Origin of the sequence: Streptomyces sp. NPDC001868 (genome assembly GCF_040297125.1) — a bacterium.
Taxonomy (GTDB): Bacteria; Actinomycetota; Actinomycetes; order Streptomycetales; family Streptomycetaceae; genus Streptomyces.
In genome coordinates this window covers 173014-228439 of the sequence record NZ_JBEOYO010000009.1, presented here as the reverse complement: position 1 = coordinate 228439, position 55426 = coordinate 173014, and the positions used below count along the sequence as shown (strand labels likewise).

Here is a 55426-nt window from a genome sequence, read left to right as displayed (position 1 = left end):
CGGCTACAACACCGGTGTCCGTGTCGAGGAGGGCAAGAGGTACGACTTCTCGGTGTGGGCGCGCGCCGACAGCCGTACGAAGCTGACCGTCACCCTCCAGGACGCCGACGGCACGCTCGCCGCGGCGCGGCGGGTGGCCGTCAAGGGCGGCTGGGCCAAGTACAAGGTCGCTCTCAAGGCGACGCGGACCAGCTCCGACGGCCGTCTGACCGTCGCCTCCGCCGGCCCCGCCGCCCTCGACGAGGTGTCGCTCTTCCCGCGTGACACCTACAAGGGCCACCGGAACGGTCTGCGCAAGGACCTCGCCGAGAAGATCGCCGCCCTGAAGCCGGGCTTCGTCCGCTTCCCCGGCGGCTGTCTGGTCAACACCGGCTCCATGCAGGACTACAGCGAGGCCTCCAACTGGGAGCGCAAACGCTCGTACCAGTGGAAGGACACCATCGGCCCGGTCGAACAGCGGGCGACGAACTCCAACTTCTGGGGCTACAACCAGAGTTACGGCCTCGGCTACTACGAGTACTTCCAGTTCTCCGAGGACATCGGCGCGATGCCGCTGCCCGTGGTGCCCGCCCTCGTCACCGGCTGCGGCCAGAACAAGGCCACGGACGACGAGGCCCTGCTCCAGCGCCACATCCAGGACACCCTGGACCTCATCGAGTTCGCCAACGGGCCCGTGAGCAGCGAGTGGGGCAAGAAGCGGGCCCGGATGGGCCACCCCAAGCCCTTCCACCTCACCCACCTCGGCGTCGGCAACGAGGAGAACCTGCCGAACGAGTTCTTCGCCCGCTTCCAGAAGTTCCGGGCCGCCATCGAGGCGAAGTACCCCGACATCGAGGTGATCTCGAACTCCGGCCCCGACGACACGGGCACCACCTTCGACACCGCCTGGAAGCTGAACCGCGAGGCGAACGTCGACATGGTCGACGAGCACTACTACAACAGCCCGCAGTGGTTCCTCCAGAACAACGACCGCTACGACTCCTACGACCGGAACGGTCCGAAGGTCTTCCTCGGCGAGTACGCCTCCCAGGGCAACGCCTTCAAGAACGCCCTCTCCGAAGCCGCGTTCATGACCGGCCTGGAGCGCAACGCCGACATCGTGAAGCTCGCCTCGTACGCGCCGCTCCTCGCCAACGAGGACTACGTGCAGTGGCGGCCGGACATGATCTGGTTCAACAACCACGCCTCGTGGGGCTCGGCCTCCTACGAGACGCAGAAGCTCTTCATGAACAACGTCGGCGACCGCGTCGTACCGTCGACGGCCACCGGGACGCCCGCGCTGACCGGCCCGATCACGGGTGCCGTGGGCCTGTCCACCTGGGCGACGACAGCGGCGTACGACGACGTGCGGGTGACCTCGGCCGAGGGCACGCCCCTGCTCACCGACGACTTCAGCGGTGACGCCTCCAGGTGGACGCACACCGGCAATGGCAGCTGGAGCGTCCAGGACGGGCAGTACGTCCAGACCGATGTGGCCGCCGAGAACACCATGGTCCAGGCCGGTGACACCGCCTGGCACGACTACGACCTGAAGGTGAAGGCCACCAAGAAGTCCGGCAAGGAGGGCTTCCTCGTCGCCTTCGGCGTCAAGGACACCGGCAACTACTACTGGTGGAACCTCGGCGGCTGGAACAACACCACCAGCGCGGTCGAGGCGGCCGTGGACGGCGGCAAGTCCACGCTGATCTCCAAGCCGGGGACCATCGAGACGGGCCGTACGTACGACGTCGAGGTCAAGGTACGGGGGCGGCAGGTGACCCTGCTGCTCGACGGGCAGGAGTGGGGCTCCTTCACCGACGACAAGGCGGCGGAGCCGTTCCGGCAGGTGGTGACGCGGGACGCGAAGACCGGTGACCTGATCGTGAAGGTCGTCAACGCGCAGGGGGTGGCCGCGCGGGCGGCGATCGATCTCGGGGGTGCGAAGGTGCGGTCCAAGGCGCGGGTGACGACGTTGACGGCGGCGCCGGACGCGGTGAACACGGAGACGGCTACGCCGGTGGCGCCGGTCACGTCCACGTTCAGTGGGGTGGCTCGGGAGTTCAGTTATACGTTTCCGGCGAACTCGGTGACGTTCCTGAGGATCAAGAAGCGGTGAGGGTGGGGGTGACCTGGGGTTTGTGAGCCGGGTGCGGGGGTGCGGGGGCTGGTCGCGCAGTTCCCCGCGCCCCCAGGCGGGCCTTCGGCCCATCCAGCGGGCGCCCTGCTCACGAGCGGCGGCGGGGCTTTCCGGTCTTGCCGCCGCTCTTCGGGTTTCTGCCGCCGCGGGCGGTCGGTTTGCCCGCGGCGGGCCGGTGTGGGCGCTTGGGTTTCTGGGGCTGCTTCTTCTCCTCCGGAGGCTTGGCGCGGCCCCGGGAGCTGTTGACCGTGCGGCCTCGGACGATGCCGATGAAGTCCTCGACCAGGTCGGTGGTCGCGTCCTGCGGCCAGGACAGGGCGACGCGGGACTCGGGGGCGTCCGTGAGCGGGCGGTAGGTGAGGTCCTTGCGGTGGTGGAGCCGGGCCAGCGACTGGGGGACGACGAGCAGTCCGATCCCGGCCGCCACCAGGTCGATCGCGTCCGCCGTGGTGGCCGGCCGCTCGAACGCCGGCTCTCCCGGCGGGCGCTCCCAGCCGAGGGTGTCGTCGAGCGGATGCAGCACGACCTCGTCCGCCAGATCCTCGGTGGTCACCTCGTCGACCGCCGCGACGACGTGGTCCTTGGGGACCACGACCACCGTGGTCTCGGTGTAGAGGGGGATCGCGCTGAGGTCGGTGTCGTCCACCGGCAGCCGCACGAAACCGGCGTCGGCGCCGCCGTCCCGCAGCACACCGAACGCCTCGGTGGCCGTCACCTGGAGGAGGGTCAGAGGGACGTCGGGCAACCGCTCGTTCCAGATCCGCACCCACTTGGTGGGCGTCACTCCCGGCACGTACGCGAGCCGGAACGAAGGGAACGCGGGGGATGCTTCCGAGCCTGTCACGTGCCCAGGCTAACGGGCGGGGGGCCGGGCCCGGTCATCGCCGCCGATCCGGTGCGTGGTCGGCGGTCGCGCGCACGCTCGATACCCTTGACCCCATGACGTCGCACCAGACCACCCAGACCATGAAGCCCGCCACCGCGGCGAAGAAGCTGGGTGTGTACCTCCAGGCCACCCCCGCCGAGTTCCAGGAGGGCGTCGTCTCGCGCGCCGAGCTGACCGCGCTCCAGACGGACCCGCCCGCCTGGCTTGAGGAGCTGCGCCGCAACGGCCCGCACCCCCGCCCCGTGGTCGCCGAGAAGCTGGGTGTCTCCATCGCGGGGCTCGCGCGCGGCGGAGTCACCGAGGCCCTCACCACCGAGCAGATCGAGGCCCTGAAGCAGGAGAGCCCCGAGTGGCTGCGCAAGGAGCGCGCCACCCAGGCCGAGGTCCGCAAGGAAGGCGCCCGCCTCAAGAGGCGTGACGCGGAGCGGGCGGCCCAGTCGGACGACCGGCGGTCCTGACCCGGGGCGTAGTTCCTGGCGGGGCTGAGCGCGCACATCCGCCCGTACGACTGCGGCCCGGCCGTACGACCGGGGCCTGGCCGTACAACTGAGGCCCTGCCGTCCCGCCGTCCCGCCGTCCCGCCGTCCCGCCGTCCCGCCGTCCCGCCGTCCGAAAATCATGAGCCGCTCGGCAGGGGCCCGGGCAGGATGCCTCCGTGAAGCATCTTCTGTGTGGCCTCGCCGCCAATCCGGCTCTGCCGTCCGAGCTGGTCGACCGGCTGGTCGCGGTCGCGGACGAGGAGGTCGACCACGGCCTCTCCGACCGTGCCGACCTCAGCCGGGCGCAGGCGGTCGCGCTGGCCTCACGGGACGAGGCGCAGGGGGCGGGGTCGGCGCACCGGGGCATCCTCACCGCCGCCGACGTCGACCCCGCGGCACAACCGCTCGCCGCCCTCGCCCTGCTCGACGAGGGTGCCGGCGACCCGGAGTGGACCCGCCTCCTCGCGGCGGATCCGGAGGTCCGGCACCGGGAGAAGCTGGCCGCCTGCCCCGGTCTGCCGCCGGACGTGGTGGAGACCCTCGCCGCGGACCCGGACGTACGGGTCGTCGCGGAGCTGGCCCTGTGGGCGCGGCCGGACGTGGCCGCCCGGCTCGCGGGGCATCCGCATACCGAGGTCCGTGGCGCGGTGGCGGCCAACGAGGCCACGCCGTCGGACGTGCTGGCGGCGCTCGTCACCGGCGAGGGGCTGCCGCCCGCGCGGCGCTGTCTGGTCTGCGACCGGGAGGAGCCGCCGTTCACCCATGGTTCGGACTGCGCGCGGCTCGACTGCGATCTGCTGCCGGGTGCCTCGTGCGACGGCTCCCACGGCTCCGCCACGCTCGCCCTGCTGTGGGCGGCCCTGAAGAACCCGGCCACACCGGCTGAGGTGGTCGCGGGCTTCGCCGACCACCCCTCGATGTCCCTGCGCCGGGCGCTGGCCGTCCGCCCCGGTCTGCCCCCGGAGACATACGCACGGCTCGCCGTGGATCCCACGCCCGGTACGCGCGCCGACCTCGCCGGGAACCCCGCGATCGACGACACCCTGATCCGCGCGCTGGCCGACGACACCTGCCCCGACGTCCGGCGCGGGCTCGCGCACAACCCGCGGGTGCCGCTCGACGTGCTCGCCCGCCTGGCCGCCACCACCAGGATCGGCGGCACCCTCCTGCCCCGGATCGCCTCCGCCACGGCCGCCGAGGTCGAGGAACTGGCCCGGTCGCCGCACGCGGTCGTACGTGTGCTCCTGGCCCGGCGGCGTGATCTGCCGACCGCGATCCGTGCCGCGCTTGCCGACGACACCGACGCGAAAGTGGCCAAGTCCATAGCTCCGCACCCCGGTCTGCCCGAGGCGCGGTTGCGTGCCATGGTCGACCGGCACGGGGTCCACGTCCTCGCCGGGGTGGCGGCCAACCCGGACGCCACCCCGGCCCTGCTGGAACACGTGTCCCGGCATACCCCCTCGGCGCGCAAGGCGCTCCGTGAGATCGCCCGGCACCCCCGTGCGACGGCCCCGGCGCTCCTGCCCTGCCTGGCGGACGAACGGGCGAGACACCTCGCCGCCGGTCACCCGGCGCTGCCGCCCCAGGTCATCACGGACCTGCTCGGCGACACCGATCAGCAGGTCGCGGAAGCTGCCGCCGCCAACCCGTCGCTCCCGCTCACGACGATGGAGGAGTTGGTGGAGACGCTGGTGGATGAGCTGATGCGGGAGTCGCGGTCCTAGGGGCCTGGCCGTGGTCACCGGTGCCGAGCCACTCGCCGGTGTCGTCCGGGCGCCGCGTCAGGACCGGGCGAGGACGCAGAACTCGCGGCCCTCCGGGTCGGTCAGGCAGGTCCACGGGACATCGCCCTGGCCGACGTCGAGGTCGGTGGCGCCGAGGGCCCGCAGCCGGGCCACCTCCGCCGCCTTGTCGTCACCGGGGTCCGGCACCAGGTCGAGGTGGACGCGGTCCGGCACGGTCTTCAGGCCGGTGCGGTGGAACTCGAGATACGGGCCGACCCCCTTGGCGGAGCGCCACACCGCGCGATCGTCGGTCACCTCGTGCAGGGTCCAGTCGATCGCCTCGTCCCAGAACCGGGCCATGGCCCGCGGCTCCGCGCAGTCGACCACCACCCGGGCGATCGGCCCGGTGTCCCGGTAGACCTCCCGGGGCTCCAGCACACAGAACTCGTTGCCCTCCGGGTCGGCGAGGACCGTCCACGGCACATCGCCCTGGCCCACGTGGACGGGCGTGGCGCCGAGAGCCTTCAGACGCGCGACCAGCTCCGCCTGATGGGCCCCGGAGGTGGTGGCGAGATCGAGGTGCACACGGTTCTTGGTGGACGTCCGGGGCCAGGGGACGGCGATGACGTCGACGCAGACGCCGACCGGGTCCAGCCAGTCGAAGCCGACGGGTTTGGCGGCTGTGGCACCGGACCCGCCGCCGGAGACCTCCCAGCCGAGCGCCTCCGCCCAGAACCGGCCGACCAACGCGTCGTCGAGAGCCTTGATGTTCACCAGAGCAGGTCGTAGCGCCATGCCCATGATCCTATGCATCCGCCCCGCGACGGCATGAAGCCCCAGACGCGCCAGTGGCACCGGTAGTGCCGGTAGTGCCAGTGGTGCCGGTAGTGCCGGTAGTGCCAGTGGCACCGGTAGTGCCGGTAGTGCCAGTGGTGCCGGTAGTGCCAAGTCGCCGCCGGATCGTATGCGGCCTCCCATTCACAGATTGCATAAACGTGCATCGAAACGTATAGTCATGCCATCTAAGAGGAGGGTTCCATGGCGGTACGCGTGGCGGTGGCGGGAGCGAGTGGATATGCGGGCGGCGAAGTGCTGCGCCTGCTGCTCGCGCACCCCGAGGTCGAGATCGGTGCACTGACCGGCAACTCGAACGCGGGCCAACGCCTGGGCGGGCTCCAGCCGCATCTGCTGCCCCTGGCCGACCGGGTGCTCCAGGAGACGACCGCCGAGGTGCTGGCGGGCCACGATGTGGTCTTCCTCGCGCTGCCGCACGGGCAGTCCGCGGCCGTGGCCGAGCAGCTCGGCCCGGAGGTGCTCGTCGTCGACATGGGCGCCGACTTCCGGCTGAAGGACCCGGCCGACTGGGAGCGGTTCTACGGCTCGCCCCACGCCGGGACCTGGCCCTACGGCCTCCCCGAACTGCCGGGTGCCCGCGCCGCGCTGGAGGGGTCCAAGCGCATCGCGGTACCCGGTTGCTACCCCACGGCCGTGACGCTGGCCCTGTTCCCGGCGTACGCGGCGGGCCTCGCCGAGAGCGAGGCCGTGATCGTCGCCGCCTCCGGCACCTCCGGCGCGGGCAAGGCGGCCAAACCGCATCTGCTGGGCTCCGAGGTCATGGGGTCCATGTCCCCGTACGGCGTCGGCGGCGGCCACCGGCACACGCCCGAGATGATGCAGAACCTCGGCGGGGTCGCCGGCGAGCCGGTCTCCGTGTCCTTCACACCGACCCTCGCGCCCATGCCCCGCGGCATCCTCGCCACGTGCAGCGCCAAGGCGAGGCCCGGCGTCACCGCCGAGTCCGTGCGCGCCGCGTACGAGAAGGCCTTCGCCGACGAGCCGTTCGTCCATCTGCTCCCCGAGGGGCGGTGGCCCGCCACGGCGTCCGTCTACGGTTCCAACGCCGTTCAGGTGCAGGTGGCTTTCGACGAGGCGGCGGGCAGGATCATCGCGATCAGCGCCATCGACAACCTCACCAAGGGCACCGCCGGTGGCGCCCTCCAGAGCATGAACATCGCCCTCGGACTCCACGAGACGACGGGGCTTTCCACGATCGGAGTCGCACCGTGAGCGTGACGGCAGCCAAGGGATTCACGGCGGCGGGCATCGCCGCCGGAATCAAGGAGAACGGCAACCCGGACCTGGCCCTCGTGGTCAACACCGGGCCCCGCCTCGCCGCCGCGGGCGTCTTCACCTCCAACCGCGTCAAAGCCGCGCCGGTCCTGTGGTCCGAGCAGGTGCTGAAGGGCGGCCGGGTCTCCGCCGTCGTCCTCAACTCCGGTGGCGCCAACGCCTGTACGGGCCCCAAGGGCTTCCAGGACACCCACGCCACCGCCGAGAAGGCCGCCGAGGTCCTCGACGGCCACAGCGCCGGTGAGATCGCCGTCGCCTCCACCGGCCTCATCGGCGTACTGCTGCCCATGGACAAGCTGCTCCCGGGCGTCGAGACCGCCGCCGCGCAGCTCTCCGAGCACGGCGGTGAGAAGGCCGCCATCGCCATCAAGACCACCGACACCGTGCACAAGACGTCCGTCGTGACGAAGGACGGCTGGACGGTCGGCGGAATGGCCAAGGGCGCCGGCATGCTCGCGCCCGGCCTCGCCACCATGCTCGTCGTCCTCACCACGGACGCCGACCTGGAGAGCGACGTGCTCGACCGGGCCCTCCGGGCCGCCACCCGCACCACCTTCGACCGCGTCGACTCCGACGGCTGCATGTCCACCAACGACACCGTGCTGCTGCTTGCCTCCGGGGCCTCCCAGGTCACCCCGGATCACGAGGAGTTCGCCGAGGCCGTCCGCGCGGTCTGCGACGACCTGGGCCAGCAGCTGATCCGGGACGCCGAGGGCGCCAGCAAGGACATCAAGATCGAGGTGGTCAACGCCGCGACCGAGGACGACGCCGTCGAGGTGGGCCGCTCCATCGCCCGCAACAACCTCCTCAAGTGCGCCCTCCACGGCGAGGACCCCAACTGGGGCCGGGTGCTCTCCGCCATCGGCACCACGCGGGCCGCCTTCGAGGCCGACCGGCTGAACGTCGCGATCAACGGCGTCTGGGTCTGCAAGAACGGCGGCGTGGGCGAGGACCGCGACAAGGTCGACATGCGCTACCGCGAGGTGCACATCGTCGCCGACCTCGCCGCCGGGTCCGAGACCGCCACCATCTGGACCAACGACCTCACCGCCGACTACGTCCACGAGAACAGCGCCTACTCGTCATGAGCACCACGCGGAAGCACACCGCTCTCCCCAAGGCCCAGATCCTCATCGAGGCGCTGCCCTGGCTGACCCGTCACAACGGCAAGACGGTCGTCATCAAGTTCGGCGGCAACGCCATGATCGACGAGGACCTGAAGGCCGCCTTCGCCCAGGACGTCGTCTTCCTGCGGCACGCCGGGCTCAACGTCGTCGTCGTGCACGGCGGCGGCCCGCAGATCAGCGCCGCCCTCGACCGGCACGGCATCGTCAGCGAGTTCAAGGCCGGCCTGCGCGTCACCACCGAGGACGCCATGGACGTCGTACGCATGGTGCTCGCCGGACAGGTACAGCGCGAACTGGTCGGGCTGCTCAACCAGCACGGGCCGCTCGCCGTCGGACTGACCGGCGAGGACGCGCACACCATCACCGCCACCAAGCACCTGCCCGAGATCGACGGCGAGTTGGTCGACATCGGGCGGGTGGGCGAGATCACCGCGATCGACACGGGCGCGATCGAGGCACTGCTCGCCGACGGCCGCATCCCGGTCGTCTCGTCGATCGCCCGTAGCCAGGACGACGGACATGTCTACAACGTCAATGCTGATACGGCGGCTGCGGCACTCGCTGCTGCTCTGGGCGCCGAAACCCTCATGGTCCTCACGGACGTCGAGGGCCTCTACGAGGACTGGCCCCACTCCGACGAGGTGATCAGCCGCCTCACCGCTTCCCAACTGGAGAAGCTGCTGCCGGAGTTGTCCTCCGGCATGGTGCCGAAGATGCAGGGGTGCCTGCACGCCGTACGCAACGGCGTCCAGACCGCCCGGGTCATCGACGGCCGGGTCCAGCACTCGATCCTGCTGGAGATCTTCACCGACGAGGGCATCGGCACGATGGTCGTGGCGGATGCGGAAGAGGGGGACGGGGCATGACCGCGAACGACGAGCTGACCCAGCGGTGGCAGGGCGTGCTCATGAACAACTACGGCACCCCGAAGCTCTCGCTCGTCCGCGGCGCGGGCACCAAGGTGTGGGACGCCGACGGCAACGAGTACGTCGACTACGTCGCCGGGATCGCGGTCAACGCGCTCGGCCACGCCCACCCGGCGATCGTCGAGGCCGTCAGCACCCAGATCGCCTCCCTCGGCCATGTCTCCAACCTGTTCGTCGCCGAACCGCCCGTCGCCCTCGCCGAACGGCTCCTGGAGCACTTCGGCCGCGACGGCAAGGTCTTCTTCTGCAACTCGGGCGCCGAGGCCAACGAGGGCGCGTTCAAGATCGGCCGGCTCACCGGGCGGACCCATATGGTCGCCACCGAGGGCGGCTTCCACGGCCGGACCATGGGCGCCCTCGCCCTCACCGGCCAGCCCGGCAAACAGACCGGCTTCCACCCGCTGCCCGGCGACGTCACCCATGTCCCGTACGGCGACGCGCAGGCCCTGGCCGCCGCGGTCACCGAGGAGACGGCCCTCGTCATCATCGAGCCCGTCCAGGGCGAGAAGGGTGTCGTGGTCCCGCCGGCCGGCTATCTGAAGGCCGCGCGTGCCATCACGGCCGCCACCGGGTCGCTGCTGGTCCTCGACGAGGTGCAGACCGGCGTCGGCCGGACCGGGCACTGGTTCGAGTACCAGGCGCACGAGGGCGTCCTGCCCGACGTCGTCACCCTCGCCAAGGGCCTCGGCGGCGGACTGCCGCTCGGCGCGACCGTCGCCTTCGGCCGGGCCGCCGACCTGCTTCAGCCCGGACAGCACGGGACGACCTTCGGCGGTAACCCGGTCGCCTGCGCCGCCGGACTCGCCGTCCTGGAGACCATCCGGGCGGAGGGCCTGCTGGAGAACGTCAAGCGGCAGAGCGAGAAGCTGCGGAACGGAATCGAGTCCCTCGGCCACCCGATGATCGACCATGTCCGTGGCGCGGGCCTCCTGCTGGGTATCGTGCTCACCGAGCCACTCGCGCCCCTGGCGCAACAGGCCGCTCAGGACGCCGGTTTCCTGGTGAACGCGCCCGCCCCCGATGTCGTACGACTGATGCCGGCGCTCACCATCGGTGACGCGGAGGTGGACGCCCTCCTCGGGGCGCTGCCCGGAGTCCTCGACGCGGCGCGGGCGGCGCACGAAGACAGTGGGGACGGACGAGCCGGGGAATGAGACGACGATGAGCCAGGCGCAGGAGCACGACCAGGCGGGGCCCGCCGTGCCGCAGACCCGCACCGCACGCCACCGGCGGATCGTGGACATCCTCAACCGGCAACCTGTGCGGTCGCAGAGCCAGTTGGCGAAGCTGCTGTCCGACGACGGGCTGAGCGTCACACAGGCGACGCTCAGCCGGGACCTGGACGAGCTGAACGCGGTGAAGATCCGCAACACCGACGGTGACCTGATCTACGCGGTGCCGAGCGAGGGGGGTTTCCGGACGCCTCGCGCTCCGCTGGGGGAGTCGGCGAAGGAGGAGCGGATGCGGCGGCTCTCGGCTGAGCTGCTGATCTCCGCGGAGGCCTCGGCGAATCTGGTGGTGCTCCGGACGCCGCCGGGGGCGGCCCAGTTCCTGGCCTCGGCCATCGACCAGGCGGAGCTGCACGACATCCTGGGGACGATCGCCGGTGACGACACGTTGATGTTGATCAGCCGGGATCCGGTGGGTGGGCAGGCCTTGGCCGATCATCTGCTGCGGTTGGCTCAGAACGGTCACTGAGCGGCCACCGAAGGGGTGCGTTTCGCGGGGAGGCCGGCTGCGGGTACGTCGTGGCCGGCCGCGCAGTTCCCCGCGCCCCTGGAAAACCGGGCTTCGCCCGCCTTTTCCCGACCCGTACCCGCATGGCAGCCGGTTGCCGGGATCTGCCCGTCACAGCTGCGGGCAGTCGTGCTGCCGGTGCGGCGCTCACCCGGCAGCGGGATGCTGAAATCCGCCTGTCGTAGCCGCGGGCTGTCGGGCTGTCGGTGCGGCGCCTATCCGACGGCGGGATGGTGCTGGGATCCGCCCGTCACAGCTGCGGGCAGTCGTGCCGCTGGGGCGGCACGGGTGGGCGCAGGCGGCACCCGGCAAGCGCCGGTGAGCGAAACCCCGCCCCGAGCTCAGCCCAGCCGCGCGGCCAGTCCTCCTGTGCAGCGGACCTCGTCGCCCGCCGTGATCAGCAATGCCTCCGTGTCCTCCAGGGACTCCAGCCAGGCGAGGCCCTCGCGGGAGCCCATGGCGAAGGCGGCGGTGGCCCAGCAGTCCGCCCAGGTCAGGCGGGGGGCGACGACCGTCACGGAGACCAGGTCGGTCACGGCGGACTTGCCGGTGCGGGGGTCGACGATATGGGCGCCCCGCTCGGCCGTGCCGGAGGTGGCGACGGCGAGGCGGTCGGTACCGGCGGCGGTGACGACGGCCGCGAGTCCCCCGGGCCGGAGCGGATCGGCGACACCGACACGCCACGGCCGCTCGGGACCGGGGACCCCGCACAACTGCACGTCACCGCCCCCGTTGACGCTCACCCCGACCACCCCGGCGTCGACCAGACGCCGGGCGGCCCGCTCGGTGGCCCACCCCTTCACCAGCCCCGTCGGATCGAAGCGGCCCTCGTACGTGGCGCTGAACCAGCCCCGGCTCAACCGCTCGGCCTCCGCGCACAGTTCGAGCACCTCGGCGACCTCGGGCTCGCACTCCTCGATCGTCACCTCGCCCCGGGCCAGCCGGGAGATCCGGCTGTCCTCGCGATAGGTGCTGAACACCTCGTCCACGGCGTGGAGCCCGGCCACCGCCTCGTCGAGCGCGGCCCGCACCGCGGCGGGCTCGCCTCCCCGGATGTCGAAGGAGAAGACGGTGCCCATCACCTCCTCGGCGTGCCGCAGCTGGGCGGGCGCGGCGGCCCCGGCGGGTTCGGCCACCGGATCAGCCGGCCTGGTCCAGCGCGGACTGGAGGGACTGCTTGTAACCGCCGCTGGTGTATGTGGCGCCCGAGACAGCATCGATGTCAGCGCTCCCTGCCGAGACGGCGTTCTGGTTGAGCTGGGGGATGGCGGTACTGCTGATCTGCGTGGAACGGCCCCCGCTGGGCTGCTGCAGCGCCTCGGCGTTGGTGATCTTGCCGCCGCTGACCGTGACACGGACCTGGACCGGGCCGTAGTCGGTCTGGATGGTGGAGCCCGTGAGCACCTGGGTGCCCGTCGCCTGCCCGGCACCGGAGTCCTCGGCGCCGCCGCCCGCGCCTTCCTGCGCGCCGCCGCCCGCCTCGGCCTGCCCGCCGCCGGCCCCGGCCTCGGTGCCCGAGCCCTGCGCCTTGCCGGCCTGGTCCAGGGCGGCCTGCAGGGACTCCTTGTAGCCGGCGCTGGTGTAGGTGGCGCCGGAGACGGCGTCGATCTGGGCGCTGCCCGCCGCCACCGCCGCCTGGTTGAGCTTCGGCACGGAGTCGCTGGTGATCTGGGTGGAGCGACCGCCGCTCGGCGCCTGCACGGCCTCGGCGTTGGTGATCTTGCCACCGCTGACCGTGATCCGGACCTGGACCGGCCCGTACTCGGTCTGCACGGTGGTACCCGTGAGCACCTGGGCGCCGCCGCCCGAGCCCTGCGCCTTGCCGGCCTGGTCGAGGGCGGCCTGGAGGGATTCCTTGTAGCCGGCGCTGGTGTAGGTGGCGCCGGAGACGGCGTCGATCTGGGCGCTGCCCGCCGCCACCGCCGCCTGGTTGAGCTTCGGGATCGCGTCGCCGCTGATCTGGGTGGAACGGCCGCCGCTGGGCTGCTGCACCGTCTCGGCGTTGGTGATCTTGCCGCCGTTGACGGTGATCCGGACCTGGACCGGGCCGTACTCGGTCTGCACGGCGGTACCCGTCAGGGTCTGCGCGCCGGCCGCCACCCCGCCCTGTGCCGAAGGCGCGCCCCCGGCGGCTCCGGCCTGTACCGAACCGGCGTCCGAGGCCGGCTTCAGCGACAGCAGCAGCACGATGCCGGACACGGTGGCGGCGGTGGCGAGCAGGGTCCGCCGGATGGGGTGGCTCTTCTTCATCGCTCCTTCAGCTCCTGAAATATGAAGTCTCGCGGGGGAGACCCCTGGGACGAACCCGTGGGGCCCCACGGCCAGAAGTCGGGGTGGGCGGTCGGGTGGGACCTGTGGCTGTGACGGTCGGATGGGACGCGCGGCGAGCGGTCCCGTCGCCCGTCTCTCGAATCGCTCACATCTCGAACGACTCGTGGTGGATACGGCGGGTCGGTACACCCGCGCCGCGCAGGGCCTCGTACACGCCCTGGGCGAAACCGGGCGGCCCGCACAGGAAGACGTCGTGGCTCTCGATGTCCGGGATCTTGCGGCGCAGGGAGTCCGGCGAGATGTCGGGGCGTTCGCCCTCCGGGCTGTTCACCGCGTACATCAGCCGCGCCCCGCGCTCCTCGGCGATCAGCGCCAGCTCGTCCCACAGGGCCAGATCCTGGGTGGTGTTGGCCCGGTAGAGCAGGGTCAGGTCACCGGCCGCGCCGGGCAGCGTCTCGAACAGGGCCCGCATCGGTGTGATGCCCACACCGCCGGCCACCAGCAGCACCTTGCCCCGGCTGCGCTTGCCGGCCGTGAGCGCCCCGTACGGGCCCTCGGCCCACACCCGGGTGCCGGGCTCCAGATCGCGCAGGGCAGAGCTGTGGTCGCCGATCGCCTTGACGGTGATGCGCAGCATGTTGGGGCGGGGCGCCGCCGACAGCGAGTACGGGTGCGAGCTGAACCGCATGCCCGGCGCCAGGAACCGCCAACGGAAGAACTGCCCGGCCTCCGCGCCCATCCGGTGCAGCTTGCGCCCGCTCATCAGCACCGAGACGATGCCGGGCGACTCCTCGATGACCGCCTCGACCCGCAGCCGGTGCTTCATGTTCAGCTTGATCGGGCAGATGATCCGGTACCAGACCACCAGCGCGGTCACCGCCCCGTACAGCCCGTACCAGGCGGTCTTCGCGGCGGGCGTGGCGGCGAACTCGTTGCCGGTGGTGATCTGGTGCCAGAACGTCAGGAACGTGGCCGCGTACGTCAGCAGGTGCGTGTGGTACCAGAGGTCGTACGGGAGCCGCTTGCGCACCGGGCCGATCGAGATGAGCCCGATGAACACCAGCAGACCGGTGCCGATGGCGGCCTTGCCCATGTCCGGCAGCTGGTTGATGGAGTCGATGGTCTGCTGGAGGATCGCGGTGTGGGTGAGGCCGGCCTGGAGGGCGTACCCGTACATCGTGAGGACGACGTGCGCGACGACCAGGCAGAGCGTGTAGCGGCCGGTCATCGCGTGCCAGCGGGCCACCCGGTCGGAGCCGACCCGGCGTTCCAGCGCGGGCACCCGGGCCATCTGGAGGACCACCAGGGCCATCAGATACCCGCCGAGCAGCCCGGTGATCCGGCCGGCGTTGACCATCTTGCTGCCCTGGTCCGCGATGGACGGCGTGTTGTCCCACCACAGCCACACCACCGCGGCCGCGCCCGCCCAGAAGGCGATCAGCAACGGGACGGCGGGAGAACGACGAGGGCGGATGCGGCGCATCGTCTGGCGGCGCGCTGCGCGACCTCCGGCGATCGTGGACACGGTTCCTCCGTGGTGGGCTGGACCCTTGGCCCACACGTACGTGCAGGGAGTGCCGTGTGTTCAACGGTGTGAACAACTCCCTTGTGGAACGCCCGGTACCGGATGAGGTCCGAGGGTCCCGTGCCGTCAGGGGTTCGACGGCGGCAGCGGCAGGGGCAGCCCAGGCAGTCCGTCCAGACTGGTCGCGATGTGCTCCTTGGAGCCGAAGTAGGCGCTGAGCGAGTCGTCGTCCTCGCGCGCGAAGCGCCGGCCGTGCAGGTCGCGGTCCTCCTCGTACGCCATGAAGGGCACGGAGTAGCCACAGCTGTCGCGGACGCGTTCGGCGCGGACCACGATGACGGCGCGCAGGCCGTGCGGGGTCGGGTCGATGTCCGGGAAGCGGGCGAGGAGTCCGGGGAAGCGCGGGTCGTCGCGGAAGACGGCCTCACCCGTGCCGTGCACGCGGACGATGTTGGGCGGGCCCTGGAAGGCGCACCACATGAGGGTGATCCGGCCGTTCTCGCGCAGATGCGCGATCGTCTCCGCGTTGGACCCGGCGAAGTCCAGGTAGGCGACGGTCAGTTCGTCGAGGATCACGAACGAGCCCTTGAGGCCCTTGGGGGAGAGGTTGACCGTGCCGTCGGCGGACAGGGGCGCGGTCGCGGTGAAGAAGAGGGGCTGGGCCTCGATGAAGGAACGCAGGCGGCCGTCGATGCGCTCATAAGTCTTTCCCATGGCTAACGATTATCGACGGAAACGCTTCGCCTGTCTAAGGAATTGGCTCGGATCCCCGAGGCGCTGGGCCCGGACACACGAATTCCGGGTGGACCCCATCGCTGGGGTCCACCCGGAACCAGGTCTTCCATGTCCACCCCGGCCGGCGCGCGGGGCGGACACGGCTCCTGTCACCCACTGGGGGCGCGGGAGGTCACTCGGGTCGATCCGGTGGTCCGCCGGTGGCCCATCGACGCGCTACCGACGGGCCGGCCGGCGGACCACCCGTGGACTACTGGTTGAGCTGGCAGGGGGCGAGCGCTTCCAGGCCCTCGGGCTTGTCGGCGGCGCGGCCGATGGCGGTCTCGATGCGGTTCAGCGCGGCGACGCGCTTGTCCTCCAGCGGGCCGAGGATGGCGTTGTCGACGAAGTTGGCGCCGCCCTGGCCGACGGTGTCGATGAGGCGCTGGTTGGCCTCCTGGATCTGCGTGTCGAGGAGGGCCAGGTTGCGGTCGACCTCGGCCTGCGCGGAGGCGGGGATGGCCGGGAGGCTTCCCTCGACGGCCGGGCAGGAGATGGTGCCCGCGGCACCGGCGTTGCCCGCGTCCGCGGCACCCTCACCCGCGCCCGCACCGGCTTCCTCGCCCGCACCGGCCTCGGCACCGGCCTCCGCACCAGCGCCGGCCTCGGCACCGGCGTCCGCCTCTTCACCGGCGCCCGCGGCGCCCTCGTTCAGCTCGCAGGGGGCGAGTGCCTCCAGGCCCTCGGGCTTGTCGGCGGCGCGGCCGATGGCGGTCTCGATGCGGTTCAGCGTCGCGACGCGCTTGTCCTCCAGCGGGCCGAGGATGGCGTTGTCGACGAAGTTGGCGCCGCCCTGGCCGACGGTGTCGATGAGGCGCTGGTTGGCCTCCTGGATCTGCGTGTCGAGGAGGGCCAGGTTGCGGTCGACCTCGGCCTGCGCGGAGGCGGGGATGGCCGGGAGGCTTCCCTCGACGGCCGGGCAGGAGATGGTGCCCGCGGCACCGGCGTTGCCCGCGTCCGCGGCACCCTCACCCGCGCCCGCACCGGCCTCCTCGCCCGCACCGGCCTCGGCACCGGCGCCCGCGGCGCCGCCCTGGACGAGTTCACAGGGGGCGAGCGCTTCCAGGCCCTCGGGCTTGGCGGCGGCGCGGCCGATGGCGGTCTCGATGCGGTTCAGCGCGGCGACGCGCTTGTCCTCCAGCGGGCCGAGGATGGCGTTCTGGACGAAGTTCGGACCGCCCTGGCCGACCGTGTCGACGAGGCGCTTGTTGGCCTCCTGGATCTGGGTCTGCAGCTGGGCGAGGTTGTTGGTGACCTCGGCCTGCGCGGAGGCGGGGATCGCCGGGAGGCTTCCCTCGACGGCCGGGCAGGAGATGGTGCCGGGCGACGCGCCCGCCGCCGCGTCCTGCCCGTTGTTGTTGGCACCCTCACCGGCGAGGGCGGAACCCGCGATGACCGCTCCGGAGAGCACGACAGCGGCGGCGCCGCCGATGATCCCTACGCGACGCTTGTTGTACTTCGGAAGAGCCCTGGACATGCGGATGCCTCACTAGGGTCGGGTGTGGTCGTTGTTTACAAACGCGGCGCCTGCGTTCGGGGAGAGTTACGGGTAAGCGGTTTCGTTTGTTCAAACCTTCCTCCGTATCTCTCAAAGTTCTCTCAGATTGACGATTCATGCAGAGTTCTGCATAATCATGCATAGCAGCGAACGCAGTGCGTGCCTGCGACCGACCAACCCTCTCTAGGAGCAACGCGAGTGAGCAGCAACAGCGGTGACGTACGGCTCTGGGGCGCCCGTTTCGCCGACGGTCCCGCCGAGGCCCTGGCGAAGCTGTCCGCGTCCGTCCACTTCGACTGGCGGCTGGCCCCGTACGACATCGCGGGCTCCCGCGCCCACGCGCGCGTGCTCCACAAGGCGGGCCTGCTCACCGAGGACGAGCTGACCCGGATGATCGCGGGCCTGGACCAGCTCGAGACGGATGTGGCCTCGGGCGAGTTCGTCGGCACCGTCGCCGACGAGGACGTGCACACCGCCCTGGAGCGCGGCCTCCTGGAGCGCCTCGGCCCCGACCTGGGCGGCAAGCTGCGCGCAGGCCGGTCCCGCAACGACCAGGTCGCGACCCTCTTCCGCATGTACCTGCGCGACCACGCCCGCACGGTCGGCGGCCTGATCGCCGACCTCCAGGACGCGCTGATCGGCCTCGCCGAGGCCCACCCGGACGTGGCGATGCCCGGCCGCACGCACCTCCAGCACGCCCAGCCGGTCCTCTTCGCCCACCATGTCCTCGCCCACGTCCAGTCCCTCTCCCGGGACGCGGAGCGGCTGCGCCAGTGGGACGAGCGCACGGCCGTCTCCCCGTACGGCTCGGGCGCCCTGGCCGGATCCTCCCTGGGCCTGGACCCGGAGGCGGTGGCGAAGGACCTGGGCTTCGAACACGGCAGCTCGGCGAACTCCATCGACGGCACGGCGTCCCGTGACTTCGTCGCCGAGTTCGCCTTCATCACCGCGATGATCGGCGTGAACCTCTCCCGGATCGCCGAGGAGGTCATCATCTGGAACACGAAGGAGTTCTCCTTCGTCACCCTCCACGACGCGTTCTCCACGGGCTCGTCGATCATGCCGCAGAAGAAGAACCCGGACATCGCGGAGCTGGCGCGCGGCAAGTCCGGCCGCCTCATCGGCAACCTGACGGGGCTGATGGCGACCCTGAAGGCCCTGCCCCTCGCCTACAACCGCGACCTCCAGGAGGACAAGGAGCCGGTCTTCGACTCCATCGACCAGCTGGAGATCCTCCTGCCCGCCTTCACCGGCATGATGGCCACCCTCACCGTCCACCGCGAGCGCATGGAGGAACTGGCCCCCGCCGGCTTCTCCCTCGCCACCGACGTCGCCGAGTGGCTCGTCAAGCAGGGCGTCCCCTTCCGCGTCGCCCACGAGGTCGCCGGCGAGTGCGTCAAGACCGCCGAGGCCGAGAACAAGGAGCTCGACGACCTGACGGACGACCAGTTCGCCAAGATCTCCCCCCACCTGACCCCCGAGGTCCGCTCGGTCCTCAACGTCCCCGGCGCCCTCGCCTCCCGCAACGGCCGAGGCGGCACGGCCCCGAGCGCGGTGGCGACCCAACTGGCCGAGATCAAGACGAACGTGGCGACCCAGCATGCGTGGGCGACCGCCAAGAGCAACAAGTAAGCAGGGACCGCGCCCCTGCTTGTCAGGGGCGCGGGGAACTGCGCGAGAAGCCCCACCGAACCCGCACGCACCCACCCACCGAACCCGCACGCACCCACCCACCGAACCCGCACGCACCCACCCACCCCGCGCGGAGCGCGAAGGGGGTCGAAGGGGCGCAGCCCCTGAAGGATGGGACGGGTAGGGGCGGCGGGGGCGAAAACTCCCCGGAGCCCCCACTCCCCACCCCGAAGGTCATCGCGCGTTACGTTGGTCGGAAGCCCCAAGGAGCCCACCGAACGGAGCCCGCGATGCCCTTCGCCCGACTGGCCGCAGCGACAACCCCCACCTGCCACCTCGGACTCGGCCTCGCCGCAGTCGCCCGCCCCGGCTACATCAACCTCGGCCGCGACACCGACCTCGGAGAGCACCGCACAGTCGAAGCCCTCCGCGCCCGCACCCACGAACTCCTCGACGCCGCCCACGCCCAGGGCGTCCGCTACTTCGACGCGGCCCGCTCGTACGGCCTCTCGGAGGAGTTCCTCGCCGACTGGCTGAAGGCCCGCCCCGACCTCGACGACATCGTCATCGGCAGCAAGTGGGGCTACACCTACACCGCCGACTGGACCACCGACGCCGAGAAGCACGAGGTCAAGGACCACAGCCTCCGGACGTACGAGCGACAGCGCGCCGAGACCCGTGAGCTGCTCGGCGACCGTCTCGACCTCTACCAGATCCACTCGGTGACCCCGGACAGCCCGGCCCTCACCGACAAGGAACTCCACGCCAGGCTCGCGGAGGCGGCGGCCCAAGGCGTCACCATCGGCTTCTCCACCAGCGGCCCGGCCCAGGCGGAGGCCATCCGCACCGCGCTCACCGTGACCGTCGACGGCGAACCCCTCTTCCGTACGGTCCAGTCGACGTACAACGCGCTGGAGACCTCCGCCGCACCCGCCCTCGCCGAGGCGCACGACGCCGGGCTCACCGTGATCGTCAAGGAGGGCATGGCCAACGGCCGCCTCGCCGGCCCGCACGCCCCCGACGCGCTCAGGACCGTCGCCGAACAGACGGGTCTCGGCTGCGACGCGGTCGCCCTGGCGGTCGTCCTGCGGCAGCCGTGGGCCGGTGTCGTCCTCTCCGGCGCCGCCACCGTCACCCAGCTCGCCTCCAACCTGCACGCGGCGGTCGTCGACCTCGACGACGAGCAGCTGTCCCGCCTCGCGGACCTGGTCGAGGACCCGCGGACGTACTGGGAGAAGCGCGGCAGCCTGCCCTGGCACTGAGCACGGCCCGCCCCCGCACTCAAACAACCGCTGAACCCTCACCCATGAGACACCCATGCCCGCAGTGAGACAATGATGTCTCATGTGGGTTATGGTTGTCTCATGGCCGTCGATCGTGAACACGTGCTGCGCAGCGCAGCCGCCCTGCTGACCCGCAAGTCCACCGCGACCATGGACGAGGTCGCGAAGGCCGCCGGGATCAGCCGGGCCACGCTGCACCGCCACTTCGCCGGGCGCGACGCGCTCGTCCGGGCCCTGGAGGCGCTCGGCATCGCGGAGTGCGAGGCCGCGCTGGACGCGGCGGCCCTGGCCGAGGGCCCGGCCCGTGAGGCCGTACACCGGCTGGTGCGGGAGATCGAACCCGCCGCGGGCCTCCTCGCCTTCCTCTACACCGAGAACCAGCTGTTCGAGGGGGAGGAGCGGCACGAGGGCTGGGCCCGGATCGACGATCGCGTCGCGGATCTCTTCAAACGCGGCCAGGCGGCCGGCGAGTTCCGTATCGACCTCACCCCGGCCTGGCTCACCGAGGCCCTCTACGGCCTGCTGGCCTCCGGCGCCTGGGCGGTCTCGGAAGGCCGCGTGGCCGCCAACGACTTCACCTTCATGATCGTCGAGTTGCTGCTCGGCGGCGCACTGCGTCACCCCGAACAACCGGGAAGCCCCGTACGACCGGAGCGTCCCGCACAACCGAGAGAGGAATCATGACCAGCACCCTGCGGCCGGCGCGCACGACGGAGACGGAGATGAGGCCGGGCCGCTGGCTCGCGCTGGCCGTTCTCGTGCTCGCCGTGCTGCTGGTGGCCGTCGACGCGACCGTCCTCGGTCTCGCGACCCCCTACATCAGCGAGGACCTGAAGCCCTCGGGCACCCAGCTCCTGTGGATCGGCGACGTCTACTCGTTCGTCATCGCGGGCATGCTCGTCTCCGCCGGCAGCCTCGGCGACCGCATCGGCCGCAAGAAGCTGCTGCTGACAGGCGCCACGGCGTTCGGCGCGATATCCGTGCTGAACGCGTACGCGACGACGCCCGAGATGATGATCGTCGCGCGGGCGCTGCTCGGTGTCGCGGGCGCGACCCTGATGCCCGCCACCCTCGCCCTGATCCGCAACCTCTTCCACGACCCGCGTGAACGCAGCCTCGCCATCGGCATCTGGGGCGCCACGGCCTCCGCCGGTACGGCGGTCGGCCCGGTCGTCGGCGGGTTCCTCCTCGAACACTTCTGGTGGGGCTCGGTCTTCCTCATCAACCTGCCGGTGATGGCCGTCCTGGTCCTCGTCGGCATCAAGCTGCTGCCCGAGTCCCGCCACCCGAGCCCGGGCCCGTGGGACATGCTCAGCGTCGGCCTGTCGCTGGTCGGCATGATCGGTGTCGTGTACGCGGTGAAGGAGATCGCCACCCACGGCGTCGACGGCGACGCGCTCGCCGCAGGCCTCCTCGGCATCGCCGGGCTGTTCTTCTTCGTACGCCGTCAGCTCACCCTGCCGCATCCGCTGCTGGACATGCGTCTGTTCCGCAACCGGGGCTTCTCCGGTGCGGTCCTCGCCGACCTGCTGACCATCCTCGGCCTCTCCGGCCTGGTCTTCTTCCTCTCCCAGTTCCTGCAACTGGTCCAGGGCAGGCGCCCGTTGGAGGCGGGTCTCGCCGAACTGCCGGCCGCCATCGGCGCGGTCGTCGCGGGCCTGATCGCCGGCGCCGCCGCCCGCCGCTTCTCCGTCCGGTCCGTGGTCGCGGGCGGCCTCGCGGCCATCGGCGTGGCCCTCGCCCTGCTCACCCTGGTCGACAGGTCCACCGGCTACCCGCTGATCGGCGCCGCGCTGCTGATCGTCGGCATCGGCGCGGGCTTCTCCTTCACCGTCACCGCCGACGTCATCCTCTCCAGCGTCCCCAAGGAACAGGCGGGCGCGGCCTCGGCGGTCTCCGAAACGGCGTACGAACTGGGAGCCGCCCTGGGCATCGCGATCCTGGGCTCCATCGTGACCGGCGTCTACCGCGACTTCACCGCCCCCGCGGGCACCCCGCCCGAGGCCCACGAGTCACTGGGCGGCGCGGCAGAGGTGGCGACAGGCATGCCCTCGGCCAAGGCCCACGAAATGCTGACCTCGGCCCAGGACGCCTTCGTGGACGGCCTGGCCATAGCCGCAGGCGCGGGAGCGGCAGTCCTCCTGGCCACGGCGGCAGCGGCATGGTTCATGCTGCGCGGCCAACGGCTGGACAGCAGGGGCTAGGGGCTAGGGGCGCGGGGAACTGCGCGACAAGCCCCCACGGACCCGCAGCCGACGAACGACCTACTACGCCGCCTCTTTCGCCTTGGACGCGTACATGTCCACGTACTCCTGCCCCGAAAGCCGCATGACCTCGGTCATCACGGAATCGGTCACCGCGCGCAGCACATACCGATCCCGGTCCATCCCCTCGTACCGGGAGAACTCCATCGCCTCACCGAACCGCACAGTCACCCGATGCGGCCGCGGCACACCCGCACCCCCCGGCTGAATCTTGTCCGTCCCGATCATCGCGAAGGGCACGACCGGCGCCCCGGTCATCAGCGTCAGCCGGGCGATGCCCGTACGCCCCCGGTACAGACGGCCGTCGGGCGACCGCGTCCCCTCGGGGTAGATACCGAACACCTTGCCCTCGTCGAGCACGCGCCGCCCGGTCATCAGGGCGGCGACCCCGCCCCGGCCGCCGTCACGGTCGACGGGGATCATGCCGACGCCGGTGAAGAACCAGGCCATCAGACGGCCCTTGACTCCCTTGCCGGTGACGTACTCGTCCTTGCCGATGAAGAAGACCTGCCGGTCGCAGACCAGCGGCAGGATCATCGAGTCGATGAAGGTCAGATGGTTGCCGGCGAGGATCACCGGACCGTCCCCCGGAATGTGCTCCGCACCCTCCACCCGGGGGCGGAACATCAGGCGCATGATCGGTCCGAGCACTGCCTTGATGAGCACGAAGCGGGACAACAGGCCCTCCCATGTCAAGCGTTCCGGTACAAGTCTGTGCAGGTGAGGACGATACTCCCGGCTCACAGGCCGGCGCACATCGGGTTCACCGAGTGGATACCAACAATTGACGCGGCTTTACCTGCGGTGACGCCCGGATGGCCGCGTGTCACCGGACCGTGACATGTGACGGAGGTCGCGTCCCCGAACCGACACTCCGTCAACTTCCGCCTCCGGTGCGACACAAGGCGTCTTCCGCTTGTTCGGTCCCAGGTCTCCCGGCGGTCACCTCCGGACACCTACGATCGTCCCGCTTTGACAGGTGCGGGGCATCACGGTGGAGGAGCCGGTCATGGGGACGCAGGAGTCGCGGCAGTCGCAGGACTCGAACGAGCAGGGACGCGGGGCGGGCCGGCGGGCGCTGCTCGGCGCGGCGGTGCTCGGCGCGGGCGGAGCGGTCCTCGGACTGCCCGCCACCGCGAGCGCCGACGAGGCGAAGCCGGACGCGCAGTCGGCCGGTCACTCGGGCGGCGGCTACCGGAGCCTGCCGGTGCCGACGGTCATCGCGCACCGGGGCGCCAGCGGCTACCGCCCGGAGCACACGCTCGGCTCGTACCAGCTGGCCCTGGACATGGGCGCGCACGTCATCGAGCAGGACCTCGTGCCCACCAAGGACGGCCATCTCGTATGCCGTCACGAGAACGACATCACCGGCACGACCGATGTCGCCGCGCACCCCGAGTTCGCCGCGCGGAAGACCACGAAGGTCGTCGACGGCGTCTCCTACACCGGCTGGTTCACCGAGGACTTCACCCTCGCCGAGCTGAAGACCCTGCGCGCCAAGGAGCGCATCCCGGGCAACCGCCAGGAGAACACTCTCTACGACGGCCGCTGGGAGATCCCCTCCTTCGAGGAGGTGCTGCGCTGGGCCGACAAGGAGGGCAGGAAGCGGGGCAGGCGGATCTGGCTGCACGTCGAGACCAAGCACCCCACCTACTTCCGCAAGCTGGGCCTCGGCCTGGAGGAGCCCCTCGCCAAGCTGCTGCGCAAGTACGACCGGCACAGGAAGAACTCGCCCGTCTTCCTGCAGTCGTTCGAGCCGAGCAGCATCCAGCGCCTGAACCGCCTGGTCGACAGCCCGCTCGTCGTCCTGCTCTCCGGCGCCGCGACCCGCCCCTGGGACTTCGTCGAGGCCGGCGACCCGCGCACCGTCGCCGACCTGGTCAAGCCGGCCGGGCTCGCCTGGATCGCCTCGTACGCCAACGGCATCGGCCCCACGCTCGACCTGATCATCCCGCGCGACTCGGCCGGCAACCTCACCACGCCGACCACCCTCGTCGCCGACGCGCACGCCAAGGGCCTGATCCTGCACCCCTACACCATGCGCAACGAGAACAGCTTCCTGCCCGCGAACTTCCGCAAGGGCACGGACGCCAACGCCTACGGCGACGCCTTCGGCGCGTTCAAGGTGTACTTCGACACCGGCATCGACGGCATCTTCACCGACAACCCGGACACGGGCCTGCTGGCCCACGCGGACTTCGTCGACGGCTGACGGCCGCCCGCCGGCCCCGAACGTCAACGACCGAGCCCCATGCCCCGGTTGGGGTGACTCCCGTCCGCCCCGGCAACCCCTGCCGGGGCGGCGGCGTCCCGGGGCATATGACACACGACATGCTCGCGACCCTCCGCCCCCTGCTGGTCGCGGAGGTGTCGGCCGAGGCCTCCGCGGCCGGCGCCGAGGCGGGGGACCTGGAACAGGCCGTCTGGCTGCGCCTGCTGGAACGGCTCGACGCCGACGGCCCGCCCACGGACCCCGAGGGCTGGCTGCGCAGCGCCGTCCGCTTCGAGGCCCGGCTCAGCCGCCGCACGGCCCGGCTCGAACAGCCCTACGCCGCCGAGCCCGCCGACGACCGCGTGCCGGGCCCCGAACAGCAGGCCCTCACGGCCGCCCGTCGCCGCGCGCTGTACGCGGCCGTACGCCGGCTCCCCGGCCGCTGCCCCCGGCTGCTCGCGGCCCTGCTGTCCCCGAAGGACCTCACCTACCGTGAGATCGCGGGTGAGTTGGGTATCTCACAGGGCAGCCTCGGTCCGGAACGTTCCAGATGTCTGGGATGTCTTCGGCGATTGCTGACCGCGGAGGTTGCGGCACGCGAACCACGGGGATAGGAGTGAAGGACATCGGGTGAGCAGGTGAGCGGGAGGCGTGCACACATGGGCATGAGCGTGACCATCTCGGTGGCGACCGAGCAGGACGCCGAGCAGATCTTCAGGCTGCAGTACCTGTGCTTCCAGAGCGAGGCGGCACTGTACGGCAACTACCGCATCGATCCGCTCGTGCAGAGCCTCGACTCCGTCCGCGCGGAGGTCGCCTCGGACTGTGTGTTCGTGGCCAGGCTGGGTGACGAGGTGGTCGGCTCCGTGCGCGGCGCCCTCGACGCCGACGGCACCGCCGCCATCGGCAAACTCTGCGTCCACCCCCGCCTCCAGGGCCACGGCATCGGCGCACGGCTCCTGCGCGCCGCCGAGTCGGCCCTCGCCGAGGAGCACGGCGCCACCAGGTTCCGCCTCAGCGCGGGCCACCGCAGCGAGGGCAACCTGCGGTTGTACCGCAAGGTCGGCTACGAGACCGTGGGCACGAGCCAGGGGCAGGACGGCGTACCGATGGTGGTGCTGGAGAAGCCGGCGGAGGCTTACGCGGCGACGGCGTAGAGCAGGGGCGCGCCCCTGAAGGGGCGCGGGGAACTGCGCGACCAGCCACGACGGACCGGCAGCCGCCTGACGATCCTCAGGCGGCCTCCCCCTGACGCGCACTCTTCCGCAGCCAATACAGCGCGGTGACCGGCAGAATCACGGGAATGAACAGGTACCCGATCCCGTAGTCCGACCACACCGTCTTGTCCGGGAACGCCGACGGCTCCACCAGCGTCCACGTGCCCACGATCAGCACACCCGCCAACTCCACCGCACAACAGATCCGCGCGGCCTTCCGGGCGAACTCCCCGCCCCGCACCAGCGAGTACGTGATGAACCCGTACACGACACCGGCCACCGCGGACAGCGAGTACGCGAGCGGCGCATGCTCGAACTCGGTCGAGATCTGCACGACGGACCGCGACACCGCCCCGACGACCATCACGCCGTACAGCCAGACCAGCAGCATCCCCGGCCCACTGATGAGCCGCGCCCGCTTCTCCCGCTGCGGCACGTCGTCCGTGGCGGTCACGTCAGCCTCCCCAGATGTCATAGAGCCGCACCTGCAGCACGGCCAGCACCACACCGCCGGCCGCGACGGTCACGCTGCCCCAGCGGGTGCGCTCCGCCAGTGACATGAACCCGGTCACCGGGACACAGGCGAATGCCCCGAGAAGGTAGGAGACGAAGATCGTGGTCCCCTGCTCCGGCTTCTCCCCACGCGCCAACTGCACGATACCGACGACCAGTTGGACCAGGGCCAGCACCGACACCACGGCCATGCCGATGAAGTGCCAGTCCTTGGTCGGCTGATCGCGATACGCGGCCCAGCCGCACCAGGCGGCGAGCAGAAGCGCGGCGACGGCGGTCGTCACCGTCAGGGCAACAAGCATGCCGCGACCCTATTACGGCCCAAAACCCCCGCCGCGCCCGGCCCCGGACCCTGAAACCCCCTGACCGCCCATCGTGGCCTTGGCCACAACGGCAGATGCCCACAGGGTGGACGCCACCCCGCCGCACCTGCGGATACGTCCCGTAGATCCGTCCGCTATACGGACAGCCCGCTCTCGCCTGCCACATACATCTGCTTTACTGATCTCATGACCACGACGAGCTACCGCACCCCTGCGACCGAGGCGACGATGACGCCCGGTGCTCGTTGTATGTGTCGAATGTGCGCCTGCTAGAAGGCCCCGCACACCGTTCCGTGTGACGGACCGAGCCTCCCCGCGCACATGTTCTCCCCCGGTTCCATCGCCACCGCGAGAACCGTGTCGCGTCCCTGACCGCTTGCACCCGTGCCCGGGCACACCCACGCCCGCGCACTCGACAGTGACGGAAATCCAGTGATCACCACATCGGGCCTGACGAAGATTTATCGGGCTGACCGAGGCCGAGGCCGAGAGGTAACCGCCCTCGACGGCGTCGATCTGCATGTACGCGAGGGTGAGGTGTACGGCGTGATCGGCCAGTCCGGCGCCGGCAAGTCCTCGCTGATCCGCTGCGTCAACCTCCTCGAACGCCCCACCGCCGGAACCGTGACCGTCGACGGGCAGGACCTCACCGCCCTGGCCGGCCGCGGCCCCCGCGCCGGCCGGGAACTCCGCCGGGCGCGCAGCCGTATCGGCATGGTCTTCCAGCACTTCAACCTGCTCTCCACGCGCACGGTCCAGGACAACGTCGAGCTGCCCCTCGAAATCCTCGGCAGGTCCGGCAAGGAGCGCTCCCGCAAGGCCCTGGAACTGCTCGACCTCGTCGGCCTCGCCGACAAGGCGAAGGCCTACCCGGCCCAGCTCTCCGGCGGTCAGAAGCAGCGCGTCGGCATCGCCCGCGCCCTGGCCGGCGACCCGAAGGTCCTCCTCTCCGATGAGGCCACCAGCGCCCTCGACCCCGAGACCACCCGCTCGATCCTCCAACTGCTGCGCGACCTCAACCGGCAGCTGGGCCTGACCGTCCTGCTCATCACGCACGAGATGGACGTCGTCAAGACGATCTGCGACTCGGCCGCCCTCATGGAGAAGGGCCGGATCGTGGAGTCCGGCACGGTCAGCGAACTGCTCGCCACCCCCGGCTCCGAACTGGCCGCCGCCCTCTTCCCGGTCGGCGGCGAGGCCTCCGGCGACGACCGCACGGTCCTCGACGTCACCTTCCAGGGCGAGGCCGCGACCCAGCCCGTCATCTCGCAGCTGTCCCGTACGTACAACATCGACATCTCGATCCTCGGCGCCGCCATCGACACCGTCGGCGGCCTCCAGATCGGCCGGATGCGCATCGAACTGCCCGGCCGCTACGAGGACAACGTCGTCCCCGTCGGCTTCCTGCGCGAGCAGGGCCTCCAGATCGACGTGGTGGGCCGGGACGCCCAGACGTCCACGCTCGTCAAGGAAGGTGCCAAGTGACCTGGAACGAGATGCGGCCCCTGCTGGAGCAGGCGTGTTGGGACACCCTCTACATGGTCGGCTGGTCCACCCTCATCGCGGTCGTCGGTGGACTCCCGCTCGGCCTTCTCCTCGTCCTCACGGACCGGGGCGGCCTGCTGCAGAACGTCCTCGCCAACAAGGTCGTCGGGCAGATCGTGAACATCGCCCGCTCGATGCCCTTCATCATCCTGATGGTCGCGCTGATGGGCTTCACCCGCTGGGTCACCGGCTCGACCATCGGCCGCGAGGCCGCCATCGTGCCGCTCGCCATCGGCGCGATCCCGTTCTTCGCGCGCCTCGTCGAGACGGCCGTCCGCGAAGTGGACCACGGGCTCGTGGAAGCCGTGCAGGCCATGGGCGGCAACACCTGGACCGTCGTCCGCCGGGTCCTCGTCCCCGAGTCCCGTCCCTCGCTGATCTCCTCGGCCACCACGACCGTCGTCGCCCTCATCGGCTACTCGGCCATGGCCGGCACCGTCGGCGCGGGCGGCCTCGGCGACATCGCCATCCGCTACGGCTACCAGCGCTTCGAGACCGAACTGATGTGGATCACCGTGGCCGTCCTCGCGGTCGTCATCTCCGTCATCCAGTTCGCCGGCGACTACGCGGCCCGCGCCCTCCACCGGCGCGGCGGCCACTCCGGCTCCACACCCCGGCTCCGCCTCCTGAAGGCCAAGCCCACCACGGCCGAGGTCACCAAGGCCTCCTAGCCCGTACGCCGACTCCAGGCACCCGCAGATGTCCCGTCCCACCCACGACGGGATCGCTCCACCCAAAAGGAAAGGCACTTTTCGTGCGTAACACCGCCAAGCTCACCACCGCCGTACTCGCCGCCGGAGCCCTCACCCTCGGACTCACCGCCTGCGGCGCGGACAAGGCCGACACCGCCTCCGACACGAGCGGTCCGCTGGTCGTCGCCGCCAGCCCGACCCCGCACGCCGAGATCCTCACCTTCGTCAAGGACAACCTGGCGAAGAAGGCGGGCCTCGACCTGGAGGTCAAGGAGTTCACCGACTACGTCCTGCCGAACACGGCGACCGAGGACGGCTCCGTGGACGCCAACTACTTCCAGAACCAGCCGTACCTCGACGACTTCAACAAGAAGCAGGGCACCCACATCGTGCCCGTCGTCACCGTGCACCTGGAGCCGCTCGGCCTCTACTCGAACAAGGTCAAGAGCGCCGACGCCCTCAAGAGCGGCGCGACCGTCGCCGTCCCGAACGACACGGTCAACGAGGCGCGTGCCCTCAAGCTCCTCGACTCCGCCGGGATCATCACCCTCAAGGACGGCGTCGGCACCGACGCGACCCCCGCCGACATCACCGCCAACCCGAAGAAGCTCAAGTTCAAGGAGCTGGAGGCGGCCCAGACCCCGCGCTCCCTGGACGACGTCGACGCCGCGGTGATCAACGGCAACTACGCCATCGAGGCCGACCTCTCGCCCGCCGACGACGCCCTCGCCGTCGAACCCGCCAAGGACAACCCGAACGGCAACTTCCTCGCCGTGAAGGAAGGCAACGAGGACGACCCGCGCGTCAAGAAGCTCGCCAAGCTGCTCACCTCGGACGAGGTCAGGAAGTTCATCGAGGACAAGTGGAGCAACGGCTCCGTCATCCCGTCCTTCTGACCGCTCCGCAGGACCGACCGCGCCGACGGCACGTATACGGCGTATCGCCACGCATGGGGTCCGCTCCCTCACGGGGAGTGGGCCCTGTGGTGCTATTCAGTGCTTTCATGCTGCATGCTGGGCAGTTCAGCAGGCTCTCAAAGTTTTCGAAGGTTACGGAGCGGCGCATGATGAGCACCTTTCCCGACATCTCCATCAGCACGGATCGGTTGGTTCTGCGCCCGTTCGACGAGGACGACATCCAGGCTTACACCGAGATGATGAACGACGAACAGGTGATGGCCTGGACCGATGTCCCACAGCCCTTCACCGAACGCGAGGCGCGTACCTGGATCACCGAGTACGCGCCCACCGAACGCACGTCGGGACGCGGCCTCGACCTCGCGGTCACCGAGTTCCTCACCCAGCGCCTGGTCGGCCGCATCCAGCTGACCGAGACCGACTGGCACGTGCGCTCCACGGAACTGTCGTACGTCGTCGCCCCCTGGGCACGCGGCGAGGGCTACGCCTCCGAGGCCGCCCTCGCGACCGCCCAATGGCTGTTCCGCGAGCAGAAGTTCGAACGGATCGAGCTGCGCACCGCCGCCGACAACACCGCCTCCCAGCAGGTCGCGCAGAAGATCGGCTGTATCAGCGAGGGCGTGCTGCGCAACGCCTGCATAGCGCGCACCCGCACCCCCGAGGACGGCTGGACCGAGGTCCGCACGGATTTCATCATCTGGAGTCTCCTCCCGGAGGACATCGAGGGCGTCGGCGAGGAACTGGGCGACAGTGGTGGTTTCGGCTCCTACGCGGACTGGAACTGAACAACCCACGGGTACGCGAGGCCGCGAGCCCGGCCACCGGGCCCCACCGTGTCACCAGGTAGTCTCACGGGACCCTGTGCGGGCATTCCCGACGACCTGCGAAAACCCTCTGGAGACTGACGACGATGGCCGACCGGGTCACGGTGATCGGCTGGGACGGCTCGCCCCTGACCGCCGCGGCGCGCTCCGCCCTCGCCGCCGCCACCCTGGTGGCCGGCGCGGCCCACCACCTCGCCCTGCCCGAGGTACCCCCGGCCGCCGAACGCATCCGCCTCGGCAGCGCCGCCCTCGCCGCCCGCCGCATAGCCGGCCACCGCGGCACCGCCGTGGTCCTCGCCGACGGCGACCCGGGCTTCTTCGGCGTCGTCCGCACCCTCCGGGACCCCGAGTTCGGCCTGGAGGTCGAAGTCGTCCCCGGCGTCTCCTCCGTGGCCGCCGCCTTCGCCCGCGCGGGCATGCCCTGGGACGACGCGCAGGTCGTCGTCGCCCACCGCCGTACGCTGCGCCGCGCGGTGAACGTGTGCCGCGCCCACACCAAGGTCGCCGTCCTCACCTCGCCCGGCGCCGGACCCGCCGAACTCGGCCTGCTCCTCGACGGAGTCCATCGCACCTTCGTGATCTGCGAGGAACTCGGCACGGAACGCGAACGCGTCACCGTCGTCACCTCCGACAAGGCCGTCGACCACACCTGGCGCGACCCCAACCTCGTCATCGTCATCGGTGGCCACGCCGGCGCGACCGACGGCGGCGGCTGGCTCGCCGGCCGCGACCCCGGCACCGGACCACGCGGCTGGGCGCTGCCCTCCGGCGTCTACGGCGACTCCCTCGGCGAGGGCGAGGGCGAACTGTTGCGCTCCTCCCAACTGGCCCGTCTGGGACCGCGCGTGGGCGACCTCGTGTGGGACATCGGCTCCGGCAGCGGCGCCTTCGCCACCGAGGCCGCCCGCTGCGGCGCCGCCGTCATCGCCGTCGACCGCGACCCCGAGGCCTGCGGCCGGACGACCCTCGCCGCCCGCCGTTTCGGCGTACAGCTCCAGGTGGTCCACGGCGCCGCCCCGCACATCCTGGAGAACCTCCCCGAACCCGACGTCGTACGCGTCGGCGGCGGGGGAGCGGCGGTGGTCTCCGCCGTCGCCGACCGACGCCCGCGACGCATCGTCACCCACGCCCTCACCCGCCCCGCCGCCGAGCGCGTCGGACGGGACCTCACCGAGCACGGATACGAGGTCCGCTGCGACTTCGTCCAGTCCGTGGAACTCGATACACGGGCCTGGACGGAGCGGGAACGCAGCGTCGCGTTCCTGCTCAGCGGGACGTTGCCCGAACGTTCCCTGTGATCCGGTTGTCGTACCGGCGCGGTAGGCTGGCCGACTGTTGTACCGCACTTCGACACCCGGCACTTCGTCGGTCAATGTCCTAAAAACGCGCCCGTTTTGGGAGCGTGTGTGGTACGGCGAAACGGGGAGGACGCGCAACGTGGCGCAGTCCACAGCGGACTGTCGCGGATCAAGCTGTCGCGACGGCGGGACGACCGGGACAATGGCCTTTCCATGGCTTTGTCGACAAGCAGCCGGGTCGTCACGTGCCGCTGGGCACGCACGCTCGTTCTCCACAGTGGGGCGGTAGGTGCGCCGTTCCCGGGCCAGCTGGCATGGAGGCACTAACCGATGGGCGAGGGGTACGCATGACCGACACCGGCCAGGTCCCGGGCGAGGGACTGCCGGAGAGCGCAGGCATGGTGGAGCAGCCGGGCGTCCCCGCGCCGGGTGCGTACACCTACCTCTCCGAGACCACCACCGAGGACGAAGACCTCCTGCTGCCGGGCGCCCAGGGCGCGTGGGGCAACGAGATGCCGCCGCCCGCCCCCGAGCCCGTCGTCCAGGTCGTCCACGAACCCGCCGTCCACGAGCCGGGCCCGCACGAGATGTCCGGCCGCGACAGCGGCTCGCACGACCTCAGCGCCGTCCGCACCCCCGTCGCGACCCCCGTCCCGCAGCCGCCGGTGGCCCGCCGCCCGCTGCACCTCGGCCCGCCCACCCCCGACGCCTCCGCCAGCCCGGTCCGCTCCCTCGCCGACCGAGGCCCGGCGGGCGCCCCCGTCCCGCCCGGCGCCGTACGCCAGTCCGGCACGCCCACCACCGGCCCCGAGTACCTCGACGTGCCCCAGCAGCCCGTGTCGCAGTGGGTCGGCGCCCCCGCCGCAGCCGCCCCCGCGCCGGGAGTGGCCACCGGGGGAGGGGCCGCAGAAACGGTCGTTCCGCAGGAGGCACCGATCTCCGTGACCGTGGCGGAGACTTCGCCGGCCGTGGAGACTCCGCAGGCCGCCGGCGTAGCGGACGTACCGGAGGAGATCCAGGACGCCGAGGCCCTCCACCAGGCCCAGGACGCCGCCTACGCCCTGGCGCAGGAGGCCGCGGTCGCGCAGTTCCGGACCCCGGAAGCCGTGGGTACCCCGGTCGCCGCGCAGTTCCAGGCCCCGGAAGCACCGGCCGCCCTGGAGGCAGAGGTCCCGGCGGCGGTCGAGGTCCCTGAGGCGGCCGAAGTGCCGGCCCAGGCTCCGGAGGCCGTGGAAGAACAGGCCGCCGTCCAGGCTCAGTTCCAGGAGACCGCCGAAGCCCCGGTCGTCATGGAGACGCCGGCGCCGGAGGCCTCGGAGGCCCCGGAGTCCCCCGTGGAGCCCTCGGCGCCCGTGACCGCCGAGGTCCCGCAGGTTCACCAGACCGAGACCCCGCGGACCGAGGCTCCGCAGGGCCCCGAGCCGGTGGCGGCGGCACCCGAGGCGCAGGCCTTCGAGGAGGCCCCGCCCGCCGACCCGGCCGCGCAGTCGCCGGACGCGACGCCCTTCCCCCCGGCCGCCGAGGGCCCCGAGCCGGTCCCGGCCCAGAGCGTCGCCGAGGCCCAGGACGTTCCCCAGGCGCCGCAGGAGGCCGAGGCGGGCGCCGAGCCCGTACCGGCCCAGCCGGCCGAGGCCGACGCGATCGTGGCGGAGGCCGCCGAGCAGACCGCCGCGCCCGAGCAGCAGGCGCCGACCGCCGTGGCCGATGAGCAGGCCCTCGCCGCTCTGCCCGACCCACAGCTCGCGACCGCCGCGCCGGACCAGGAGCCCGCCGTCGCGTCCCCGGAGAAGCAGGCCGCCGCAGAGGTCGTACCGGACACGGACACCGCACCGGACGCCGCCCTCGCGCAGGACCCCCAGCAGCCGGCGGAGATGCCCGTCGCCGAGGAGCCGCGGCCCGAGGAGGCCGGGGCGGTCGAGGTGATCGGGGCGGTCGAGGTCCAGACGCCGGAAGCCCCGGCAGAGGCCGCGCAGCCCGAGCCCCAGCCCGAGGCAGTGGTCGAGGAGGCCCAGCCGCTGGAGTCCGCGCAGCCGGAACCGCAGCCCGCCGCGCAGACCCCGGAGGCCACCGAGCCGGTCGAACTCGTCGCGGAGCAGGACCAGCCCCAGCACCGGGACCTCCACGACGTCGTGGAGGCGCAGGGAGCCGAGACCGCCCCGCAGCCGGAGCCCGAGCAGCCGCCCGTACCCGAGGCCCTCGTCGAGCCCGAGGTCACGGATGTGAACGCGGAGGGCCGACCCGCCGACAGCGCGGAGGCCGCACAGGACGCGGAGGCCCAGGAGCCCGCCCCCACCGACCAGCCCGCCGACCAGCCGACGGGCGAGGCCGCGACCGACCCCGCCGAGCCCGCAGCCGCCCCGGCATCGGTGGACCCGGCGACCGTGGAGCCCGCGCCCGCAGAGTCCCCCGTCGCCGAGGCGCCGATCCCTGTGGCCGCCCAACTCGACGCCCCCCAGGGCGCCGTGGTCCGAACCCCGGCCGGGTCCGCCCTCGACGCCATGCTCGTGGACGCGCCCCAGCAGCCCGCGCTCCAGGAGCCCGTGCTCCAGGCCGCCGCCGACCAGCCGCTGGGCCAGTTCGTGCCCGTCGACGGCTCCGTGCCGACCACCCCGCACCTGGCCCCGACCCCGCCCCACGGGATGGTGGTCCCGCCCCTGCCCGAGGACGGCCAACCGACGCCCGTCGCCGCCGAGTTCCCGGCGGCCGAGGGCCAGGCGGAGGCAGCCGGTCCGGAGACTGCGGCCACGGTCCCCGCCCCCCGGGGCTCCCAGGCCGAGACGATCGTCGTACCGCAGCCGCTCGCGGCTGCCGACGCCCACCCGGACGTCGTCGTCCAGAACGCCGACGACCTGGACACCAGGGCCGCCGACCAGGAGGACCAGGCCGAACAGGACGACAGCGAAGCGGCGGCGGTAGAAGCAGTGGCAGCAGACGCGGCAGCAGAAGCAGCCGAAGAGAGCACGGCCCCGGTGGAAGAAGCACCCGAAGACACACAGGAACGCGAAGACGCACAGGAAGGCGTGCGGGAAGAAGTACGGGAGGTCCGGCAGCCCACGGGCCCCGCCGCGCCCCCCTACGACGACGCCGAACGCGAGGCCGTCCTCAAGGTCATGCGCGAGCGCCGGGACATCCGCAACGGCTTCCGCGCCGACCCGATCCCGCACGACGTGCTGCTCCGCGTCCTGGAGGCCGCCCACACGGCACCCTCCGTGGGCCACTCGCAGCCCTGGGACTTCGTCGTCATCCGCTCCGCCGACACGCGCCGCACGATGCACGAACTCGCGCAGCGCCAGCGCGAGGCGTATGCGAAGTCGCTGCCGAAGGGCCGGGCGAAGCAGTTCAAGGAACTGAAGATCGAGGCCATCCTCGACACCCCGGTGAACATCGTCGTCACCGCCGACCCGACCCGGGGCGGCCGGCACACCCTGGGCCGCCACACCCAGCCGCAGATGGCCCCGTACTCCTCCGCCCTCGCGGTCGAGAACCTGTGGCTCGCGGCCCGCGCCGAAGGCCTCGGCGTCGGCTGGGTCAGCTTCTTCGACGAGCGCGAGATGGTCCGCGCCCTCGGCCTGCCCGAGCACCTGGAGATCGTGGCCTACCTGTGCGTCGGGTACGTCGACGAGTTCCCGGAGGAACCCGAGCTGATGCAGGCGGGCTGGGCCAAGCGCCGCCCGCTGTCCTGGGTCGTCCACGAGGAGACGTACGGTCGCCGCGCCCTGCCCGGCGAGGACCCGCACGACCTGCTCGCCGAGACCGTCGCCGGTATCCGCCCGCTGGACGCCAAGGCGCTCGGCGAGGCCTGGGAGCGCCAGAAGCGGATGACGAAGCCCGCGGGCGCCCTCGGCATGCTGGAGATCATCTCCGCCCAGCTGTCCGGCCTGTCCCGCCAGTGCCCGCCGCCGATCCCGGAGCCCGCGGCCGTCGCGATCTTCGCGGGCGACCACGGCGTCCACGCCCAGGGCGTCACCCCCTGGCCCCAGGAGGTGACGGCCCAGATGGTCGCCAACTTCCTCGGCGGGGGAGCGGTCTGCAACGCCTTCGCCACCCAGGTGGGCGCCGAGGTCTGCGTCGTGGACGTGGGCGTCGCGAGCGACCTCCCGGCCACCCCGGGGCTGCTGCCGCGCAAGATCCGCGCCGGTACGTCGGACATGACGACCGGGCCCGCGATGACCCGTGACGAGGCCAAGCAGGCCATCGAGGTGGGCATCGAGACGGCCCGCGACCTCGTCGCGGCCGGCAACAAGGCGCTCCTCACGGGCGAGATGGGCATCGCCAACACCACGGCCTCCGCCGCCCTGATCGCGGTCTTCACCGGCGCGGACCCCTCCGAGGTCACCGGCCGGGGCACCGGCATCAACGACGAGACCCTCGCCCGCAAGACCGACGTCGTACGCCGCGCCATCGAGCTCCACCAGCCCGACCCGGCCGACCCCATCGGCGTCCTGGCCGCGATCGGCGGCTTCGAACACGCCGCCATCGTCGGTCTCCTCCTGGGCGGCGCCTCCCTGCGTACGCCGGTGATCCTCGACGGCGTCAGCGCCGGCGCCGCCGCCCTGGTGGCCCGCGCCATCGCCCCCGAGGTCCTCGCCGCCTGCATCGCCGGCCACCGCAGCGCGGAACCCGGCCACGTCGCCGCCCTCCAGAAACTGGGCCTGCGCCCCCTGGTCGACCTCGACCTCCGCCTCGGCGAGGGCACGGGAGCCCTTCTGGCACTCCCGGTGGTCCAGAGCGCGGCCCGAGCCATGCACGAGGTGGCGACCTTCGACTCGGCGGGGGTAACCGAGAAGTAGGGGCACTGAGAAGGGCAGGGGAGTGGGCGCCGGGTGCCTCTTCGGCCGCCGCCAAGGCTGTGGGCTTCAGCGGGTGCGCAGGAGGTCTGTGGGCAGTCGTTCCGCAGGGCGGAACGGGTGGGCACAGACCGACGACCCGCATTCGGCGATGGCGCTCAGCACCCACCACCTGCACCGCCCCATCCAACCTGCGCGTAAAATCCGCACGTCAGGGCCCGCTCCAAAGCCGCAGCGCGCCCGCCGCACCGCCGCCGCAAGAGGAGCCGCACCCTCATGGCCGAACACCCCGCCTACCCCGTAGGCCTCCGCCTCACCGGCCGCCGAGTGGTCGTCATCGGTGGCGGCCAGGTCGCCCAACGCCGCCTCCCCGCCCTCATCGCGGCCGGCGCGGACATCCTCCTCGTCTCCCCGAGCGCGACCCCCTCCGTGGAAGCGATGGCCGACGCGGGTGAGCTGACCTGGCAGAAGCGCCGCTACGCGGAGGGCGACCTCGCCGAGGCCTGGTACGTCCTGATCGCCACCGGTGACCCGGAAGCGAACACCCGTGCCTCGGCCGAAGCGGAGCGCCACCGCATCTGGTGCGTCCGCTCCGACGACGCCGAGGCGGCCACCGCCTGGACCCCGGCGACCGGCCACAGCGAGGGCGTCACGGTCGCGGTCCTGACCGCCCGCGCCGAGGGCCGCGACCCCCGCCACACGGCCGCCATCCGCGACGCGGTCGTCGAGGGCCTGCGCGACGGCACCCTCGTCGCCCCCCACCACCGCACCCGCACCCCCGGTGTCTCCCTCGTCGGCGGCGGCCCCGGCGACCCGGACCTGATCACCGTGCGCGGCCGCCGCCTCCTCGCCGAGGCCGACGTCGTGATCGCCGACCGCCTCGGCCCCCGCGATCTCCTCGCCGAACTCCCGCCCCACGTCGAGGTGATCGACGCCGCGAAGATCCCGTACGGCCGCTTCATGGCGCAGGAGGCGATCAACAACGCGCTGATCGAGCACGCGAAGCAGGGCAAGTCGGTCGTACGCCTCAAGGGCGGGGACCCGTACGTCTTCGGCCGGGGCATGGAGGAACTCCAGGCCCTCGCCGAAGCCGGCATCCCCTGCACCGTGGTCCCCGGCATCTCCAGCTCGATCTCCGTCCCGAGCGCGGCCGGTATCCCGGTCACCCACCGGGGTGTGGCCCATGAGTTCACCGTGGTCAGCGGCCATGTGGCCCCCGACGACGAGCGGTCCCTGGTCGACTGGCCCGCCCTCGCCAGGCTGACCGGCACCTTGGTGATCCTGATGGGCGTCGACAAGATCGGCCGGATCGCCGAGACCCTGGTGGCGAACGGCAAGTCCCCGGACACCCCGGTCGCCCTGGTCCAGGAGGGCACCACGGCCGCCCAGCGCCGGGTCGACGCGACCCTCGCCACGGTCGCCGAGACCGTGGTGACCCAGGAGGTCAAGCCGCCGGCGGTCATCGTGATCGGCGAGGTCGTGAAGGTGGGGCCCGGGACGGACGCCTGACATCCGGGCGGCGACCCCGGACCCCACGGGAGCGGAACCGTAACCACCGGTAACCCGACCCGTCCCAAGCCGTTGGCAGCACACCCAGGACAAGGCAGTATCACCCTGTGGCCGATCTCATCACCGTTGAGGACCCCGACGACCCGCGCCTGCGCGACTACACCGGCCTGACCGACGTGGAGCTGCGCCGTCGGCGCGAACCCGCCGAGGGCCTGTTCATCGCCGAAGGCGAGAAAGTCATCAGACGGGCCAAGGAAGCCGGCTACGAGATGCGCTCGATGCTGCTCTCCGCCAAGTGGGTCGACGTCATGCGCGATGTCATCGACGAACTCCCGGCCCCCGTCTACGCGGTCAGCCCCGAACTCGCCGAACAGGTCACCGGCTACCACGTCCACCGGGGCGCCCTCGCCTCCATGCAGCGCAAGCCCCTGCCCACGGCGGACGAACTGCTGGTGGGAGGCGCCCGCCGGGTCGTGATCATGGAGTCGGTCAACGACCACACCAACATCGGCGCCATCTTCCGCTCGGCCGCCGCGCTCGGCATGGACGCGGTCCTGCTCTCCCCGGACTGCGCCGACCCGCTCTACCGCCGCAGCGTCAAGGTCTCCATGGGCGCGGTCTTCTCCGTCCCCTACGCCCGCCTCGACACCTGGCCCAAGGGCCTGGACGCGGTCCGCGACGCCGGCTTCACGCTCCTCGCCCTCACCCCGGACGAGAAGGCGAAGTCCCTCGACGAGACCGCCCCGCACCGCATGGACCGCGTCGCCCTCATGCTCGGCGCCGAGGGAGACGGCCTTTCCACCAAGGCCCTCATGTCAGCCGACGAATGGGTCCGCATCCCCATGGCCCACGGAGTCGACTCCCTCAACGTGGGCGCGGCGGCGGCGGTCGCCTTCTACGCGGTGGCAACGGGCCGACCACATCTCTGACAGAGGCCGTTGCCCTGCAAGGGGCGCGGGGAACTGCGCGACCAGCCCCCTACGACCCGCAGCGCACAGCCAACCCGCAGCCCCGAGCTCTGTCCTTGTCGCCGCCCGGAGCAAAAGGGATCAGTCGCCGCCCACGCTCACAAACGGCTGCTCCTGCCGGAGGCCATCCCCGCCGAGCCCCCGAGACGGCCCCTGACACCCCTGAGCCGTAGCGATCCCGAGCGCCGCCAGCAACGTCACCACGACGAACACGAAGAGCCGCTGTCGCAGCAACCGGGGATTGGCGGGCCGCCGCCCGGTCCCATTGGTCCGGGGCCCCGGCCGCCCCGCACCGCCGCGCGACGCGGGCCGCTTCCCGGACCCGGTGGTGTTGCGGGACTGCGCGGGCCGCGCCCCCGGCCGCGAACCGCCCCCGGTGCGCGCAGCTCCACCGGTCCGGGCGCCACCCCCGGTCCGGGGCGGCGGCGTACCGGGACCACCCGGCTGCGACCTACGGGTCTCCGGCGGCTGCCGCACCGTCCGCTGCTCCACGTACTGCTCCGCGAGCCGCCCCGAGGGTCGGTCCGGATCGGTACGCGGCGCGGGCGGCCGGACATCGGCCATCCCGTGCGCCTCACGGGCGGCGATCTCCTTGAGCCGCAGCGACAGTTGCAGGGTGCTGGGCCGTTCCTCCGGGTCCTTCGCCAGACAGGCGCGGACGAGAGGGGCGAGCGCGTCGGGCACACCGCGCAGCTGGGCCTCCTCGTGCACCACCCGGTAGAGCATGACCTCCGAACTGCCGTGTCCGAAGGGCGAGTCGGAGGTCGCCGCGTAGGCGAGGGTGGCCCCGAGGGAGAAGACGTCCGTGGCCGGAGTGACCGCCGCCCCGCGCACCTGTTCGGGCGCGAGGAAGCCGGGCGATCCGACGGCCGTACCGACATGGGTCAGGGTCGAGGCCCCGGTCGCCCACGCGATACCGAAGTCGATGATCCGCGGCCCCTTCGGGGACAGCAGGATGTTGGACGGCTTCAGATCCCGGTGGACGACACCGGCCTCGTGCACGGCGACGAGCCCCTCGGAGAGGGCGGCACCGACGGCGGCCACATCGGCGGCCGACATGGGTCCCTCCTCGGCGACCTTGTCGTGCAGCGAGGGCCCCGGTACGTACTGTGTGGCGAACCAGGGCCGGTCCGCCTCCAGATCCGCGGCGACCAGCCGGGCGGTGCACCCGCCCCTGATCCGCCGAGCGGCCGACACCTCGCGCGCGAACCGCGACCGGAACTCCTGATCCTCCGCCAGGTCCGGCCGGATCACCTTGAGCGCGACGCGCTGTCCCCGCCGGTCGGAGCCCAGGTACACGACGCCCATTCCGCCCGCGCCGAGCCGTCTGTGGATCCTGAACGAGCCGACGACGCGCGGGTCCTCGCGCCTCAGGCGCATCATCGCCATGTTCATCCCCGCTGCCCGTTCCGTCTGACGAGCCACAGCTTACGTTTCCACGGCCGGGCGTGCGCAGAGGCCGCGCCCTCACGACCCGATGGATTGTCAGTGCCGGGTGGGAAACTTGAAGGGTGGTCAGGGAACAGGAGTTCGGGACGGTGTTGGGCGCCCTGTGATCCCAACCACCCACCACAGAAGGGGGATTGAACCCGTGAAGGGTGACCGTGTGGAGATAGTCGTGGACGCCGGGGACACGACGCGCACCTACGAGGTGATCGCGAGCAGGGCGGGCCGCCGGGTGGAGACGGCGGTACGGCGAGGTGTCGTGGAAGTGAGCGAAGTCACCCGCAACGGCACAGTGGTGCGGACGGCGAGGTTCATGGCGAACAGGGTCCTGGCCCTCGTCGAACAGCCGGTGCCCCGCGAGGACGGCTCGGAGCGGAACGCGCAACAGAACGCGCAACAGAACGCGTAACAGAACGCGTAACAGAAGGGGCAGACCGGGCGTCCCTTCCGGGAAGACCCCGAGACGTAGGACCTCGTCTCCACCCTGGGGAGTACATCGCAGGTCATCGCTCATCCTCCGGGAGGCCCGGCAATCGGTACGAGGGCATGACGACCCACACCCGCCGCGCGCCTAGATTTGAGGTCAAGCGGCGGGTGCAGCACTCGTCCCCCGAGGTCAGGCACCCGCCGCTGCCAACCACAAGCAAGACCGACAAGAACGGTCAGAGAGGAGGGACCATGGCCCACACGGCACCGCGGACCGCGATCCGCACACGGGAGCACGGAAGGTTCACCGCCGACCGCCGTCCGGGTCGTCGCCACCCCTTGGTGGCGACCGCGATGGTCCTCCCTCTGGCGGCCCTGCTCGTGTACGCCTTCGGCGGCTGGGAAGCAGTGGTCACACAAGCGTCGTCCGTGGGTGTGATGCTGGGGCGCTGAGCGGCGACCCCAGGCCCGGAAGAGCGGTCCGGGCGGGGACATCCACCCATGAAACCCCGTGGGGACGGGGGTGCGGCGGACGGCAATAAACGCCCGCGCAGCTGGGGAGCTGCGCGGGCGTTGCTCTTTTCCCACAACCACTTCCACCACGCACCTCCAGCCCCCAATCTGCGGGCGCTCGTGCCGCTGTGCCGAGGCCCGCCCCCCCCCACGGCGGCCAGGCGCAACCGGACGACAGCAGTGGCAAAGCCGGCCCACACCCGCTCCAATCCGCGGGCAATCGTGCCGCTGGGCCGACGCCCGCCCCCCCGGCGGGAAAGGCGCAGCCGGATGACGGCAGTGGCAAGGCCGGCCCACACCCGCTCCAATCCGCGGGCAATCGTGCCGCTGGGGCGGCACGGGTGGGCGCAGGCGGCGCCTCGTGACCGCCGAGCAGCGGAACCCCCCGGCCCACCCCCGCCGAGGCGCACCGGAAACGTAGGCTCACCGTCAGCGCCGTACGACCGAGCAGGGGGACCCATGACCACCACCGGCACCGACGCCGACGTACTCCCCGCCCTCAAGGCGAAGCTGCGCGGCACGGCCCACCCCGGACCCACCCCCTGCTCCCACCCCGACACGGTCCTCGCGGAACGCGCCGACGGCACAGTCGTCCGCCACGAGAACACCGTCGCCAAGGCCCACGCCCCCGACACCGACCCCACCCACCTGACCCTCCGCCTGAAGGTCGCCACTTCCCACCCGGACACCCTCCTCGCCCCCGTCCACCCCACCCCCACGCCCCTCCACAACCGCCTCGTCACGTTCTGGCCGTACGGCACCCCCGTCGACCCCGACGCCCCGGAGGCCGCCCCCTGGGAGGACGCCGCCACCCTCCTCGCCCGCCTCCACCGGCAGCCCCCACCCCCGGGCCTGCCCCCGATGCGCGGCCCGGCCAAGGCGGCCCAGGCCATCGCCCGCCTCAAGGCCGCCGCACCCGAGCACCCCGCCACGACCTCGATACTCCGCGCCTGGCACACCCTCCCCGCCTGGGCCAGGGCCGAGGCCCCCATGCCCGACACGACCACCCTCTGCCACGGCGACCTGCACCTCGGCCAGCTCGTCCGCCACCCGGCGACCACGGGCCCCTGGCGGCTCATAGACGTCGACGACCTGGGCGTGGGCGTCCCCGCCTGGGACCTCGCCCGCCCGGCCGCCTGGTACGCCTGCGGCCTCCTCCCGCCCGAGGAGTGGACCCGCTTCCTCGCCGCGTATCAGCGGGCCGACGGCCCGGCGGTCCCCACGCACGGCGACCCCTGGCCCGTACTGGACGTACCGGCCCGTGCACTCACCGTGCAGACCGCGGCCCTCGCGATCGCGAAGTCCACGGCGGCAGGCCGGTCCCTCGACGACGCGCAGCGGTCCGTTGTCGACGCATGTGACCGAATGGGAGGCATCCCGCCGGAGTTGACCGACGCATTCCCGAAGTAGGGTGCAACCGACCGCGGCCGGACAGTGTCTGTCCTGGCGTAACGCGAAGCAGCGAAGCGGTAACGAACGCCGAGGAGTTGACCCGAATCATGCACATGCAGTGTCCGAAGTGCCATGCGCCGATGCACACCTACAACCGCAATGGCGTCCAGATCGAGCAGTGCAGCGGCTGTCGCGGGATCTTCCTCGACTACGGCGAGCTGGAAGCGCTGACCCGTCTGGAGGGCCAGTACGGCGGCGGCCCGGCCGTCCCCCCGCCGCCGGTCGCGCCGCAGTACCCGGCGGGCGGCGGCCACAACGCTCCGGCCTGGGGCGCCCCGCACGGCGGTCACCACGGCGGCCATCACGGGGGCCACGGTCACCACAACCGCGGCTTCGGCCACATGCTGTTCTCCAGCTGAGCCGCGTCCGGGGCGCACCCGCGCCCCGCACACGACGAAGCCCCCGGCCGTACGAGACGGCCGGGGGCTCGGTGCGTGTGGACGATACTGGGATTGAACCAGTGACCTCTTCCGTGTCAGGGAAGCGCTCTCCCGCTGAGCTAATCGTCCTCGGGATCACAGCCCGGAGGCGGTGGATCTTGCGTGCGCGATACTGGGATTGAACCAGTGACCTCTTCCGTGTCAGGGAAGCGCTCTCCCGCTGAGCTAATCGCGCGGGGCGAAGCCATACGGCTCGTACGGCTCCAGAAGCCAGAAGGCCTCAGTGGACGATACTGGGATTGAACCAGTGACCTCTTCCGTGTCAGGGAAGCGCTCTCCCGCTGAGCTAATCGTCCTTGGAGGTGGAGACGGGATTTGAACCCGTGTAGACGGCTTTGCAGGCCGTTGCCTCGCCTCTCGGCCACTCCACCAGGAGCGCGGGGGTCGCGTGGATCCCCCACTTTCCTGCGAGCGGACGACCAGGTTCGAACTGGCGACCTCAACCTTGGCAAGGTTGCGCTCTACCAACTGAGCTACGTCCGCTTGTCGGTTCCGGCCCGCTTCCGCGTCCCGGCGACGAGTTGAACTCTAGCGGATTCCGGGGCCAGCACAAAAACGCGTTTGTGCAGCGTGCTGCGGTGCGTCCAGTCCGAGACCCGTCCGGGGCCGCCCGCGGGGCACCCGTCCTAGACTCGACTGTGTGCCCGACCTCCCTCCGCTCGCCCGCTTCGGCGACCTCGTGGCCACCGGCCTCACCGATGTGACCAGCGACGCCACCGCCCTGGACTCCTCCGGCTTCTGGGCCGTGTGCGCGGACTACGAGGGCGGCCTGGTGTGCGCGCGCTTCGGTGACGTACGTCGCGAACCCGCGCCCGCTCCGGTGCCGGGGGAGTGGCACGGGCCGGGTGTCGGTGACTGGACGTCGTCCCTCGACCGCGCCGCGTACACGGCGGGCGTCCGTCGGATACGCGAGCACATCGCCACCGGCGAGGTGTACCAGGCGAACCTCTGCCGGGTGCTGTCCGCGCCCGTCGCCCCGGACGCAGATGTGGACGCGCTGACCGCGCTGCTGGCCCGAGGCAACCCGGCCCCCTTCGCAGGAACGATTCGCCTCCCGGCTCGCGGCGTCGAGATCGCCACCGCCTCCCCCGAACTCTTCCTGCGCCGCGACGGCCGGGTCGTCGAGTCGGGCCCGATCAAGGGCACCGGACGCACCGAGGCGGACCTCCTGGAGAAGGACTACGCCGAGAACGTCATGATCGTCGACCTGGTGCGCAACGATCTCGGACAGGTCTGCGCCACCGGCACCGTGACCGTGCCCGACCTCTGCGTCGTCGAGAAGCACCCCGGCCTGGTCCACCTCGTCTCGCTCGTCCGCGGCGAACTGCCCGAGGACGCCGGCTGGCCCGAGCTGATCGCCGCCGCCTTCCCGCCCGGCTCCGTCACCGGCGCGCCCAAGTCCAGCGCCCTGCGGATCATCGACGCCCTGGAGACCGCCCCGCGCGGCCCGTACACCGGCGGCATCGGCTGGGTGGACGCCGACCGGGGCACCGGAGAGCTGGCCGTCGGGATCCGTACCTTCTGGATCGACCGGGCGGCGGGCGAGCTGCGCTTCGGTACGGGCGCGGGCATCACCTGGGGGTCGGACCCCGAGGCCGAGTGGCGGGAGACCGAGCTGAAGGCCGCCAGACTGCTCGCGGTAGCGTCGGGAACGTACGAGGCGAGTGGGAGGACCCTTACGTGAAGATCTGGCTCGACGGCGGACTGCAGGACATCGACTCCGCCCGTGTCTCCGTCCTCGACCACGGACTGACCGTGGGCGACGGCGTCTTCGAGACCGCCAAGGCGGTCGACGGGCGGCCGTTCGCGCTGACCCGCCACCTCGACCGGCTGGCCCGCTCGGCACGCGGACTCGGCCTGCCCGAGCCCGACCTCGACGAGGTGCGCCGCGCCTGCTCCGCCGTCCTGGACGCCAACCCGGTGGCCTTCGGCCGACTGCGCATCACCTACACCGGCGGCGTCTCCCCGCTCGGCTCCGACCGCGGCGACCACGGCCCGACCCTCGTCGTCGCCCTCGGCGAGACCGTCCGGCGCGCCGACTCCACCGCCGCGATCACCGTCCCGTGGACCCGCAACGAGCGCGGCGCCCTCACCGGCCTGAAGACCACCTCGTACGCCGAGAACGTCGTCGCCCTCGCCCGCGCCCATGAACAGGGCGCCACCGAGGCGCTGTTCGCCAACACGGTCGGACAGCTCTGCGAGGGCACCGGCTCCAACGTCTTCGTCGTCCTCGACGGCGAGATCCACACCCCGCCGGTCGCCTCCGGCTGCCTCGCGGGCATCACCCGTGCCCTCGTCGTCGAGTGGACCGGCGCCCGCGAGACCGATCTGCCGCTGGACGTCCTGGACCGCGCCGACGAGGTCTTCCTGACGTCGAGCCTGCGCGACGTGCAGTCCGTGCACCGCGTCGACGCCCGCGCACTCTCCACCACCCCGGGCCCGGTGACGGCCAAGGCGATGCGGGTCTTCGACGAGCGCTCCGGCGCCGACCTCGATCCGTAGAGGCGGCTTCAAAAGCCGCCTTTATTGGGCTGCCCCGGCGGTCCGGAGCGGGTAGAACACCCCTGATGACCACCACCCTGCGGCCCATCGAGCCGCTTCAGCACGCCGCCGACGGGTCCCGTTCGCGCCGCTACCAGGTGTGCGTGAACAGCCGTCCCGTGGGGGAGATACACCTCGCCACGCGCCCCGACCCCGGGTCCACGGCCGCCCGCATCCTGCACCTGCGGATCGACGAACCGGACCGGCGGCGCGGCCGGGCCACCGTCGCCGCGCTCGCCGCCGAGGAGGTGGCCCGGTGCTGGGGCTGCCGGCGGATCGAGGTGTCCGTCCCGGCGGGTGCCGAGCCCGCGCTGCGGCTGACCCAGTCCCTCGGCTACGTCCTGCGCAACCGGAACATGCGCAAGACACTCGACGGCACCCCGCCCGAACTGCCCGAGGGCAGCCGCGGCCGGCCCATGACCGAGGCCGAGTACGGGCCGTGGAAGGACGCCGGGCTGGAGGGCTACGCGCAGGACCTGATCACCCGTGGCGTGCCCGAGGCGGAGGCGTACGCGCGGGCCGCCGAGGACTACGAGCGGTGTCTGCCGCAAGGACCGGCCTCCCCGGACAACCTGTGCAGCGTGCTGGAGCACGAGGGCACCAGAGTCGGCACCCTGTGGCTGTGGCTGACCGAGGACAGGGCCTTCGTGTACGACGTGGAGGCGGACGCCGCCCATCGGGGCAGGGGGCACGGCCGTACGCTCATGCTGCTGGCCGAGGCCCAGGCGGTGGCGGCCGGGAAGCCCGCCATCGCGCTCAACGTCTTCGCGGGCAACGTCCGGGCCGAATGCCTCTACGACTCGCTCGGCTACGAGACGACGGCCCACCATCTCTCCAAGCCCCTGCTCTGACGGCCGCCGGGAGGCGCCCGGTCGGTCAGGCGCCCCCGGCCAGCAGCCGGTCGGCGATCACCTCGATCCGCTCGCGCAGCCCCTCCTGGCTCTTGCCGCCGTCGAGGCGCTCGCCGCCGATGACATAGGTGGGGGTGCCCGTCACCCCGATCGCCTTGCCCTCGGCCTGGTCGGCGTCGACGATCAGGATGTGCCGGCCGTCGATCAGCGCGGTGTCGAACTCCTCGGCGTCCAGACCGAGTTCACGGGCCACCTCGACGAGGAACGGCTCGCCGGTCCGGCCCAGCTCCTCGACCCGCCCGAGCACGGCCTCGACGTACGGCCACGCCCGCCCCTGCTCCGCGGCCTCCTCGGCGGCCTGCGCGGCGGCGAATGCGTGCTTGTGCTTCTCCAGCGGGAAGTGCCGCAGCCGTACGTCGAGCCGGTCGCCGTAGCGGGCCCGCAGCGCGCGGAGGTCGGTCAGGGCGCCGCGGCAGTCGGGACACTGGAGTTCGCACCAGACGTCCAGGACGACGGCGGACGGCACGGGGGAGGAGTCGCTCATGGAGATCAGTCTCCCAGCTTCCCGGAAGTGGGGCCGACCCCGAGACGACCCCGAGACGACCCCGAGATGTTCCTGAGGTCTCCCTGGACCATGGCATATCGGACGGGTGGCGGTGCAGGATGGAAGGGACGGAACGAGACCGCCCGCCCGAGCACTGCCTGGAGGACCGGATGATCGCCGAGACAGTCTGTGCCGCCGTCGCCGCGGCAGGCCTGGGCATCGCCGCCATCACGGCGTATCGGAAGCGATTCCTCAGGGCGACTCGTATCGCCGCCTACTCCCTCGTGCCCCTCGGTCTGGTGATGACCGGGGTCGTCGAGTGGGTGGCCGACACCGCGTTCAGTCCGACCGCGTGGGCCGGCTTCGGTGTGCTCGGCGCCGCCTGGTTCCTGTTCATGACCACCCGCGCCGTGGAGCGCCGCCGCGGAGGCACCGGCAAGAACCGCAAGGAGGCCGAGGCGTCCCGCACCGAGGCGATAGCCCCGGCGGCCTCCGCGCCCTCGCTGGGCCGGGGTTCACGGCCGGCGGCCCGCCCGGCGGCGGCACCCCGGCCCGCCGATTCGGGGAAGTCCGGCGCGGACGACTTCAGCGACATCGAGGCGATCCTCAAGAAGCACGGGATCTGACCCGGAGAAGCACCGCGGTCGGCGCGCCGGCGCGCCTCGGACTGAAACGACACAGAAGGTCGGGCGGCGGCGCCGAAGTGATCACGTTCGCTCCGTACGTTGTGGATATTGGCGAACTCTCCGTCATTCCGGGTCGGTTGATCGCGCGGAGGGTCTCCGCTGCGTCATCATCGCGGCGAGATGCTGGACACAACACAGAGCGACACTGTCGTTCCACCACAGGAGCGGCGAGGTTGTCTCTTCGCGCTCTCACAGCCACCGCTGATGATCTTCCTAGCGGTGATCGGCTGCCTGCTGCTCATGGCGTCACTGCACGATCTGCTGATGCTCTGAGCCGTAAACGGAGCCCCTGACGTCACCCGTCGAGGGCTCCGTCAGTCCCCGTGCACCACCCTCGCCGCTCGCCGGCCGCCTCAGCCCGCCGCCTCCTTGCGGCGTGCCCGGTAGGCGGCCACATGCAGGCGGTTTCCGCAGGTGCGGCTGTCGCAGTAGCGGCGCGAGCGGTTGCGGGAGAGGTCGACGAAGGCGCGCCGGCAGTCGGGGGCCTCGCAGCGGCGCAGCCGCTCCTGCTCCCCGGCGACGACGAAGAAGGCGAGCGCCATGCCGCAGTCGGCCGAGAGATGGTCGGCGAGGGACGCGCCGGGCGCGAAGTAGTGCACATGCCAGTCGTAGCCGTCGTGATCGGTGAGCCGGGGCGTGGTGCCCGCCGCGGCGATCAGATCGTTGATGACCGAGGCGGCCGAGCCCGCGTCGGGGGCCGCGAAGACCTCCGCGAACCGGCCGCGGACCTTGCGCACGGCCGCGAGGTCGAACTCCGACAGCTCGCCGACATCGCTGACCTCGTGGTTCCGTACGAATTCGGCGAGTGCCGCGAGGGTCGCGAGACCGTCGGTCGCCGTGTCGTCGTCCGGCGCGGTGTTGACCAGATCCACCACGGCGTCGAGGGAACACCGGGTGTCGTGGGTGATCAGCACGTTTCGCTCCCTGGCCTGCGAGGGTCGGGCGGGCGCCCGCCGATGCTGGCCGATGGTAATCGCTCGACGAGGCGATGCACCGGTGTGGACCGGGCTGGAGCGCCCCTGGTACGAGCGGAACGGGCCAGGGGCCCGATTCGTGCCCGGAGGCCGTCGCGCTCGGTCACGACATGGCGACGCCGCCGCGCGGAGGTCCGCGACGACGGCGTCGTTGGGTCGGCCTGAAGCCGTATTCGGTTGTCTTGGCCCGAGCCGTCTCCCCGAGTGGACGGCGCCGGGCGGCTCTGTGGGGCCTCGCCCTAGCTTTCGGCCAGGATGTGCGAGAGCTCCTGATCGAGGTCGAAGTGCCGGTGCTCCGTGCCGGGTGGCACGGCGGCGTCTGTGCGCTTCAGGAAGGACTCCAGGGCCCGCGCCGGGGCTTCGAGAAGGGCTTCGCCCTCCGGGGAGCTCAGGGCGATGCACACGACGCCCTGACCGTGGCTGCGCGACGGCCAGACACGGACGTCGCCGGTGCCGGTGGGCCGGTGCAGGCCCTCGGCGAGGAGGTCGCGGGCGAACACCCATTCGACCGTTTCCTCTGCTCCGGTGTGGAAGGTGGCGTGCACGGCGTAGGGATCGGCCGTGTCATACCGCAGTCCCGCGGGAACAGGCAGTGAGGACTCGCTCGACACAACGAGGCGCAGGTGCAGCTCGCAGCTGACCGTGGTGTTCATAAGCGCCAAGGCCTTTCGCTCAGTGTGCGCTCGGGGATTCGCACGTCGGCGAAATCGACATGCCACCTACGGTGCCGTTGTAAACCCCTCTGGGAGTTTTGCGTCGCTTTTGGTAGCTCATCCGGCCGAGACCGTCTTCTGTGGGTACGACCATTCCGGTGACCGGTTTCTCTCCGGTAGGGTTTGGCCGTATGGACACGGGGAGTTACGGAACGGGGGAGGTCGCCGTGGCGGCCGACGGAACGAAGAGTGACACAAACGTAGCGAACAGTGAGGCCGATGTGGCCGAGAACGAGGCCGAGAAGGACGCGCGGCTCGGATCTCGTGCGCCGGAATTCGTCAAAGCGCGGCGGATGCTGCATCTGAGCTGGCAGGTGGCCATCTTCATCGTCGGGCTCGCGGTGGTGGTCGCGGGCGTGATCATGCTGCCGCTGCCCGGCCCGGGCTGGCTCGTGATCTTCGGCGGCATGGCGATCTGGGCGACCGAGTTCGTCTGGGCCCAGCTGGTGCTCCGCTGGACCAAGCGGAAGGTCACGGAGGCCACCGAGCGCGCCCTCGATCCGAAGGTCCGGCGCCGCAACATCATTCTGACGACGATCGGCCTGGTGATCGTGGCCGTTCTCGTCGGTGTCTACGTCTGGAAGTTCGGCCTCGAGATGCCCTGGAACATCAAGGACCAGTGAGCCCGGCCGGGCGGCCCGGGGGCTTTCGAAGGTGGTCGTAGGCGACCCCTGACATGGGGTAATGTTCTCTCTGCGTCCGGGCGATTAGCTCAGTGGGAGAGCGCTTCGTTCACACCGAAGAGGTCACTGGTTCGAACCCAGTATCGCCCACCGGATGATGACGACCCGGTCCACGGTTTCCGTGGACCGGGTCGTTTTCGTCGTGGGCGCACGAAGGTGTTCGGGGGTGCCGGCCGAGCCGTGCGGCTCCCGGAGGGCCGGTGATCGGCGAAGGGCGGCGGTGGTCGCGCGGGGCTGAGATGACGCTTCCGGCTCCGGCTCCCGAACGGCCGGATCCGGTGCTTCACCGCCCTCGCGGGGGACTCGCTCCCGGGCCGCCCGCCGTGCTCCGGAGGGGGCTCGGCGCGAGGTGCCGGGTGTCGCCCCACTGACTCCTTTCAGTCTCGTCCGGCAGGTGCCAGGCGGCCCCTGGCGCGTTCGACCCGTCGACCGCAACTCCCTTACCTGGGCTTTCGGTTGACCGGCTGTCAGCTGCGACGTCGGCTCGCCCGGTGCGGCGGCGACCCCGCTTTCCATCAATTCCTGTCCGAATCATTGACGTCTCCTGAGGGTCTCCGTACCTTGTGCCAGCAAGCGCTTACTTGAAACGATTCATGGCGCGGGACTCGGCGTCGCGGGGAGGCTCAACCATGCAGCAAAACAGGAACGTTGAGAGGCGAACGGTCCTCAAGGCGGCGGGAGCCTCATTGGCCGTCGCGGGACTGGGGGCGACGGCCACGGCCTGTGGCGGCGGCAGCGGCTCGGGGGACGGGACGGTGACGATCCGTTACGCGTGGTGGGGCGCCGAGGACCGCGCGGAGCGCATCAAGAAGACCATCGCGCTTTTCGAGAAGAAGTACCCGAAGATCAAGGTGAAGACGGACTTCCAGGTCTACACCGACTTCTGGAAGAAGTTCAACACCCAGGCTTCCGGTGGAAATCCGCCGGACGTCTTCCAGAATGCCGTCGGGTTCCTGCGGAAATACGACGCGAAGAATGTCCTGCTCGATCTCAGCGCACAGGTCGAGGCCGGCAACCTCTCGATGGACGGCTTCAGAGCGGGCCTGGAGAAGTTCGGCGAGGTCGACGGAAAACTGCTCGGGGTCCCGGTCGGCTCCAACTCGATGGCCCTGGTCATCGACAAGCCCGTCTACACCAAGTCCGGTGTGAAGCCGGAGCAGGGCTGGACGTGGGACGACTTCGACGCGGCGATGAAGAAGATCCGGGAGAAGGCGGGCCGCGCCGGCGACAGCGGCATGTACGGGGTCATGTACCTCTACGACCTCTACCTGCGCCAGAACGGCAAGGCGTTCTTCACCGAGGACGGGCTCGGCTTCACCGAGGCGGATCTGAAGGCCTGGTGGACGAAGGCCGAGAAGGGCATCGAGGAAGGCATCTTCGCCGACCCCAAGAAGGTCGCCCAGATCAAGCCCAAGTCGGCCGTCGCCGCGGAACTCGCCGCCGGTGAGTTCACCTGGGACAACTTCACCGTCCGCTACACCTCCGAGGGCAAGAGCGAGTACGGCCTGGCGCCCATCCCGACCACGGACGGCAAGAAGACCGGCCAGTACCTCGGCTCCCTGATGCTCAGCGCGTCCAAGCGCACCCAGCATCCCAAGGAGGTCGCCCAGTTCATCGACTTCATGGTGCACGAGCCCGAGGTCGCCAAGATCATGGGCTACGACCGGGGTGTGCCCGCGACACAGGCCCAGTACGACGCGTTCCAGCCGACCGACCCGGTCAACAAGGCGATCGCCGCGTACGAGGAGTCCCTCGTCGAGGCGGGCGTCCTGGAGCCCATCACCCCGCATCCGAACGGCGCGGACATCTGCGAGGCCGGGTTCATGCGCATCGCCGAGGAGCTCGCCATGGGCAAGCGGTCGGTGGACGACGCCGTCAAGCAGTTCTTCACCGAGTCGAAGACGGCTCTCGGCAGCTGATGGGAACCGCCGTGACACACGCCCCTGCGATGGAGGACCTGACCAAGGACTCCGAGCCGCGGCACCGTCCGGCCAAGTCTCCCCGCCCCGCCGCGCTCAAGCGGCGGGGCCGCCGGGAGACCCTGGCCGGCTATCTCTTCATGTCCCCGTGGATCGCCGGGTTCCTGCTGCTGACGGCGGGCCCGATGGCGGCCTCGCTCTACTTCGCCTTCACCGACTACAACCTGTTCGACGCGCCCCGCTGGATCGGCCTCGACAACTTCTCCGAGATGTTCGCCGATCCACGCTGGCGGCATTCGGTGCGGGTGACGCTCTGGTACGTCGTCGTCGGTACGCCGATCAAGCTGCTCGCGGCCCTCGGTGTGGCGCTGCTCCTGGCCCAGAAGCGGCGCGGGCAGGCCTTCTACCGGGCCGCCTTCTACGCGCCGTCGCTGATCGGGGCCAGTGTCTCCATCGCGATCGTCTGGAAGGCCATCTTCTCCGACGACGCGATCGTCGACCGTACGCAGAAGATCTTCGGGATCGACGTCGGCGGCTGGACCGGCGACCCGGACATGATCATCTACAGCCTGGTGGCGCTCACCGTCTGGCAGTTCGGCGCTCCCATGGTCATCTTCCTGGCCGGTCTCAAGCAGGTCCCGCGCGAGCTGTACGAGGCGGCCGAGGTCGACGGGGCGGGTACCTTCCGGCGGTTCTGGAGCATCACCCTGCCGATGATCTCCCCGGTCCTCTTCTTCAACGTGCTGCTGGAGACGATCCACTCCTTCCAGATCTTCAGCTCGGCGTACATCGTCGGCGGCGGCGCCGGAGGCAATGCCTGCGGTCCGGCGGACGGTTCGATGGTCTACACCTGTTATCTGTACGTCCAGGGCTTCGAGAACAGCCGGATGGGCCTGGCCTCCGCGATGGCCTGGATGCTGCTGGTCGCGGTCGCCCTGGTGACGGCGGTGCTGTTCTGGTCCCAGAAGCGCTGGGTGCACTACGAGGAGGGTGCCCGATGAGCGCACAGGCCACCGAGATCACCCCGGCCCAGGCACCGGCCCCGTCCGCGAAAGCCGGTGCCCTCCGGCGCAAGTTGCCCGGCTCCCTCGCCTGGCACCTGGGGTCCCTCGCCATCCTCGCGGTGATCCTCTACCCGGTGATCTGGGTCATCGGCGGCTCGTTCAAGAGGAGCGAGGAGGTCATCGGCAGCCTGGACCTCTTCCCGACCGACCCGATCGTCTCGAACTACACGAGCCTCGCCGACGGCATCGCGGACATCTCGATCTCCACGTTCTTCCTCAACTCGCTCTTCCTCGCAGTCGGCTCGGTGATCGGGATCCTGGTGTCCTGCTCACTGACCGCCTACGCCTTCGCGAAGATCAAATTCGCGGGCCGCAATCTGCTCTTCACCCTGATGATCGGCACGCTCCTGCTGCCCTACCACGTGCTGCTGATCCCGCAGTACGTGCTGTTCCGCAACATGGACATGATCAACACTTACACCCCGCTGCTGCTGCCGAAGTACCTGGCCACGGAGGCGTTCTTCGTCTTCCTCATGGTGCAGTTCATGCGGAACCTGCCCAAGGAACTGGACGAGGCGGCCCGGCTCGACGGCTGCGGGCACTTCCGGATCTACTGGTCGATCGTGCTGCCGCTGTGCCGGCCGGCGCTCATCACCAGCGCGATCTTCACCTTCATCAACGCCTGGAACGACTTCATGGGCCCGTTGATCTATCTGAACGAGCCCGACAAGTACACCGTCTCGCTCGGGCTGAAGATGTTCGTGGACCAGGACGCCGTGGCCAACTACGGCGGCATGATCGCGATGTCGCTGGTGGCGCTGCTGCCGGTGCTCGCGTTCTTCCTCGCCTTCCAGCGCTATCTGATCGACGGTATGGCCACCTCGGGACTGAAGGGCTGAGGTGAGCTGACATGGCCCAGGCCCCTGCCCGCGCGAAGGACGCCGCACCCCGTGGGGAGTCGGTGCTCGCCGAGCGGTTCGCGCTGTTCGCCGAGTGTCTGCTCACCGGGGTGTGGATCGCGCTGGCCTCGCTGCCGCTGGTGACGTACCCCGCCGCGTTCGCCGCCGGCTCCCGGCATCTGAGGCGTCGTACGGCTCATGAGGCAGGGGGCTGGCGGGAGTTCGTGGCCGACTTCCGGACGGCGGTGCGCGGTGGCTGGCTCGTCGGGCTCGCCGGATGGGCGGCGCTCGCGGCGGTCTGGGTGGACGTCCAGGCCGTACGCGCCGGGATTCCGGGCGGGCCGCTCGTCGGCGCGATCGGGGTGCTCGCGCTGATCGGTGCCGTCGTCGCGGGACTGCGCGCGGCGGCGGTCTGGCGGCCCGGCACCACCTGGCGGGCCCTGCTCGGCGCGGCCGGACGGCGGACCGTGCTGGACCCCGCCGGCTCCTTTCTGCTCGTCGGCGGACTGGCCGTGGTGGTCTGCTCCGCCTGGTTCGTCGCGCCGCTGGCGGTCCCGGTCCTCGGGGCCGTCGCGGCGGCGGCCGTCGCCGTGGAGGAACGGCACCGGCGCCGCTGACCCGAGCGGCGTCCACCGGGTCGGCGCTCCCGGAGCCGCCGCCCCCCTCTCTGTCATGCCCCTGACCACCTCATCTCCTTGCCACCCCATTCCCCCGACCGCTCCATGCTCCTGACCACCCGCACGCATGACTTCCCGTACGGAAAGGAAAGGCCATGTCCCCCATCGACCGCAGGTCCCTTCTCAAGGCGGCCGCCGTCGCCGGAGCCGCCGCACAGTTCAGCTGGGCGCTAGGGAGTTCGAACGCGCAGGCCGCGCCCGGAGCCGAAGCCGCGGAGGCGGAACCGGTGGCCCTGGACTGGCTGGAGGACGGTGGGCTCGGCGCCGCTCCGGGGTCGACGGTGGGGGTGCCGTGGCCGAAGGGCGCGTACGAAAAAGAACAGTCGTTTTCTTTGACCGATGCCGATGGCAAGGCCGTGCCGGTGCAGTCGTGGCCCATCGGCTACTGGCCCGACGGCTCCGTGAAGTGGACCGCCCACGCGGTGGGCCCGGGCGCCGGCTCGGGCAAGCTCACCCTCGCCGCGGGCACGCCCGCCGCGCC

Annotated in this window: 52 protein-coding genes, 6 tRNA genes and 1 pseudogene (2 of these 59 running past the window's edge); 39 read left to right on the top strand and 20 right to left on the bottom strand. The window is 71.2% G+C overall.

The annotated features are described in order from the left end of the window. Positions 1–2095, top strand: the 3' portion of a protein-coding gene (locus ABT147_RS14420) for an alpha-L-arabinofuranosidase family protein (protein WP_351405575.1). Its footprint begins 389 nt before the window's first position; the window shows 2095 of its 2484 coding nt (coding positions 390–2484); its start codon lies beyond the left edge, outside the window; the stop codon is at positions 2093–2095. A gap of 109 nt (positions 2096–2204) precedes the next feature. Here ABT147_RS14420 and ABT147_RS14415 read toward each other — a convergent pair whose 3' ends face one another. Next, positions 2205–2960, bottom strand: a complete 756-nt coding sequence (locus ABT147_RS14415) for a LysR substrate-binding domain-containing protein (RefSeq protein WP_351405573.1) — start codon at positions 2958–2960, stop codon at positions 2205–2207. A 95-nt stretch (positions 2961–3055) separates the two neighbouring features. Between ABT147_RS14415 and ABT147_RS14410 the strand changes: the two genes are divergently transcribed. Continuing rightward, positions 3056–3460 (top strand): DUF5997 family protein, encoded by a 405-nt coding sequence (locus tag ABT147_RS14410; RefSeq protein ID WP_351405571.1) that lies wholly within the window; start codon positions 3056–3058, stop codon positions 3458–3460. Between the two features lie 197 nt (positions 3461–3657). Then, complete coding sequence (locus ABT147_RS14405; protein WP_351405570.1) at positions 3658–5205, top strand: hypothetical protein; 1548 nt, start codon at positions 3658–3660, stop codon at positions 5203–5205. 57 nt (positions 5206–5262) lie between these two features. Here ABT147_RS14405 and ABT147_RS14400 read toward each other — a convergent pair whose 3' ends face one another. Together ABT147_RS14400 and ABT147_RS14395 are read right to left on the bottom strand one after the other, a co-directional pair. Next, positions 5263–6000 carry a VOC family protein gene (locus tag ABT147_RS14400; protein ID WP_351405568.1) on the bottom strand — a complete coding sequence of 246 codons (738 nt, stop codon included), beginning with the start codon at positions 5998–6000 and terminating at the stop codon, positions 5263–5265. Continuing rightward, complete coding sequence (locus ABT147_RS14395; RefSeq protein ID WP_351405566.1) at positions 5976–6206, bottom strand: hypothetical protein; 231 nt, start codon at positions 6204–6206, stop codon at positions 5976–5978. Before ABT147_RS14395 ends, ABT147_RS14400 begins: the two co-directional genes overlap by 25 nt. A gap of 37 nt (positions 6207–6243) precedes the next feature. Here ABT147_RS14395 and argC point away from each other — a divergent pair, with 37 nt between their 5' ends. From argC to ABT147_RS14370, 5 genes are read left to right on the top strand one after another with little or no spacing between them, the layout of a single operon-like run. Next, positions 6244–7272, top strand: coding sequence for an N-acetyl-gamma-glutamyl-phosphate reductase (argC, locus tag ABT147_RS14390; protein WP_351405564.1), 1029 nt, complete (start codon positions 6244–6246; stop codon positions 7270–7272). Then, on the top strand, positions 7269–8423 hold the full coding sequence (argJ, locus tag ABT147_RS14385; protein WP_351405561.1) for a bifunctional glutamate N-acetyltransferase/amino-acid acetyltransferase ArgJ: 1155 nt from the start codon (positions 7269–7271) through the stop codon (positions 8421–8423). Before argC ends, argJ begins: the two co-directional genes overlap by 4 nt. Next, positions 8420–9328, top strand: coding sequence for an acetylglutamate kinase (gene argB / locus ABT147_RS14380; RefSeq protein ID WP_351405559.1), 909 nt, complete (start codon positions 8420–8422; stop codon positions 9326–9328). Before argJ ends, argB begins: the two co-directional genes overlap by 4 nt. Next, positions 9325–10542, top strand: a complete 1218-nt coding sequence (locus ABT147_RS14375) for an acetylornithine transaminase (RefSeq protein ID WP_351405557.1) — start codon at positions 9325–9327, stop codon at positions 10540–10542. Before argB ends, ABT147_RS14375 begins: the two co-directional genes overlap by 4 nt. A gap of 7 nt (positions 10543–10549) precedes the next feature. Next, positions 10550–11086 carry an arginine repressor gene (locus ABT147_RS14370; RefSeq protein WP_037701646.1) on the top strand — a complete coding sequence of 179 codons (537 nt, stop codon included), beginning with the start codon at positions 10550–10552 and terminating at the stop codon, positions 11084–11086. 380 nt (positions 11087–11466) lie between these two features. Here the strand turns inward: ABT147_RS14370 and ABT147_RS14365 are convergent, their stop codons facing one another. The 5 genes and pseudogenes from ABT147_RS14365 to ABT147_RS47310 all read right to left on the bottom strand — a co-directional run. Continuing rightward, positions 11467–12261, bottom strand: a complete 795-nt coding sequence (locus tag ABT147_RS14365) for an FAD:protein FMN transferase (protein WP_351405554.1) — start codon at positions 12259–12261, stop codon at positions 11467–11469. A gap of 4 nt (positions 12262–12265) precedes the next feature. Then, positions 12266–13375 carry an FMN-binding protein gene (locus ABT147_RS14360; protein WP_351405552.1) on the bottom strand — a complete coding sequence of 370 codons (1110 nt, stop codon included), beginning with the start codon at positions 13373–13375 and terminating at the stop codon, positions 12266–12268. A 166-nt stretch (positions 13376–13541) separates the two neighbouring features. Beyond that, the gene (locus ABT147_RS14355) at positions 13542–14879 is read right to left on the bottom strand and encodes a ferredoxin reductase family protein (RefSeq protein WP_351405638.1); all 1338 of its coding nucleotides are present in this window, start codon (positions 14877–14879) and stop codon (positions 13542–13544) included. 168 nt (positions 14880–15047) lie between these two features. Continuing rightward, positions 15048–15635 (bottom strand): pyridoxamine 5'-phosphate oxidase family protein, encoded by a 588-nt coding sequence (locus ABT147_RS14350; protein WP_351405550.1) that lies wholly within the window; start codon positions 15633–15635, stop codon positions 15048–15050. Between the two features lie 706 nt (positions 15636–16341). After that, positions 16342–17172: pseudogene (locus tag ABT147_RS47310) on the bottom strand (hypothetical protein); the annotation flags it as partial. A 219-nt stretch (positions 17173–17391) separates the two neighbouring features. Here ABT147_RS47310 and argH point away from each other — a divergent pair. From argH to ABT147_RS14325, 4 genes are all read left to right on the top strand, one after another. Further along, positions 17392–18825, top strand: coding sequence for an argininosuccinate lyase (gene argH / locus ABT147_RS14340; protein WP_351405548.1), 1434 nt, complete (start codon positions 17392–17394; stop codon positions 18823–18825). A gap of 290 nt (positions 18826–19115) precedes the next feature. After that, the gene (locus ABT147_RS14335; protein WP_351405545.1) at positions 19116–20087 is read left to right on the top strand and encodes an aldo/keto reductase; all 972 of its coding nucleotides are present in this window, start codon (positions 19116–19118) and stop codon (positions 20085–20087) included. Positions 20088–20189: 102 nt separating this feature from the next. Next, positions 20190–20792 (top strand): TetR/AcrR family transcriptional regulator, encoded by a 603-nt coding sequence (locus tag ABT147_RS14330; RefSeq protein ID WP_351405543.1) that lies wholly within the window; start codon positions 20190–20192, stop codon positions 20790–20792. Then, positions 20789–22312 (top strand): MFS transporter, encoded by a 1524-nt coding sequence (locus ABT147_RS14325; protein WP_351405541.1) that lies wholly within the window; start codon positions 20789–20791, stop codon positions 22310–22312. Before ABT147_RS14330 ends, ABT147_RS14325 begins: the two co-directional genes overlap by 4 nt. 63 nt (positions 22313–22375) lie before the next feature. Here ABT147_RS14325 and ABT147_RS14320 read toward each other — a convergent pair whose 3' ends face one another. After that, positions 22376–23050 carry a lysophospholipid acyltransferase family protein gene (locus ABT147_RS14320; protein ID WP_351405539.1) on the bottom strand — a complete coding sequence of 225 codons (675 nt, stop codon included), beginning with the start codon at positions 23048–23050 and terminating at the stop codon, positions 22376–22378. A 331-nt stretch (positions 23051–23381) separates the two neighbouring features. Between ABT147_RS14320 and ABT147_RS14315 the strand changes: the two genes are divergently transcribed. The 3 genes from ABT147_RS14315 to ABT147_RS14305 all read left to right on the top strand — a co-directional run bounded on the left by ABT147_RS14315 (position 23382) and on the right by ABT147_RS14305 (position 25741). Next, a complete protein-coding gene (locus ABT147_RS14315; RefSeq protein WP_351405536.1) occupies positions 23382–24584 on the top strand; it encodes a glycerophosphodiester phosphodiesterase in 1203 nt (400 codons plus the stop codon). A 107-nt stretch (positions 24585–24691) separates the two neighbouring features. Beyond that, positions 24692–25198: an RNA polymerase sigma factor gene (locus ABT147_RS14310; protein WP_351405534.1), complete on the top strand. Its 507-nt coding sequence runs from the start codon at positions 24692–24694 to the stop codon at positions 25196–25198. A 45-nt stretch (positions 25199–25243) separates the two neighbouring features. Further along, complete coding sequence (locus tag ABT147_RS14305) at positions 25244–25741, top strand: GNAT family N-acetyltransferase (RefSeq protein ID WP_351405532.1); 498 nt, start codon at positions 25244–25246, stop codon at positions 25739–25741. A gap of 76 nt (positions 25742–25817) precedes the next feature. On the opposite strand, the gene ABT147_RS14300 is transcribed toward ABT147_RS14305, so the two are convergent. Together ABT147_RS14300 and ABT147_RS14295 are read right to left on the bottom strand one after the other, a co-directional pair. Further along, positions 25818–26276 (bottom strand): hypothetical protein, encoded by a 459-nt coding sequence (locus ABT147_RS14300; RefSeq protein ID WP_351405530.1) that lies wholly within the window; start codon positions 26274–26276, stop codon positions 25818–25820. Then, complete coding sequence (locus tag ABT147_RS14295) at positions 26257–26616, bottom strand: hypothetical protein (RefSeq protein WP_045557182.1); 360 nt, start codon at positions 26614–26616, stop codon at positions 26257–26259. The genes ABT147_RS14300 and ABT147_RS14295 overlap by 20 nt, the downstream gene beginning before the upstream one ends. Before the next feature lie 453 nt (positions 26617–27069). On the opposite strand from ABT147_RS14295, the gene ABT147_RS14290 reads away from it, so the two are divergent. The 8 genes from ABT147_RS14290 (at position 27070) to ABT147_RS14255 (ending at position 39138) form a co-directional block, all read left to right on the top strand. Next, a complete protein-coding gene (locus tag ABT147_RS14290; protein ID WP_351405528.1) occupies positions 27070–28122 on the top strand; it encodes a methionine ABC transporter ATP-binding protein in 1053 nt (350 codons plus the stop codon). Continuing rightward, positions 28119–28853 carry a methionine ABC transporter permease gene (locus ABT147_RS14285; RefSeq protein ID WP_351405526.1) on the top strand — a complete coding sequence of 245 codons (735 nt, stop codon included), beginning with the start codon at positions 28119–28121 and terminating at the stop codon, positions 28851–28853. The genes ABT147_RS14290 and ABT147_RS14285 overlap by 4 nt, the downstream gene beginning before the upstream one ends. An 83-nt stretch (positions 28854–28936) precedes the next feature. Next, positions 28937–29770, top strand: coding sequence for a MetQ/NlpA family ABC transporter substrate-binding protein (locus tag ABT147_RS14280; protein WP_351405523.1), 834 nt, complete (start codon positions 28937–28939; stop codon positions 29768–29770). A gap of 167 nt (positions 29771–29937) precedes the next feature. Continuing rightward, entirely contained in the window at positions 29938–30576 is a 639-nt protein-coding gene (locus tag ABT147_RS14275) for a GNAT family N-acetyltransferase (protein ID WP_351405521.1), read from the top strand. Between the two features lie 125 nt (positions 30577–30701). Further along, entirely contained in the window at positions 30702–31913 is a 1212-nt protein-coding gene (cbiE, locus tag ABT147_RS14270; protein WP_351405518.1) for a precorrin-6y C5,15-methyltransferase (decarboxylating) subunit CbiE, read from the top strand. 347 nt (positions 31914–32260) lie between these two features. Then, positions 32261–36703, top strand: coding sequence for a nicotinate-nucleotide--dimethylbenzimidazole phosphoribosyltransferase (gene cobT / locus ABT147_RS14265; RefSeq protein WP_351405516.1), 4443 nt, complete (start codon positions 32261–32263; stop codon positions 36701–36703). Between the two features lie 273 nt (positions 36704–36976). Next, entirely contained in the window at positions 36977–38209 is a 1233-nt protein-coding gene (gene cobA, locus ABT147_RS14260; protein WP_351405514.1) for a uroporphyrinogen-III C-methyltransferase, read from the top strand. 107 nt (positions 38210–38316) lie between these two features. Next, on the top strand, positions 38317–39138 hold the full coding sequence (locus tag ABT147_RS14255) for a TrmH family RNA methyltransferase (protein WP_351405513.1): 822 nt from the start codon (positions 38317–38319) through the stop codon (positions 39136–39138). Between the two features lie 120 nt (positions 39139–39258). Here the strand turns inward: ABT147_RS14255 and ABT147_RS14250 are convergent, their stop codons facing one another. Beyond that, positions 39259–40572, bottom strand: coding sequence for a serine/threonine-protein kinase (locus tag ABT147_RS14250; protein WP_351405633.1), 1314 nt, complete (start codon positions 40570–40572; stop codon positions 39259–39261). A gap of 196 nt (positions 40573–40768) precedes the next feature. On the opposite strand from ABT147_RS14250, the gene ABT147_RS14245 reads away from it, so the two are divergent. The 4 genes from ABT147_RS14245 to ABT147_RS14230 all read left to right on the top strand — a co-directional run bounded on the left by ABT147_RS14245 (position 40769) and on the right by ABT147_RS14230 (position 43373). Next, positions 40769–41032, top strand: coding sequence for a DUF8836 family protein (locus tag ABT147_RS14245; RefSeq protein ID WP_351405512.1), 264 nt, complete (start codon positions 40769–40771; stop codon positions 41030–41032). 269 nt (positions 41033–41301) lie between these two features. Beyond that, complete coding sequence (locus ABT147_RS14240; protein ID WP_351405511.1) at positions 41302–41502, top strand: hypothetical protein; 201 nt, start codon at positions 41302–41304, stop codon at positions 41500–41502. A gap of 519 nt (positions 41503–42021) precedes the next feature. Further along, positions 42022–42972: a phosphotransferase family protein gene (locus tag ABT147_RS14235; protein WP_351405509.1), complete on the top strand. Its 951-nt coding sequence runs from the start codon at positions 42022–42024 to the stop codon at positions 42970–42972. Positions 42973–43067: 95 nt separating this feature from the next. Further along, on the top strand, positions 43068–43373 hold the full coding sequence (locus ABT147_RS14230) for a TFIIB-type zinc ribbon-containing protein (protein WP_351405632.1): 306 nt from the start codon (positions 43068–43070) through the stop codon (positions 43371–43373). Between the two features lie 78 nt (positions 43374–43451). On the opposite strand, the gene ABT147_RS14225 is transcribed toward ABT147_RS14230, so the two are convergent. The 5 genes from ABT147_RS14225 to ABT147_RS14205 all read right to left on the bottom strand — a co-directional run bounded on the left by ABT147_RS14225 (position 43452) and on the right by ABT147_RS14205 (position 43937). Further along, positions 43452–43523: transfer RNA gene (locus tag ABT147_RS14225), tRNA-Val, on the bottom strand. Positions 43524–43557: 34 nt separating this feature from the next. Next, a tRNA-Val gene (locus tag ABT147_RS14220) sits at positions 43558–43629 on the bottom strand. A gap of 49 nt (positions 43630–43678) precedes the next feature. Next, positions 43679–43750, bottom strand: a tRNA-Val gene (locus ABT147_RS14215). A 1-nt stretch (position 43751) separates the two neighbouring features. Beyond that, positions 43752–43825: transfer RNA gene (locus ABT147_RS14210), tRNA-Cys, on the bottom strand. Between the two features lie 39 nt (positions 43826–43864). Further along, positions 43865–43937 (bottom strand) — tRNA-Gly (locus tag ABT147_RS14205). Between the two features lie 157 nt (positions 43938–44094). Between ABT147_RS14205 and ABT147_RS14200 the strand changes: the two genes are divergently transcribed. From ABT147_RS14200 to ABT147_RS14190, 3 genes are all read left to right on the top strand, one after another. Further along, positions 44095–45138: a chorismate-binding protein gene (locus ABT147_RS14200; RefSeq protein ID WP_351405506.1), complete on the top strand. Its 1044-nt coding sequence runs from the start codon at positions 44095–44097 to the stop codon at positions 45136–45138. Further along, positions 45135–45956, top strand: coding sequence for an aminotransferase class IV (locus ABT147_RS14195; RefSeq protein WP_351405504.1), 822 nt, complete (start codon positions 45135–45137; stop codon positions 45954–45956). The genes ABT147_RS14200 and ABT147_RS14195 overlap by 4 nt, the downstream gene beginning before the upstream one ends. Positions 45957–46021: 65 nt before the next feature. Beyond that, complete coding sequence (locus ABT147_RS14190) at positions 46022–46846, top strand: GNAT family N-acetyltransferase (protein ID WP_351405502.1); 825 nt, start codon at positions 46022–46024, stop codon at positions 46844–46846. 25 nt (positions 46847–46871) lie between these two features. Here ABT147_RS14190 and ABT147_RS14185 read toward each other — a convergent pair whose 3' ends face one another. Next, positions 46872–47390: a DsbA family protein gene (locus ABT147_RS14185; RefSeq protein ID WP_351405500.1), complete on the bottom strand. Its 519-nt coding sequence runs from the start codon at positions 47388–47390 to the stop codon at positions 46872–46874. A gap of 170 nt (positions 47391–47560) precedes the next feature. Here ABT147_RS14185 and ABT147_RS14180 point away from each other — a divergent pair, with 170 nt between their 5' ends. Both ABT147_RS14180 and ABT147_RS14175 read left to right on the top strand, forming a co-directional pair. Next, a complete protein-coding gene (locus ABT147_RS14180) occupies positions 47561–48016 on the top strand; it encodes a hypothetical protein (RefSeq protein ID WP_351405498.1) in 456 nt (151 codons plus the stop codon). A gap of 180 nt (positions 48017–48196) precedes the next feature. Further along, complete coding sequence (locus ABT147_RS14175) at positions 48197–48349, top strand: hypothetical protein (RefSeq protein ID WP_351405495.1); 153 nt, start codon at positions 48197–48199, stop codon at positions 48347–48349. A gap of 80 nt (positions 48350–48429) precedes the next feature. Here the strand turns inward: ABT147_RS14175 and ABT147_RS14170 are convergent, their stop codons facing one another. Together ABT147_RS14170 and ABT147_RS14165 are read right to left on the bottom strand one after the other, a co-directional pair. Further along, positions 48430–48990 carry a CGNR zinc finger domain-containing protein gene (locus ABT147_RS14170; protein ID WP_351405493.1) on the bottom strand — a complete coding sequence of 187 codons (561 nt, stop codon included), beginning with the start codon at positions 48988–48990 and terminating at the stop codon, positions 48430–48432. Between the two features lie 299 nt (positions 48991–49289). After that, positions 49290–49703, bottom strand: a complete 414-nt coding sequence (locus tag ABT147_RS14165) for an SsgA family sporulation/cell division regulator (protein WP_004002642.1) — start codon at positions 49701–49703, stop codon at positions 49290–49292. 191 nt (positions 49704–49894) lie between these two features. Between ABT147_RS14165 and ABT147_RS14160 the strand changes: the two genes are divergently transcribed. The 7 genes from ABT147_RS14160 to ABT147_RS14130 all read left to right on the top strand — a co-directional run. Continuing rightward, a complete protein-coding gene (locus ABT147_RS14160) occupies positions 49895–50386 on the top strand; it encodes a TIGR02611 family protein (protein WP_351405630.1) in 492 nt (163 codons plus the stop codon). A gap of 78 nt (positions 50387–50464) precedes the next feature. Next, positions 50465–50536, top strand: a tRNA-Val gene (locus ABT147_RS14155). 539 nt (positions 50537–51075) lie between these two features. Beyond that, entirely contained in the window at positions 51076–52365 is a 1290-nt protein-coding gene (locus ABT147_RS14150; RefSeq protein ID WP_351405491.1) for an ABC transporter substrate-binding protein, read from the top strand. Further along, the gene (locus tag ABT147_RS14145; protein ID WP_351405489.1) at positions 52365–53366 is read left to right on the top strand and encodes a carbohydrate ABC transporter permease; all 1002 of its coding nucleotides are present in this window, start codon (positions 52365–52367) and stop codon (positions 53364–53366) included. The genes ABT147_RS14150 and ABT147_RS14145 overlap by 1 nt, the downstream gene beginning before the upstream one ends. After that, positions 53363–54268: a carbohydrate ABC transporter permease gene (locus ABT147_RS14140; protein WP_351405487.1), complete on the top strand. Its 906-nt coding sequence runs from the start codon at positions 53363–53365 to the stop codon at positions 54266–54268. Before ABT147_RS14145 ends, ABT147_RS14140 begins: the two co-directional genes overlap by 4 nt. Positions 54269–54279: 11 nt before the next feature. Continuing rightward, complete coding sequence (locus ABT147_RS14135; protein ID WP_351405485.1) at positions 54280–54885, top strand: hypothetical protein; 606 nt, start codon at positions 54280–54282, stop codon at positions 54883–54885. 155 nt (positions 54886–55040) lie between these two features. Beyond that, positions 55041–55426, top strand: partial view of an exo-rhamnogalacturonan lyase family protein gene (locus ABT147_RS14130; protein ID WP_351405483.1) — the 5' end (the start) only. 2362 nt of this gene lie beyond the right edge of the window; 386 of the gene's 2748 nt are visible here — the first part of the coding sequence; the start codon lies at positions 55041–55043; its stop codon lies beyond the right edge, outside the window.

Excerpts from the sequence above, each read along its gene's own strand:
- ABT147_RS14410 (WP_351405571.1), top strand. The coding sequence starts at position 3,056 with ATGACGTCGCACCAGACCACCCAGACCATGAAGCCCGCCACCGCGGCG.
- ABT147_RS14400 (WP_351405568.1), bottom strand. The coding sequence starts at position 6,000 with ATGGCGCTACGACCTGCTCTGGTGAACATCAAGGCTCTCGACGACGCG.
- ABT147_RS14395 (WP_351405566.1), bottom strand. The coding sequence starts at position 6,206 with ATGCACGTTTATGCAATCTGTGAATGGGAGGCCGCATACGATCCGGCG.
- argC (WP_351405564.1), top strand. The coding sequence starts at position 6,244 with ATGGCGGTACGCGTGGCGGTGGCGGGAGCGAGTGGATATGCGGGCGGC.
- argB (WP_351405559.1), top strand. The coding sequence starts at position 8,420 with ATGAGCACCACGCGGAAGCACACCGCTCTCCCCAAGGCCCAGATCCTC.
- ABT147_RS14375 (WP_351405557.1), top strand. The coding sequence starts at position 9,325 with ATGACCGCGAACGACGAGCTGACCCAGCGGTGGCAGGGCGTGCTCATG.
- ABT147_RS14370 (WP_037701646.1), top strand. The coding sequence starts at position 10,550 with ATGAGCCAGGCGCAGGAGCACGACCAGGCGGGGCCCGCCGTGCCGCAG.
- ABT147_RS14360 (WP_351405552.1), bottom strand. The coding sequence starts at position 13,375 with ATGAAGAAGAGCCACCCCATCCGGCGGACCCTGCTCGCCACCGCCGCC.
- ABT147_RS14355 (WP_351405638.1), bottom strand. The coding sequence starts at position 14,879 with ATGCGCCGCATCCGCCCTCGTCGTTCTCCCGCCGTCCCGTTGCTGATC.
- ABT147_RS14350 (WP_351405550.1), bottom strand. The coding sequence starts at position 15,635 with ATGGGAAAGACTTATGAGCGCATCGACGGCCGCCTGCGTTCCTTCATC.
- ABT147_RS14335 (WP_351405545.1), top strand. The coding sequence starts at position 19,116 with ATGCCCTTCGCCCGACTGGCCGCAGCGACAACCCCCACCTGCCACCTC.
- ABT147_RS14330 (WP_351405543.1), top strand. The coding sequence starts at position 20,190 with ATGGCCGTCGATCGTGAACACGTGCTGCGCAGCGCAGCCGCCCTGCTG.
- ABT147_RS14325 (WP_351405541.1), top strand. The coding sequence starts at position 20,789 with ATGACCAGCACCCTGCGGCCGGCGCGCACGACGGAGACGGAGATGAGG.
- ABT147_RS14315 (WP_351405536.1), top strand. The coding sequence starts at position 23,382 with ATGGGGACGCAGGAGTCGCGGCAGTCGCAGGACTCGAACGAGCAGGGA.
- ABT147_RS14310 (WP_351405534.1), top strand. The coding sequence starts at position 24,692 with ATGACACACGACATGCTCGCGACCCTCCGCCCCCTGCTGGTCGCGGAG.
- ABT147_RS14305 (WP_351405532.1), top strand. The coding sequence starts at position 25,244 with ATGGGCATGAGCGTGACCATCTCGGTGGCGACCGAGCAGGACGCCGAG.
- ABT147_RS14300 (WP_351405530.1), bottom strand. The coding sequence starts at position 26,276 with ATGACATCTGGGGAGGCTGACGTGACCGCCACGGACGACGTGCCGCAG.
- ABT147_RS14295 (WP_045557182.1), bottom strand. The coding sequence starts at position 26,616 with ATGCTTGTTGCCCTGACGGTGACGACCGCCGTCGCCGCGCTTCTGCTC.
- ABT147_RS14275 (WP_351405521.1), top strand. The coding sequence starts at position 29,938 with ATGATGAGCACCTTTCCCGACATCTCCATCAGCACGGATCGGTTGGTT.
- cbiE (WP_351405518.1), top strand. The coding sequence starts at position 30,702 with ATGGCCGACCGGGTCACGGTGATCGGCTGGGACGGCTCGCCCCTGACC.
- cobT (WP_351405516.1), top strand. The coding sequence starts at position 32,261 with ATGACCGACACCGGCCAGGTCCCGGGCGAGGGACTGCCGGAGAGCGCA.
- cobA (WP_351405514.1), top strand. The coding sequence starts at position 36,977 with ATGGCCGAACACCCCGCCTACCCCGTAGGCCTCCGCCTCACCGGCCGC.
- ABT147_RS14250 (WP_351405633.1), bottom strand. The coding sequence starts at position 40,572 with ATGAACATGGCGATGATGCGCCTGAGGCGCGAGGACCCGCGCGTCGTC.
- ABT147_RS14240 (WP_351405511.1), top strand. The coding sequence starts at position 41,302 with ATGGCCCACACGGCACCGCGGACCGCGATCCGCACACGGGAGCACGGA.
- ABT147_RS14235 (WP_351405509.1), top strand. The coding sequence starts at position 42,022 with ATGACCACCACCGGCACCGACGCCGACGTACTCCCCGCCCTCAAGGCG.
- ABT147_RS14230 (WP_351405632.1), top strand. The coding sequence starts at position 43,068 with ATGCAGTGTCCGAAGTGCCATGCGCCGATGCACACCTACAACCGCAAT.
- ABT147_RS14190 (WP_351405502.1), top strand. The coding sequence starts at position 46,022 with ATGACCACCACCCTGCGGCCCATCGAGCCGCTTCAGCACGCCGCCGAC.
- ABT147_RS14185 (WP_351405500.1), bottom strand. The coding sequence starts at position 47,390 with ATGAGCGACTCCTCCCCCGTGCCGTCCGCCGTCGTCCTGGACGTCTGG.
- ABT147_RS14180 (WP_351405498.1), top strand. The coding sequence starts at position 47,561 with ATGATCGCCGAGACAGTCTGTGCCGCCGTCGCCGCGGCAGGCCTGGGC.
- ABT147_RS14175 (WP_351405495.1), top strand. The coding sequence starts at position 48,197 with ATGCTGGACACAACACAGAGCGACACTGTCGTTCCACCACAGGAGCGG.
- ABT147_RS14165 (WP_004002642.1), bottom strand. The coding sequence starts at position 49,703 with ATGAACACCACGGTCAGCTGCGAGCTGCACCTGCGCCTCGTTGTGTCG.
- ABT147_RS14160 (WP_351405630.1), top strand. The coding sequence starts at position 49,895 with ATGGACACGGGGAGTTACGGAACGGGGGAGGTCGCCGTGGCGGCCGAC.
- ABT147_RS14150 (WP_351405491.1), top strand. The coding sequence starts at position 51,076 with ATGCAGCAAAACAGGAACGTTGAGAGGCGAACGGTCCTCAAGGCGGCG.
- ABT147_RS14145 (WP_351405489.1), top strand. The coding sequence starts at position 52,365 with ATGGGAACCGCCGTGACACACGCCCCTGCGATGGAGGACCTGACCAAG.
- ABT147_RS14140 (WP_351405487.1), top strand. The coding sequence starts at position 53,363 with ATGAGCGCACAGGCCACCGAGATCACCCCGGCCCAGGCACCGGCCCCG.
- ABT147_RS14135 (WP_351405485.1), top strand. The coding sequence starts at position 54,280 with ATGGCCCAGGCCCCTGCCCGCGCGAAGGACGCCGCACCCCGTGGGGAG.